Raw genomic sequence first — 53,965 nt, 5'->3', positions numbered from 1 at the left:
ACGGCCCGGCCGTACTCGGCCGTGCCGCCATGGATGCCATCGATAACCGCCACGGCAACCGCTCGCTGCGCGAAGGCCTTGTCGCGGCCATGCGCGCACGATCGATGACAAAGCTGCCGGCGGAGGCGCTGACAGCCCTGCTCGGCTCGGCTTTCGATCGGGCGGCGCTCGCCATCGAGGCGGGCGCATCAGCCGAGGACTACCGCGCCGTCCTTATGGCGCTGATCGACGGACTGTCGCGCGCCTGAAGTTGGTTCCTGGTCAGCTCGGTGTTCGCGAGTAAAGCCCCTCTCAGACCGGCAACCCGAGCTGCTTTCGCAGGCTCTTGTCGAATGCGGTCGCGGGGACGAAACGGCGCAGGAGACTGACCTGGCGCGCCATCTTTCCCGCCGTATAGCGCCTCTTCGGAGCGGGATCGGTGGCCGCTTTCAAGACCGTCGCCGCCACCGCTTCGGGCGCATCGCCGTTTTCCATCGATTTCCGCACGGCTAGGGTCATGCCGGCGCGCGCGGAGTCATAGATATCAAGCACCTGATCGGGAGCAGCGAGATTCTCCTCGAACGAGGTGCGTGTATAGGCGGGCTCGACCAATGCAACGCGAATGCCGAACGGGCGCAGTTCGTGGTCGAGTGATTCGGAATAGCCCTCGATGGCATGTTTGGTCGACGCATAAAGCGCGAAATAGGGAGCCGGGATGAACCCTTGTACCGAACTCAAATTGACGATCCTGCCCTTTCCCTGGCGCCGCATTGCCGGCAGCACCGCATTGGTCACGCGCAACACGCCGAAGACGTTCACGTCGAACAGTGCCTGGGCCTGCGCGGTCGAGGACTCCTCCGCGCCGCCAAACAGACCCATCCCGGCATTGTTGACAAGCAGGTCGATGCGTCCGGCCTTGGCCAGAACGTCATCGACCAGTTTCGCCACGGACGCGTCATCGGTCACGTCGCAGGTCAGCATGGTGACGCCGTCGGTCCTCTCGCCCGCCTCGCGACGGCTGGTTCCGAACACGCGAAAGCCCGCCTCGAGCAGGGCCTTGGCCGTTGCGTGCCCGATGCCGGAGGACGCCCCGGTGACCAGGGCGACGCCGAGATTGGTTTTGTTCATGGAAATTCTTTCTTAGGCCAGGGTTGCGTTTCGAAAATGTGGCCCGCTGGTCGTCCAGGGCCAGCGGCTCATCAGCGGCCGCTCCGGCGGTCGTACCGGCTGGCTAGTCCGTCCAGCGCCGGAACAACGCGCTGGCGTTAACCCCGCCAAAGCCGAAGCCATTGGAGATCGCGTAGTCCATCTCCATTGGCCGGGCGTGGTTTGCGACGAAGTCGATCCCGTCGCCGGCCGGATCGGGGGCGCTCAGATTGAGCGTCGGCGGTGCGACCTGGTCCCTGAGCGCCAGCACCGTGAAGATGGCCCCCAGCCCGCCGGCGGCTCCGAGCAGATGTCCGGTCGCCGACTTCGTTGCGCTGACCGCTATGCCGAAGTCCGCGCCGAAGACCCTTTTAATCGCCTCGATCTCTCCCGCATCGCCGACCGGCGTGGAGGTCGCGTGCGCGTTGAGATGGCGGACTTCCCGTGCCGAAATGCCGGCTTGGGCGATCGCGATCTCCATGGCTCGGCGCGCACCGTCGCCATCCTCGGGTCCGGACGTGATGTGATAAGCATCCGCCGTCGTGCCGTAGCCGACGAGCTCGGCCAGCGGCTTGGCGCCGCGCGCAAGCGCATGGCTCAAGGACTCGACGACCAGGATTCCGGCTCCTTCGCCCATGACGAAGCCGTCTCGCAGCATGTCGAACGGACGGGACGCCTGATCGGGACGGTGATTGAAGGAGGTCGAAAGGGAGCGTGCCGCGGCAAAGCCGCCGAGGCTGACCGCATTCATGCAGGCTTCCGTTCCGCCGCAGACCGCGATGTCGGCCTCATTGGCGCGGATGAGACGCGCCGCATCGCCGATCGCCTGGATGCCGGCCGCGCAGGCCGTCACCGGAGCGCCGAGCGGACCCTTGAACCCGTGTCGGATCGAAATTTGTCCCGCTGCCATGTTCACCAGGAAAGATGGCACGGTGAACGGTGAGAGACGCCGAACACCGCGCTGGTCGACGGTTCGCACGGCTTCGGTTATCGCGGGAAATCCTCCGACACCCGAAGCGATGATCGTCGCGGTGCGAGCCCTGTCATCGTCCGAGACCGGCTTCCACCCCGCCTGGGCCAGCGCCTCTTCCGCCGCCGCCAGTGCAAAGACAATGAAGCGGTCCGCCCTGCGCTGTTCCTTCGGGGCCAGGACGGTGTCTGGATCGAAGCCGGCTTCGGGGTCTTCCTGCAACGAGGGAACCGTTCCGCCGACCTTCGCCGGCAGGTCTCCCACCATTTCGGCCGGCAGGCTCCTTATGCCCGAGCGGCCAGCCAGGAGCCGGGACCAGGACGTCGCCACGCTGGCCCCAAGAGGGCTGACTGCTCCCATGCCTGTAATAACGATCCGACGCATCTCTACTCCAGCTGTCATTCTGCTTGATCCGTTCGCGTGATGGCGCAGCGCGGGCGCCCGGTCGCGATAACCGCCTCTATTCCTGCGCGGCCGCAATTCGCCTGACTTCGCCGGCGGCGGCATCGAGAAAACCCTGCGACATCTCTTCATCCTTGAGGATACGGGAGATCGTCACGGCACCCACCATCAGAGACAGCATCGCCATCGCCTTGCGATGGGTTTTTGGACCTTTTGCCGCCGGCATCAATTCGTCGAGAACCTCGAGGTGGGCTGCTATGCCATCCTGGAATGGCGCCCTGACCTCTTCGCCTTGGCGCGCCGCGTCCGAACCAAGCGCCACGATCGGACAACCGTCGCTCTTCTCTTCGCGATGCCCTGTTGAAAGGTAGAGCCCGATAAGGGCTTCAAGGGGGTCGGGGCTTCCGGCAGCAACAGCCGACCATCTGCGGGTCGCGTGTTCCATCGCTCGCCGCGATGCCTGCGCTGCCAGATCCTCCTTGGAGTCGAACTGCTTGTAAAAGGCGCCTTGGGTCAGCCCGGCACCCTTCATCAGATCCTTCAGCCCGATACCGTCAAAGCCGTGCTCTCGAAAAAGCCGGCTCGCCGCGTTGATGACCGCGTCGCGATTTGCTTCCGCCTGTGTGCGACTGACTCGCATCTCGACTCCCAATTTAGATTTCGTTCGACATCTATAACAAGGATAGAGTTTGAACGCAATCTAATTTGAATCCCTCCCTCCGCGGCAGAGGATGGAATGGCGACGCAACCGGAACGCTCGTATCTCGTTATGTCAGGGCTCAACTCATCCCTCGAGGCTTACATTGGGACCGACAGATGAAAAAGACCTATGAAAAACCGACGCTACGCAGACGTGGGAGATTGACGGCCCGCACGGCGCAGATCGTGGTTTCCGGGGTGACGGTGATCCGGTGATGTCCGCGGCGGGACCTAGAAGTTCGGCTGCGAGTTGCCAGGTCAGATACCGGAACCAGAAGCGCCATGGGTCTCCGGCTCGTCCTCGGGCACCTCGCCGGGCTCGAATTCGTTGAAGCAGCCGAGCCCGCGCTTGAAGCGGTCGATCAGCCACGCGGCCGCCGGCTTCGGGCTGCGGTCGTTGCGGTGCATGGCAAACAAGGGCGAGCTCGTTTCCTTGTAGGGTTCGAGATCAAGTTCCACCAGGCGGCCACTGGCCAGATCGTCGGCGATCAGCCAGCGCGGCAGCCCGCCCCAACCCAGCCCCTCGCGCATCAATATGTGCTTGGTGCGCATGTCGGTCAGTCGCCAGGTGCGATAGGCGAAGACGCCGTAATCGCGTCCCTTGGTGCGCTCGGACTGGTCAATGACGACGAGCTGCGTGTGCTCGCGCACATCCTCGAGCGCCACCGGCTTCGGCAGCAGCGCCAGTGGATGGTTGGGTGCGGCCGCCGGCACCAGGGACATGAAGCCGATGCGCACGAGGTGCACGTCGACATCGCCCAGCAAGCCGCCAATGCCGAGATCCGCCTGGCCGCTGACGACGAGATCGGGAATGAGGCCGAGCGTGCCGATATGCAGGCGCAGCGTCACGGTCGGGAACTGCTTCTCGAACGCCTTCAGCACCCGCACCAGCACGGGTGAAGGCAATGCCACGTCGACCGCCAGCGCCACCTCGGCCTCCAGCCCATGATGGTGGCCGTCGGCGCGTGAGCGGATGCGCTGCAGCACGCTCACCATGCGCCGCGCGTCTTCCAGCATGGCCCGGCCGATCTCGGTCAGTTGCGGCTCGCGCGTGCCCTCGCGCTCGAACAGCTTCAGCCCAAGCTGCGCCTCGAGATTGGCGATGCCGTAGCTGATGACGGATTGCGCCCGGTTGAGCTTGCGGCCTGCGGCCGAGAAACTGCCGGTGTCGGCAACGGCGACAAGGATCTGGAGCTGGTCGAGGGTCGGGTTCGGCTGCATTTATCCTATCCATTCGATAGATGGATCATATAGAAAATATACCAGTTTATCTGATGGATCGATAGCCCCATATGGAGCGGGACAATTCATTCCACTGGAGAGACCCGCTATGTCCATTCTTCTTGTTACCTCGAGCCCGCGCGGCGCTGCCTCGCACTCGACCCGCATCGCCACCGAATTCGCCCAGAAGCTTCTGGCCGCCGACCCGTCGAACACGCTGGTCGTGCGCGATCTCGTCGCCAACCCGCTGCCGCATATCGATACCGATTATGCGACCGGCATCTACACCCCGGTTGAAGCGCGCACCCCGCGCCAGGCCGAAGTGGTGGGCGTTTCCGACGTCGTGCTCGACGAGTTGTTCGCCGCCGACACGGTGATCCTCGCCACCGGCTTCATCAACTTCAACATCTCCTCGACGCTGAAGTCCTGGGTCGACCACATCGCCCGCTCCGGCCGGAGCTTTGCCTATGGCGAGAACGGCCCCAAGGGCCTCGTCACCGGCAAGAAGGTCTATATCGTGCTGGCTTCGGGCGGCATCTATTCCGAGGGCGCGGCCGTGCAGTTCGATCACGCCATTCCCTATCTGCGCGGCGTGCTCGGCTTCCTCGGCATGACCGATGTCGATGTCATCCGCATCGAAGGCGTCGGCATGGGGCCCGACGCGGTCACCGCGGCGCTCGCCAAGGCGACCGCCAAGGTCGATGCCGTGGTGGCCAGCCAGCAGGCCGCTGCCGCCGCGTAAGGCTCGCGATCATCTGAACTCGAAAGGCAGGCGTTCGCGCCTGCCTTTTTCGTTTTAGCCAATGAAAAGCCTGAGCAGGGCCGCCGAAGCGACGCCGATCAGCACGGTCGGCAGCATCGAAAGCCGCGTCGCGGCGATGAAGGTGATGGCCAGCGCCAGAAGGTCGGCGGGATTGCGCGACACGAAGGCCGGCGCGATGACCGAGATCAGCACGCAACCGGGTGCCGCCTCCATCACCGCGGTCGCCCGCGCGCTCAGCACACGGTTGCGCAGGACGACATAGCCGCCGATCCGTGTGAGATAGGTGACTCCGGCCATCAGCACGATGGTGAAAAGGGTTGTCATGTCGATCATGCATCACCTGCCATCAACCAGGCAGCAAGCAGCCCCGACACCGCACCCGCCGCGACATACCAGGCGCCGGGAATGAAGAGATAGACAAGGGCCGCGACGACTAGGCTGACCAGCCAGGGCCGCGCCGCCGCCACGCTCTTCCACATGCCGCGCATCAGCACCAGGAAGACGGCCGGAAACGCCATGTCGAAACCATAGGTCCCGACATCGCCCAGCATCGGGCCGAGCAAGGCGCCGAGCGAGGTGAAAGCCACCCAGGTGAGATACATCGCCAGCGCGGCGCCCATATAGTAGCGCGGGCTGAAGGCCGGGCCGATGCCCGCGGCGGCGCGCTGCTTGGCGTCGGCCAGGCCCAGCGCCCAGCTTTCGTCGCACATGAGGAACAGCGCCGGGAAAACCTTGCGCCGCGGCAGTTCGCGCAGGAATGGCGCCAGCGCCGCTCCCATCAGCAAATGACGGCTGTTGACCAGGAAGGTGATGGCGACGATGAGGAGGATATGCGGCGGCGACGTCCACAGCTGGATCGCCGCGAATTCCGAGCCGCCGGCGAAGTTCAGCCCGGTCATCATCGATAACTCGACCGTGCTCAGCCCCTTCTGCGTGGCCTGGGCGCCAAGCACCAGCGCGTAGGGAATGGTGCCGACCTGCACCGGCGCGCAGGACGTCACACCACGACGGAACTCGGATTGCGAACCATTGCCGGCCGCTTCGACTGCCTGTGAAATGCTCATGGTCTGCCACAGGCCAGCCTCACAGCCGCCCTGCCCCGCGTTTGAAATTTCTTGGGTGTCAGGAGCAAAACATACCCACACTTCTCGGCAATTTGGTTGCGAAGATTGTTGTCTTTGAGCCAATTTTGGCATTCACTGTCACATATTGCCAGGAAAATGGAATTCAACACCATGAAGCTCGACGACATCGACAAGCGCATCCTGCGGGCGCTGCAGCGCGACGGCCGCATGGCCAACAATGATCTGGCAAATGAGGTCGGCCTGTCGCCCTCGCCTTGCCTGCGGCGCGTCAAGCTGCTGGAGGAAGCCTGCATCATCGACCGCTATGTCGCCGTGATCAATCCGGCCAGCATCGGCAAGGGCCTCACCTTCTTCACCCGCATCTGGCTGAAGGCGCAGGACGAGGACACGATCGAACATTTCGCCACCGAGGTGGCCAAGCTGCCGCAAGTGATGGAATGCTATCTCATGCTGGGCGACTGCGACGCCATGGTGCGCGTGGTGGCAGCCGGCATCGACGACTACCGCCGCTTCCAGTCGGAACATCTCAGCCGCATCAAGGGCGTGCAGAACGTCAAGACCGACGTGCCGAGCCAGACGATCAAATACACGTCGGAACTGCCGATCTAGGACAGGCCAGGAATGCAGCAGCTTGCAACTCGAAAGCACGATCGAAAATGGAGGTCAAATCCAGGGAGCCAGTATTTCGGGGCACCGCCGCAATCCGGGCATCCAGACTGGATAAAAAATGCAACCAGATTGTAGGATGAACGCCGATGCCGGCGTCCTACGGACGCAAGCGCACGGCGAAGCTGGACCGTGCCGCCTCAAGACTGCGTTCCGGCATGGGAGAAAACCATGAACCTTTCCTACCGTTGGGTCATCGTCGCGGCTGGCGCGCTGATGTCCTGCGTCGCCATCGGCACCATGTTCTCGCTGGCGATCTTCCTCGAACCCATGGCGCTCGATACCAACTGGTCGCGCGCGGGCATTTCGAGCGCCATGACACTCAACTTCCTGGTAATGGGCCTCGGCGGATTCGCCTGGGGAGCCCTGTCCGACCGGTTCGGCGCCCGCATCGTCGTGACGATCGGTGCCGTGCTGCTCGGGCTGGCGCTGGTGCTGGCAAGCCGCGCCGGTTCGCTTCTCACCTTCCAGATCACCTATGGCGTGCTCGTCGGGCTTGCGGCCAGCGCCTTCTTCGCGCCCATGATCGCGCTGACCTCAGGCTGGTTCGACACCAATCGCGGGCTGGCGGTATCGCTGGTCTCGGCCGGCATGGGCGTGGCGCCGATGACGATCTCGCCCTTGGCCCGCTGGCTGATTTCGGCCTATGAATGGCGCACCGCCATGTTCGACATCGGCCTCCTGGCCTGGGTGCTCCTGCTGCCCGCCGTCCTTCTGGTGCGCCAGCCGCCGAAGCCCGCCGCCTCCGATGCGGCCGCGGCGCCAGTCGCCGAAGGCGCCGGCCTGACGGTCGGGCAGGCGCTGCGCTCGCCGCAATTCATCGTGCTGGGGCTGACCTTCTTCGCCTGCTGCGCGGCCCATTCCGGCCCGATCTTTCACATGGTCAGTTACGCCATGCTGTGCGGCGTCGCCCCGATGGCCGCTGTCTCGATCTACAGTGTCGAGGGTCTGGCTGGGCTCGGCGGCAGGCTGCTCTACGGCGTGCTTGCCGACAGGCTCGGCGTCAAGCCGGTGCTGATCGCTGGGCTGGCGATCCAGGCGATCGTCATTGCCGCCTATCTCTCGATCAGCCAGCTCGACCAGTTCTATATGCTGGCCGTCATCTTCGGCGCCACCTATGGCGGCGTCATGCCGCTCTACGCGGTGCTGGCGCGTGAATATTTCGGCCAGCGCATCCTCGGCACCGTGTTCGGCGCCGCCACCATGCTCTCCAGCCTCGGCATGGCCCTGGGGCCGCTTGCCGGCGGCATGATCTTCGACGCCTATGCAAGCTACCATTGGCTGTTCATCGGCTCGGCTGTCATCGGACTGGGCGCCGCGGGCATAGCCATCGCCTTCCCGCCGCTGCCACGCAGGACGTTGCAGACGGCATAATGCATGCCGCCCGGAAGTGTCCTCGGTTCCGGCATAACGAAATGCATAAAATCACCTACAGCAGGTCGGGCGAATCCTATTCGCCGCGACATGCTGTAGGCACGACCGGACGGCAATCGCGGCCAGAAACAAGCGGGCTTGACGGGCCAATGGCCGGTCAAGCCACCGCCTGCTTCGGCGTCACGCCGACTTGAGGACCGTGAAAGGCCGTTTTTGAATGGCCCGTTTGGCCTGGAAATTCGCGGCCGGAGCCGGGCGGCCGACATGAAAGCCCTGGACCTTGTCTATGCCGAACTGGCGCATGAGGAGCATCTGCTCCTCGGTCTCCACCCCTTCGACCAGGATTTTGTGGCCGCGATTTCTGACCAGCGCGATGATGTCCTGCAGCATCGCCATGCCCTTGGGGGTGCCGCAGTCGTGGAGAAACGAGCGGTCGATCTTGACCGTATCGAAATCGATGAGACGAAGCCACGAAAGGCCGGCGAAGCCCGTCCCGAAATCATCGAGCCAAATCCTGATCCCGAGCAGCTTCAGGTCGCTGATGCAGCGCAGGATGTCGGAGTGCATCTCCATCTCCAGCCCTTCAGTGATCTCGAAGGCCAGCCTGTTGCCGGTCACGCCGGTCTCGCCCAGAATGGTCGCGACCGATGTCGCGAAGCCGGGCGTCTTGAGCTGGATCGGCGAGACGTTGACGCTGACGACGCGCACGTGATCCTGCGCCAGGAGCTCGGCGCACACCGTCCTTATTGCCCAACGCCCGAGCTCGAGGATGGCGCCGGTCCGCTCCGCGACGGGAATGAACAGGCTCGGCGGAACCAGGGTGCCGTCCAGCATCTTGAGGCGCATCAGCGCCTCCACGGCCTCGACCCTGCCCGACGCGACGTCCTGGATGGGCTGATAGACGAGCGAAACGAGATCCTGGCCGATCGCGATCTTCAGCAAAGCCGCCAGGTTCTCGCTCTCGTCGCTGCTCTGGGGATCGGTCGGATCGAACAGCCGGACACAGTTTCGGCCGCTGGCTTTTGCCAGATAGAGCGCTCGATCGGCCTCGTGGATGATCTTTTCCAGCTTGGCGGCGGTCTGCTTCCTGGTGAATGCGGCGCCCACGCTCGCCGTCACGATCGCGATGCCGTCCCGCCGCAACTCGTGCGCGATCGCCAGGTTCTCGACCGTGCGGCAAATGGCTTCCGCGAGATCCGCGACCTGGTCTTTCCTGCCCATGCGGGCCAGGACGATGAATTCCTCACCGCCATAGCGGCCGATGGAGCCGTCATATTGCTTGATCAGCTCGCTGAGCGCATTGGCGACCTGGATCAGGCAACGATCGCCTTCCTGATGGCCATAGCAGTCGTTGAACTTCTTGAAGAAGTCGACGTCGATGAGGATCGCCGCAAAACCATGGCCAAGCTTTTGCCAGTCATTCCAGTAGTCGCGCAGTTTCTCGTCGATCGCGCGCCGGTTCTCCAGACCTGTAAGCGGATCCGTCCGTGACAGCCTGAGCAGGGCCTTGCCGCGCTCGGTGGCCTCATTGTGCTGGATCTTGGCTTCCAGCGCGTTGAGGAAGACATTGTAGCGCTCTTCGTTCAGCTTCCAGTTCACATAGGACGTGAACGTGAAGCACGAAACGTAGAAAGTGCCAAATACCATCTTGTATGTCAGCGACGCCGGCAGAAAGTAGTTCACCACATACAAGATACACAAAATTATGGTCGACGTTATGATCGACACTTTGAACCGGAACGTGAAGAAAAGATTGGCACTCATCATGAAGATGGTGCCGAAGACCATGTAATAGGCGACGCTTTCCTTGTTCGCGCCCATGGAGGCAGGGCCAAGCCAGCCGAGATAACCGAAGATGATGGCCCCGGCGCAGGTCACGTCAAGCCAGTCCGTGGCGACTCCCCGGCGAAGCTGTGCTTCCAGAACCAACAGTGCGGTCAGTCCGACAGCGAAGCGGGCCGTGATCGTAAGGGCCGCGACATCCGGTATCAGCAGCAGATCCGATACCGAAAACAAGACATAGATGACGACGGCGATCCAAAGGCCCGGCCTGGCCTCCTTCCTTCGCTTCGCCTGGGCTTCCGTCCGGTAAAGGATACGAAGTTCAGCCGCCCCCAGTTCCTGGCGCGGGTCGTGCGGTTCCGAATCCACCGCATCGGCCACTCTGGACGACGCGCGTTCGTTCACGACGAATCCCGGCTGAAGGGCATCTCGCGTTCCGAATTCTTTTGCAGCTTCTGCCCCCAACGCAGACCGACTCCTTGGGCACGACACGTCTTGCCGCGCGATCAAATGCAATGACGCAGGACAAGTTTCCGTTAACTCGAACCCGGAATCCCCTCCTTAAAAACCCCAAAGAATTGACATGGTTAGCGGGAAATTAATCATACCGATAAAATGCCCGCGAGCCGACATTGGCAAATCGAGTATTCTAAGCAATAAGTTAACTGACTGTTAACTATGGAGCCTTGGTGTGCAAACTGTCTTTGACGGCCAGAGTCTGATTACCGCGGAGGCGATCGCCGGCGGTCTCCGTCGCGGAAAGCCCGAGCATCACGGCGAAGCGTTCGAAACCGCTCGCGCGGAGCTGGCGCTCATCCTCCAGACGACACAGCAACAGGTCGAGCAGCAAAAATCTCCCGCCGAGATCGTTCGCCGCCTGCTGTCGCTCCTCAACGCGCTGCGTGCCAAGGTCCATCCCGACGTGTGGCAAGCCTTGATACCGCTGGTGCAGAACCACCCGCTCCAGAAGTACTTTCTCGAGGATCCGCTGACGCATTGGTCCTTCACCAAGCCCAGGGGGTATTCCGGCGACGCGCAGTTGCTCGACTACATCTATTGTGACCCGCACGTGGCCGAGAGCGTGGCAAGCGCCTCGGAGATCGGCAAGGCGCTTTACAGCCATACCCAGAACGTTCCGTCATGCGTCGCGGCACGGGAACGCCGCGATCTGCTGACCCGCTATGTCGATGAAACCGCGGCCAAGAATGGACCCGAAACCGAAGTCCTGGCGATCGCGGCCGGCCATCTGCGCGAAGCGAACCGTTCGACCGCATTGGCCGAGGGCCGCCTCAAGCGCTGGGTCGCGCTCGACCAGGATCCCCAGAGCGTCGGACTGATCGCGCGCGACTTCCAGGGCACCGCGGTCGAGGCCATCGACGGCTCGGTACGCACCGTGCTCACCAGGAGCCAAAAGCTTGGCAAGTTCGATCTCATCTATGCGTCGGGCCTTTACGACTACCTCCAGCACAATGTCGCCGTGAAACTCACCAAGACATGCCTGCAGATGCTGAAGCCGAACGGGACATTCCTGTTTGCGAACTACGCCGAGGGCACTCCTGACGCCGGCTACCGGGAAACGTTCATGGACTGGGTGCTGCTGCTGCGGTCGGAGGTCGACATGTGGAACATCATCAATGCCAGCGTCGACCGCAACACCGTCGAGGCGCAGGTGTACTTCGGCGAGAACCGCAACGTGCTCTACGGCGTCATCCAAAAGCGCGGATGATACCCTGACGGCACACCGGCTGATATGGGGACCTCGAGCGCTTCAAACGGAGTGCTCGAGGGTTCTTCTTTTGTTTGTGGGGGTTTTCCATCATGGCAACTCGCCTGGGCTTGCGGGCAGTCTTTCGCTTGATTGTCGCAGGTTTCCTTGCGTCCCTGACCTTGGTTGGCACCTCGTCGGGCGCCGCAAAGCAGAAAGCGCCCGAAGAATGGCCTATGAATTTCATTTTGGTTCGGAACGGCGATTGCAATGTAAGCTGCATTCAATGGATATCCGCAGAAGGTATCATTAAACCTGATACAGATAGACAATTTGAGAAGTTTCTGCGGAGTCTGAAGGGCCAGAGACTTCCGATCGTGTTTCAGTCCGGCGGCGGAAACGTGGATGCGGCGCTTGCGATCGGGCACATGATCCGGGACGCCAACCTCGAAACCGCGATAGGCAGGACGCAGTTGAATGGCTGCCCGATGCTGGTTCCGCGCTGTCCGGAAAAGATCGTTAGGGACGGCTGGTCGGAAGGGGAAGTTCATTCTGGCGGGGCGTACTGTTTCTCGGCTTGCCCATGGGCCTTGGCCGGAGGCCGGGTTCGCGCCGCGGCTGCCACTGCCCGTATCGCCGTCCATCAGATAACGAACGGCCGGAACAAACCCCGAATGCACAACGGCAGAAGAAATCTCGATGAAATTTCGACCGTGGCTGATCCGGCGCTGAAGCAGATGATGTCAGATTATTTCGACCAAATGGGCCTCAACAGCGCCGATGTGTTCGCCATGATGGGGCTGGCAACACCGCAGGGCCTATATAACGTCTGGGACGCTGAAGCGCTCAAATCAGGCATCGTAACGAAGGTCTATTCGTACTCGGAAGAGCCGGGCTATGTCATTGGTGGATCTGAGGCCAAGGCCACTCCCCCGGCGACGGCCGCACCGACGCCGACGGTTGCTCCCGCGCCGGCGGTCACTCAATCCCGGACGAACTGATGCATCTGCTTCGGTAAGGTATGGCGCGTCTTGTGCCCTAGCCGAAAATTCGCTCGCCCTGCTCGTCGACGAGCTGGATGCCCTTCTTGATCGAGATATCGACGGCATCGTCCAGCCCGGCAAAGCGGTCGGCGCGGATGAATTTGTGCTCCTTCACCACGCCATCGACCTCCTTGGAGACGACGCCGCAGGTCTGGTACTGGCCCTCGGTCTTGTAGGGCGTGGCGCTGATCGTGAACCCCTTGTGTTCGACCTGCTTGGCGGGCGCGGCACTTGCAGGCTCGGCCGCTTCGCCGCCACCGCCGCCGAAAAGACGTTTCAGAAAAGACATCGCTCAAATCTCCTTGTCGCCTACGACCGCCGTCGGTATGCGATTCACGACGTTGTTTTCCCAGCATGCGCGAATGTGCCGCCTCGTTCCAGCCCCCTGATGAAGACACAGACGAGGAGCGCGATCTGCTGGTCGATCTCGTCCGCCTGCCGGCGCACGGACCTGGCCGCATAACCGCTGGTGACGATGCCGTGCACGCTTGACCAGAGGGTTCGCGCGGCGATCCGGCGCGTGTCCTCGTCGAGATCGAAGCCGCCATCGGCAAGGACACTGGCGATGATCTCGAACAACTGGTCGAGCCGCGCCTCATAGACATCGGGCTCGGTCAGCACCGGACGCCGCCTGTTGAAGGCAAGCAGCGCCGGCCAGCTGCCGGGATGAGCCTCGACGAAGCGCACATAGGCGCCGGCCAGTGCCATCAGCCGTTGGCGCACGTCGGTGATGCCGCGCCTGCCAAGGTCGGCCATCGCCGCCGCCCCCGCGACACCCAGCCGGTCGAGCAGCCGCATGTTGACGGCGCGGTGCACACCGTCGAGATCGGAAAACAGATTGTAGACCGAGCCGACCGAGATGCCCGCCTGTTCGGCGATGGTCCTGGCCTTCAGATTGTCCATGCCGCCTTCGTTGAGCAGCGTCTCGGCAATGGCCAGCACCCGCTCGCCCGCCTCTTCCTTGTCCAGTGCCATGCTTTTCCTTCTGAATGAGCGCGCCTTGCGGATGGCCTGCTGTTCGCGACCCGATGCCGCTTCGTTTACCATATGCCGCGCATCGTGAACAGCGTTCAAAAAAGCTCTTGAACAGTGTTCATTTCCTGTTACGTTGGCATCGTGAACATTGTTCACAGAAACTTCGAAGGGAGAAGAACCATGCTTAGCCTGATCAGAACATTGCTCGACGGCGCGAGCGCACGGGCCGAGGACGGCCTGAAGGATCGCTTCGCCATCGACCTTCTGGCGCAGCGCATTCGCGATGCCGAGACGGGACTTGCCGCCGCCAAGCAGACGCTTGCCTCACTGATCGTGCGCCAACGTGCCGAGCAGGCCGGCCTCGACCATCTCGACCGCCGCCACGCCGACTTGGAGACACGCACGATCAGCGCACTGGCCGCCAGCAACGACGGGCTAGCCGAAAGCGGGGCCGCGGCCATCGCCGAACTGGAAAATGAACGCGAGGTCCGCCGTGCCACGGTGCAAAGCCTTGGCGAAAAGACCTTGCGGATGCGCGTCTCGGTGGAGCGGGCGCACCGCCGCATCATCGACCTCAACCAGGGCATGATCTCGGCCCGGGCCATCGATGCCGAGCGCAAGGCGCAGTCGCGCCTCGTCAGGTCGATCGGCCATTCGGCGAGCCTCAACGACGCCGAGGAGCTTTTAGCCCGCATCAAGGGAGCCAGCGATCCGTTCGAGGAGGCCGGCATTCTCGACGAGATCGACGGCGAGCTGCGTCATGACGCGATCCGCGACCGCCTTGCCGACGCCGGGCACGGCCCGGCGGTGAAGGTGTGCGCCAGGGACGTGCTGGAACGCATGAAGACCATCAACTGAAGACCTTGGACCTGACCACAATCCTGTCAAACCCGACTTCGATCCAATCAAAGGAACACGACAATGAACAGCAACCAGACCTACATCATGTTCAACACCGTCTCGGTCGGCGCCGCCTACTTCATGCTTGGCCTGTCGCTGTGGCTGGCGCCCGTCGACTTGTCGACCAAGGGCTACTGGGGCATGGGCATCCTGCTGCTCACCGGCAGCCTGGTGAACCTGGTCAAGTATCGCACCGACGAGCGTATCTCCGCCGAGACCACCGCCAAGATCGAAAAGGCGCGCAACGAAAAGCTGATCAGCGAATATGTCGGCAAGGAATGATGCCGGCATGGCCCCACGACAAAAGCCCGGGTCTCCCCGGGCTTTTTTGCGGTCTAACTGGCAAGAACCGGTCTTGCTGGCTCAGCGGTGTGTAAGCGCTTCCAGCGCTTCGGCGGCGGCTTCGAGAATGGCGATCGCCTCGGCCTGTTTTTCGGCAGGGGCATCGACGATGTCGCCGAGCGCCGCGCGCAGCCGGTGGCGGATGGCGCGGAATTCGTCACGCGTTTCCGAGCGTTCGCCACGACCGCCACGGCCGCCGCGACGGTCCTCGCCGTCGTCGCTCCAGCCGAACCAGTCGCGCGCCTTGGCCATCTTGCGGCCGAAGCGTTCGAGGTGTTCGAGCACGCCGTCGATCATCTCGCGGTTGTCGGCCAGATGCGCCTGCCCGGCCTCGGTGATCGAAAACACCTTCTTGTTGCCTTCGCTCGACGAGACGGCATAACCGGCCTCTTCCAGGAAGGTCAGCGTCGGGTAGACCACGCCAGGGCTCGGACTGTAGATGCCGCTGGTGCGCTCTTCCAGCGCCTTGATGATGTCGTAGCCATGGCGCGGCGCCTCGGCCAGCAGCGACAGCGTGATCAGCTTGAGGTCGCCATCGGCGAGCATCCGCCCGGCGCGAAAGATGTCGCCCGGGCCACCGCGCCCGCCGCCCCTGCCCCCGAACGGACCGAAGCCGCCGCCGCCTCTGCCACCGAACTTGCCGGCCATGTGCATGAACATGCGCTCGCCGAAATGATGATGGTCGGAATGATTGTGTCTGTGCATTTGATTGCTCCTTGAGTTCTATCTTACGATATATCTTAATTAGGCACACCAAACTGCTGAGTCAAGATATATCTTACGATGTATCTGGCCATGAGCCAAGCGACATCCATGGCGTCGACGCGTCAGGCCCGGCTGGGTTGGATAGTGTGGAGGGAGGCTACCAGCGGGCCTTGCGCCGATTCCAGGCGTAGAGCAGATCGGCGAAGCGATCATAGGCAAGGCGGGTCAGCGGCAGCACGAGCCGATTGCCGAACAGGCTCGCCAGCCAGCCCTCGCCCGGCGTTGCCAGCCAGACCGCGACCGCGACGTCGGCGCCAACGAGCAATCCACCCTCGGCATCGGTCGCATGCAGCCGTCGGCGGATATCCTCCAGCGAGGCGCCATGCGACGACAGCGCATCGGGCTCCAGGTTGATGTCGCGAAACGCGATCCGCCCGGCCTTGACCGCCTCGATTAGCCGCCGCTTCTGCCGGCTGATGCCGGCATCGCAGACCGGGCAGCGCGTGTTGTACCAGACGGTCAGCGCTGGCCCTGGCATCGGTCAGCCGTGATCGTGCCGATGGTGCAGGTCGGGATAGTGCGGATGCTTGTGACGCAGCGGCGCATGCCGGTGCCAGTGCGAATGCGGCTCGCTGACCGGCCCGTCATGATGATGCTGGTGATGCTCGTCATGCACATGGCTGTGCTCGTGTTCCAGCGCTTCATGGTCGTGCTCGTGATCATGACGCTCGGACAGATGCAGCCACAGGCCAACCCCCATCAGCAGGCCGGCAATGCCGAGCTTGAGCGTGACGGCATCGCCCAGCATCAGGATCGCCAGCAACGCGCCGATGAAGGGAGCGAGCGAATAGTAGGCTCCCGTGCGTGCCGTGCCGAGATGCCGCAGCGCGAGGATGAACATCACGAGGCTGACGCCGATGCCGAAGAAACCGACGGCGGCCGTGGCCATCACCGTCGTCGCGGCTGGAAACGCCGCGCCGGAGGCGAGCGCCAGCCCGACATTGGCGGCGCCCGCCACCAATCCCTTCAGCATGGCGATGGCCACCGGATCGGCCGCCGATATCTTGCGGGTGAAATTGTTGTCCAGGCCCCATGCCAGGCAGGCCCCCGCGACAAGCAGCGCGCCAAGATTGAAGGCAACGCCTTGCCCCGCCCAGGACAGCAGCAGCGCGCCCGCCAGGATGGCGAAGGCGCCGAAAAGCAGGCGCCGGTCGACATTCTCGCGATAGACGAGCCAGGCAATGGCCATCGTCGCCAGCCCCTCCAGATTGAGCAGCAGGGCGGAACTGGACGCCGTGTTGAGGGTGAGGCCGAACATCAGGAGCACCGGCCCGACGATGCCGCCCATGCCGATCGCCAGCGCCAGCCACGGAATGTCCCCGGCGGCCAGGCGCGCTTCGCCGGCGCCGGCTTGCCTGCCGCGCAAGAGCCGGTAGAGCGCCAGGCCAATGCCGGCGCCGAGATACAGCAGACCCGCCAGCATGAACGGGCTGACGCTGTCGAGCAGCAATTTGGACAGCGGCGGCGTCGCGCCGAACAAGGCGGCCGAGCCAAGGGCAAGCGGCACGCCTGGCCACAGATGCGAATGGGACTGTGCTTCGGACATGGCTCACCCTATCACGGCGGCGCGCCATGTCATCGACGGGACCGCACGACACGGCTTGCGCCGCTTCCAACAGACGCGTCAGTTCCGACGCATCGCGGCCTTCGGCCCGACGCATTTGTTGTCGCGAAACAGCGCCCACTCCTCGCACAGGCGTCCATTGGGCAGGCGGCAAAACCCGTATTCGTTGCCGGCCTTGTCCTTCCTGACCACGAAGCGGCCGCCGATCGCACCGCAATGGACCGATGCCGGATTGGCCATGGCGACCGATTTTTGCGCGGCGCCGGCATCGACGGGCATCATGGATATCAAGGCAAGGCCGATGGCCGGTGTCGAAAAAATGTTCATCGCGATCTCTCCTGGCCGCGTCTACCATGGCGAGGCGCCCTGTCCCGAGGCAGATGTCGAATTTGTCGGAACGCCGGATCAGGTGCCGTTGAGGCGGCACCTGACCCGGCCGTCGGAAACCTCATTATCCAAGTGAGGTGATGATCTCGCGATAGGCGAATTCGGGGAAGGCCTTCATCGTCCGCGTCCTGATGTTGCCGGCTGCCGCCAGCATCAGCGAGAAACGCGCCAGGATCGCGTCGTCGGGCGCCTCGACCACCGCCACCATGTCGTACTCGCCCATGGTCAGGTAGAACGCCTTGAACGATCCACCCATCTCACCCAATTGCTTCCTGGCGGCGTCGAGCCGCTTCGGTGACTCGCGCAAATTTTTGGCGCCCTGCTCGGTCCAGTTCATCAGCACGATGTAGCTTGTCATGGCACACCTCCCTCCGGGGCCACGGAGCACGGCACTGAGGCCGTGCTCTGTCGACACGGTCTCGACCGGGGCGGGCTTCCGGGTTGTCGCCCGAAAAATGCATCCGACGTCGGATTATCCTCCCGCTGCCGACGTCCCGCAAGCGCTACCGCGCCGGCACCCATTGCAGTGAGCGTGGCCAGTTGAAGCCCTGTTTGAAAACCCGCTTGATTGCGGCAATCTCCGTCGTGGCGTCAGCCCGGCAAAACGTCCGAGGCCCGTCCAGCCGCCGGAGAGCTTCATGCGCGAGACAACAGACCTGCCACCGGTACAGATCGACATTCCCGCCGCATGGACTGGTGAGGACATGGCGAAGCATCCCGAGAGGTGGCTGCTCGAACTGGAGCCTTCGGACGTCGCCGAGCTGGAATTGGCGGCGACCCGCTTTCTCGCTCGCTCACACGATATCGGCGGTCTGACCCAGGCTGATTTCCCTTTGCCTCGTCTGGGCGGCCATCTTGCCGCGCTTCGGGAAAAACTGATCGCAGGCATCGGCTTCGAGGTGCTGCGCGGTCTCCCGGTCGAAAGATATTCCGCCGAGATGGCGGCAACGATCTTCTGCGGGGTTGGCGCCCATCTGGGTAGCGCGCGGTCCCAGAATGCCCAGGGCCACATCCTCGGCCATGTCCGCGACATCGGCGCCGACGCCAGGGACACCAGGACGCGCATCTACCAGACGGCGGAGCGCCAGACATTTCACACCGATTCCGCCGATGTCGTCGGCCTGCTCTGCCTGCAAGACGCCATGCAAGGCGGCGAGTCCCTGCTGGTCAGCACGGTGACGATCTACAACGAGATGCGAAAAAGACGGCCTGATCTCGTCCGCATGCTGTTTGATCCGATCGCCACCGACCGGCGCGGCGAAATACCGGAAGGGCAAAAGCCCTATTTCGAAATCCCGGTGCTCAACTGGCATGCCGGACTGCTGACCGGCATCTATCAGCGCCAGTACATCGACAGCGCGCAACGCTTCCCCGATGCCATGCGACTCACCGCCGCCCACGTCGAAGCGCTGGATCTCTTCGACAGCCTCGCCAATGATCCCCTGCTAAACCTGTCGATGCGGCTTCGGCCCGGCGACATGCAGTTCGTCTACAATCATTCGCTGCTTCACGACCGCACGGGCTTTCGCGATTGGCCGGATCCGGCCAAGCGGCGTCATATGCTGCGCCTGTGGCTGTCTATCCCCGGCGACCGGCCGCTGCCGGACTGCTTCCGGCAGCGTTATGGCTCGATAGAGATCGGCGACCGGGGCGGCATCATCATCAAGGGCGCGCGGCTGAACGTGCCGCTGCTTTGACACCTGAAACGAAAAAGGGCGCCAACCGGCGCCCTTAACTCTTCGCGACAAAAATGAACTCAGCTGTCCAGGAAGCTGCGCAGCTTGCGGCTGCGGCTCGGATGCTTGAGCTTGCGCAGCGCCTTGGCTTCGATCTGGCGGATACGCTCGCGGGTGACCGAGAACTGCTGGCCGACTTCTTCCAGCGTGTGGTCGGTGTTCATGCCGATGCCGAAGCGCATTCTGAGCACGCGCTCCTCGCGCGGCGTCAGTGAGGCCAAAACGCGCGTGGTGGTCTCGCGCAGATTGGCCTGGATCGCGGCGTCGATCGGCAGGATCGCCATCTTGTCCTCGATGAAGTCGCCCAGATGCGAATCCTCCTCGTCGCCGACAGGCGTTTCGAGCGAGATCGGCTCCTTGGCGATCTTCAAGACCTTGCGCACTTTTTCGAGCGGCATGGCAAGCTTTTCGGCCAGTTCCTCTGGCGTCGGCTCGCGGCCGATCTCGTGCAGCATCTGGCGCGAGGTGCGCACGATCTTGTTGATCGTCTCGATCATGTGCACCGGAATGCGGATGGTGCGGGCCTGGTCGGCGATCGAACGCGTGATCGCCTGCCGGATCCACCATGTCGCGTAGGTCGAGAACTTGTAGCCGCGGCGGTATTCGAACTTATCGACCGCCTTCATCAGGCCGATATTGCCTTCCTGGATCAGGTCGAGGAACTGCAGGCCGCGATTGGTGTATTTCTTGGCGATGGAGATGACGAGGCGCAGATTGGCTTCGACCATTTCCTTCTTGGCGATCGCGGCTTCGCGCTCGCCCTTCTGCACCTGGTTGACGATCTTGCGGAATTCCAGGATCGAGATCGCCGTTTCGGTGGCCAGGTGCTGGATCTCGGCGCGCAGGTCCTTGATCGCATCCTTCTCGTTCTTGGTGAATTCCTTCCAGCCACGCGAGGTCAGATTGGCGATCGAACGCGTCCAGTTCGGGTCGAGCTCGGAGCCCTGATATTCCTTCAGGAACTCCTCGCGGCGCACGCCATAGCTTTCGGCGAGGCGCAAAAGCTTGCCCTCGTTCTGCACCAGGCGCTTGTTGATGTCGTAGAGCTGCTCGACCAGCGCCTCGATGCGCGCGGTGTTGAGCGACAGCGACTTCACCGCCTTGATCAGCTGGTCCTTCAGTTCCTTCAGCCGGCGGTCCTGGCTGGGCGACAAAGTACCGGCGGCGGCCAGACGGTTCTCGACCTGCTGGTCCTGCAGCTTGCGCAGCTTCTTGTAGGTGTCGGCGATGACGTCGAGCGTCTCCATCACCTGCGGGCGCAGTTCCGCTTCCATCGCCGCCAGCGACAGGCTCGCCTCGTCCTCGTCTTCCTCGTCGTCGTCGCCGATGCCGCGCGTGTCGGCGCCGACGTTGGTGACGTCGTCTTCATCGTCGCGTCCGCGGCGCGGCTTTTCCTCGGCCTTGGGCGCTTCCTCGATGCGTTCGACAACGGGGGCCTGCTTGGCTTCGGGGCCGGCATAGGTGGCTTCGAGATCGATGATCTCGCGCAGCAGGATCTTGGATTCGTTGAGCTCGTCGCGCCAGATGATGATGGCCTGGAAGGTCAGCGGGCTTTCGCACAACCCCGCGATCATGGTCTCGCGGCCGGCCTCGATGCGCTTGGCGATGGCGATTTCGCCTTCGCGCGACAGGAGCTCGACCGAACCCATTTCGCGCAGATACATGCGCACCGGATCGTCGGTGCGGTCGGTCGGCTCTTTCTTGGTCGTGGTGGCGGCGACGGCGGTGCCAGTCTGCTCGGCCAGCTCGTTGGCGTCTTCCTCGGCATCGGCGGCCGTGTCGCCCGCCTCGGCCTCTTCGCCCTGCTCGTCATCCTCGACGACGTTGATGCCCATGTCGGACAGCATCGCCATCGTGTCCTCGATTTGCTCGGAGGTCACTTCCTCGGAAGGCAGCACCGAATTCAGCTCGTCCATGGTGACATAGCCGCGCTTCTTGGCGGCCTTGATCATCTTCTTGACAGCATCATCGGAAAGGTCGAGCAAGGGCCCATCGGTGGCGCCTTCGCGTTCGGTCTCGACCTCTTCCTTTTCCTTTGTCGCCATAGTCTTTATCTTCTCCTAGCGGCCGGCCATCGGGGCCGCGTAAGCTGTCGGACCAGTCAAATCGGATACGCCCGTTTTTCTAAACGCGCTTTACCCGGCCCATGAACTGCATCCACTCTTTTGTTTGGTGCATGCCGTTGCCCCAAAACCGGGTTCCACTCTTGGGCAGCATACATTAAGTCCAGATTAACCCTAATATCTGTGGCAGGCGGGCCGCCTGTCCAGTGATCAAGTACCTTGCATCGCTTGTTTCCCGTCGATGCGGGTGCGGGTTAACGTTTCGAATCGTCCTGATTCCGCCATTCTGTCCGAAGGTCAAGCGCCTCTGGCATGATTCGCATGAAAAAAGCGAATCAATTACCCGACTTAGCGCGCCTCGCCCCCAAGGGAAGCGTGGCCGCGCCTTCATTCCCGCACTCAGCTGCACTTAGGCTCGCCCAGCCCTGCCCGACGAAACGCCGAATCCTTCGATCAGCGCTTCCGTCGCTTGTACATCCTGAAATTGCGCCTGAATTTCGATCAGATGGCGGAAGTTTTCGTCCGAAGGGTCCGCTTCGAGGGCCGCTTCCGCCTGTTTCAGCTCCTTATGTAAGGTGCGCGCGCTGCGCTGCAAGTGCAACGCCTGGTTCAGAGCGTCGCGGGCATCCTCGAGGGCCGCCGTCTCCAGCGCCGGCCATTGCCGCGCCCGCTTGATCAGGCCGACGGCGCGCTCCCAGATCTCGGCGCAGCCGGCGCGTTCGATCGTCGCCACCACGGCGTGGCGGTCATTGGCCATGTCATGCGCCATCGCGTCGAGAATGGCGGCGTGCAGCCGCGTCAGGTCGGAATTGGCGAGGTCGAGGAACTCGACATGGGCGAAATTCTCGTCGATCAGTGCCGGGTGGTTGACCAGTGCCACGATGATCGTCGCCTCGCGCACCGACATCCCCTCGCCGCGCCTGACCAGCGCCGACTGGCCGAGGCTTTCGGTGATCGGCATCCGGCCGCCACCGGCCTTGGCGAATTGGCCGCCGGGCGCGGGCTTGCCCTGGCCGCGTTGACCGGGCCGGCCGCCATCCTGACGACCTTGCCGCGCATTGCGCTGGGAGCCGAAGAAGCTCAGCACCCGCTCGCGCATCTCCTGCTGGTAGTGGTAGCGCAGGCTTTCGTCGCGGATGCGGCTGGTAAGTTCGCGCAGCGTCTTCTCGAGTTCGGCCCGCCGCTCCGGCGTGTCGAAGACGCCGCCGGCCGTTTCGCGCATCCACAACAGGTCGACCAGCGGCCGCGCATCGGCCAGCACGGCGCGGAAGGCGTCGGGCCCCTCGGCCTTGACCAGATCGTCGGGATCCTTGCCTTCCGGCAGCAGCGCGAAGCGCGCCGAGCGTCCGGCCTGCACTGACGGCAGCGCCATGTCGGCTGCCCGCCATGCCGCCTTCAGCCCGGCCTTGTCGCCGTCGAAGCACAGCATCGGCTCCGGCGCCATGCGCCACAACAATTCGAGCTGGTTTTCCGTGAGCGCTGTGCCGAGCGGCGCCACGACATTCTCGAAACCCGCCTGCGCCAGCGCGATCACATCCATATAGCCTTCGACGGCGATGACCGTGCCGCCTTTCGCCAAGGCTTTGCGGGCGCGGGCGAAATTGTAGAGCACATTGCCCTTGTGGAAGAGCTCGGTGTCGGGCGAGTTCATGTATTTGGCGAGCGCATCGGGGGCCAGGGCGCGGCCGCCAAAGGCGATGATCTTGCCGCGCGAATCCGGGATCGGGAACATGATGCGGTCGCGGAACCAGTCATAGGAGACCGGAATGTCGTCGCCATGGCGCACCAGCCCGCAGGCCTCGATATCGGCTTTCGGCACACCCTTGGCCGCCAGATGCTCCTTCAGCGCATTGCGGCTGTCGGGCGCGAAGCCGAGCCGGAACGACTGCTGTGTCGCCGGCGTCAGCCCACGATCCCTGAGATAGGCGCGGGCCTTGGCGCCCTCCGGCCCTTGCAGACGCTCCTGGAAGAAGGCGGTCGCCATCTCCATGACATCGGTCAGGCTGGCGCGTTCCTTCTCGCGCTGTTCCTCCCGTTCGTCGCGGACCGGCATCGGCACGCCGGCCATGTCGGCGATCTTCTCGACCGCCTCGGGAAAACTCAGTCCTTCGAGTTCGGTGAGAAACTTGAAATGGTCACCCGAGACCGAGCAGCCGAAACAGTGATAGCGCCCCTTCTTGTCCTCGCAGTGGAAGGACGGGCTCTTCTCGCCATGGAACGGACAGCACGCCCAATAGTCGCCGCGCGATGCGTTGGTCTTCTTGCGATCCCACGCCACGCGCTGGCCGATAAGCTGTGAAATCGGCACGCGGTCGCGTATCTCGTCGAGGAAGGCAGGCGGAAATCGCATCGGGGAACTCGTTTCGCCACCATATAATCATGCCCGCGATTTCAGACGACCCCCAATAGAGGCCATACCCGGTTTCCACAGGGCAAGGCCACTCCGCGGTCCGCTGATCAGTCGCCGTCGTCGACCAAACTCTCGATCGGCAATTCGAGAGCACGGGCAATCCGCAGCCAAAGCGTGACGTCCCCACCGCGCTTTCCGTTCTCGATATCCGAAAGATAGTTCTGGGTCACGCCCACGGAGGCAGCGAGAACGGCCTGGGTCTGCTTGCGGTATCTGCGCCAGAAGGCCAGCGGAGAGACCGCGCCAACAAGTGCTCGTGCTTCATCGGGCGTAAGACCGGGAAGCTGCCCGGCACGAAACCCGCCAAGCGCCTGCGCATGCTCCAGCGATTCACGAAGGGCTTCCAGTTCGCTGCGCGGCAGGATGGCCAGTTCCTCGCCACCTGGCGTCGTGACATAGGCGATGTTGTTCATCCCGGCATTCCTTCAATCATATACCGATCCACGCGGTCCGATCTTGGTCACGATGATCTCTTGATCCGTCTCTTCGAAGATCACGCGATAGTCGCCGACCCTTAAGCGCAGCGCCGACGATCCCTGCAAGGCCTTGACGCTGTTGGCAAGCGTACTCGCGTCCCTGGCATAGGTTTCGATCTTCGATAAAATCCTCTCGGCATCGACCCGATGCTTTCGCAACGCTTTTGCCGCCAAGGGCAGAAGTATGACCCTCTTCACCGTTTAAATATCGCATATTGTGATATTTTCAGCAAGGCGGGTCGGCATGAGACCGGATAGTCAAAAAGAAGGCGACCCTCGCGGGCCGCCTTCTATCGAAGGGCCGGCGAGATGCCGGCCATCGTCAATGATTATTGCGCGGCGAGCGCGCCGAAGATGACGCCGGAGAGGATGCCGACCAGCACATAGTCATTGCCGACGCGGATCCATTCCTGGCCGCGGCCGGGACGATGCAGGCCATAGCGGCCATAGTCGCGGATCGGCTGGTGCCGCCTCCAGCCAGAATATTTCTGGCCATTGCGCCAGTTGTTCCGCTTCACGACGACCTTCTTCTGGACGAACCGCTTCTGGATGACGCGCTTCTTGGCGTCCCGGTGGGTAGGCTTCTGCCAGTCGACCTTGGTGTAGTTCGACTGCGGCGCCACTGGCGCGTTCATCGGTGCTGCCTGGCCGGCAAGCGAGGTGGCGGCCAGCATCGAGAAAGCGAGGGCGGAAAGAACAATGCGTTTCATCAGAGGTCTCCTTGGTTGTCGATGCCGGGAGGGATAACGGCCAGGGGATGAACCGAAACTGAACGGCAGCATTACAATTGTGTAATGAATTCCTCTGCTTACAAAAAAGATTTGAACATCATCACAAAGATCGGCGCCAAAACATCGCAGATCCGGCCGATCCCCGCTCAAGCCGGTGCAACCCCTAGCGGACCCGTCCATTTTCCGACACCGGCTGTCGCCTCGCGGCGGCCCCTTGAAATCGACAAATTTTTATTATTCGGCTAAAATATTCCGGCTATATTCCAAGGCTGTCATGACCATGATTCGCACCCTCGCCTTCTCCCCCCGTCGCCATGCCGGCCGCAGCGAGCGCCATGCACGCATGCAGGCGCCGCGATGAGCGGTTCCGTCGTCCTCCTGCATCTGGCCGGCGCCGTCGCGCTGATGCTGTTTGCCACCCGCATGGTCAAGACCGGCGTCGAGCGCGCCTATGGCGACGTGCTGCGTCATCGCCTGCGCGCCACCATGCGCAACCCGATCATGGCGGTGCTGGCCGGCACCGGCCTCGCGATCGCGCTGCAAAGCTCGACCGCGGTCACGCTGCTGGTCGGCTCCTTCGCCGGTTCCGGCATCGTCTCGGGCGCCGCCGGCCAGTTGGCCGTGCGTGGCGCCGAGATCGGCTCTGCTCTGGTGGTCAAGCTGCTGACCTTCGACCTCACGCTCTTGGTACCGCTCTGCCTGATATCAGGCACGGTGATGTTCATGGCCACCGAGCGGCGCGACTGGCGACAGACCGGCCGCATCCTGGTCGGCATCGGCCTCTTGATCCTGTCCCTGGAAATGATCGGCCAGGCGTCCGAGCCGCTGCGCAACAGCCAGCTGCTGCCGGTCATCCTCAATTATTTCTCCAGCGATTCCATCACCGCCTACCTGTTGGCGGCAATGATCACCTGGCTGTTCCAGTCGAGCATCGCGGCGGTGCTGTTGATGGCGACGCTGGCCGGCCGCGGCCTGATCAGCCCTGAACTCGGCCTCGTCCTTATCCTCGGGGTCAATCTCGGTTCGTCGCTGATCGCGCCGATGCTGACACGCTCGGCCAGCCCCGAAGTCCGTGTCGTGCCGGTCGGCAACCTCCTGATGCGCGGGCTTGGCTCGCTGGTCATGCTGATCCTGTTCATGATCTTCCGGCCGCATGTCGCCTTCCTCGGCTCGACGGCGGCCGATCAGATCGTCAACGCCCATATCCTGTTCAATGTGATCATCCTGCTCGCCGGCCTGCCGCTGGCCGGTTTGGTCTACCGAGCCTCCGAAAGGATCGTGGCCCTCGGCGCCAAGCCGGCGCCGGCCGCCACGCTCGAGGTTGTCGAACTGTCGGCGCTCAACGAAAGCGCGCTCGATGTGCCGAGCCAGGCTCTGGCCAACGCCACACGCGAGGTGGTGCGGGTCTGCGAGACGGTCGAGATCATGCTCAAGCGCATCATCGAACTCTATGAGGACGCCGACTCGGACAAGATCAAGGCGCTGGCGGCCCTCGACGACCGTGTCGACCGCAGGCACGCGGCCATAAAGCTCTACCTCGCAAAGGTGACCAGGAACCCGATGACCGAAGACGAGGCGCTGCGCTGCCAGGAGCTGATCGGCGCCTGTGTCAAGCTCGAGCAGGTCGGCGACATCATCGTGCGGAACATGCTTGTGCATGTGAAGAAGAAATTCGAGCGCGGCCTGGAATTCACCGACGAAGGCTGGAGCGAGTTGTGCGCCTTCCATGGCTCGGTGCTGGCCAATGCCCGTCTTGCCTTCAACGTGCTGGTGTCGCGAGACCCCGAGACCGCTCGCCAGCTCGTGCTGGAGAAGGACCGGCTGCGTGACCGCGAGAAGGAAACCAGCGCCAGCCATTTCCTGCGCCTGCGCGAAGGCACCGCCAGAAGCGTCGAAACCAGCTCGATCCACCTCGATACCATCCGCGACCTGAAGCAGATCAACTCGCTGCTGGCGTCGATGGCCTATCCCGTGCTGGAAGAGCGCGGCCTGCTTTTTGGATCCAGACTGAAGGCGAGCTGACAAAGTTGCCAATCTCCCCCTCGTGGGGGAGTTTGGCGCTTCATCGCCGCACCCCGCTCAAGAAAACCTAAACCGGCGACAAAAATTTCTGGATTGCCCGCCACGGCCATCCATGGTTTGAGCCTTCCATTTCGAGGGTTTGTTTTTCATGTCGCTGCCGCTCATCGCCCTGTTCATCGCCGCTTTCGCTTTCGGCACCACCGAATTCGTCATCGCCGGCGTGCTGCCGCAGGTGGCGCAAGGGCTTGGCGTTTCAGTTCCTTCCGCCGGCTACCTCGTCTCCGGCTATGCCTGCGGCATCGCCATCGGCGGTCCGCTGCTGGCGCTCGCCACCAAGAGCCTGTCGCGCAAGGCCTTGCTGCTCGGCCTCGCTGTCGCCTTCACGCTCGGCCAGGTGGCCTGTGCGCTGGCGCCCGACTTCACCTCCATGCTGTTGTTGCGCATTGCCGTGGCCGTCGCGCATGGCGCCTATTTCGGCGTTGCCATGGTGGTTGCCGTCGGCCTGGTGCGCGAGGATCAGCGCGGCATGGCGGTGGCCGTCATCCTGTCGGGCCTCACCGTCTCCAACGTCATCGGTGTGCCGGCGGGCACCGCCATCGGCAACATCTGGGGCTGGCGCGCGACATTCTGGGTGATGGGCGCACTGGGCGTGGCGGCAACTCTTGCCATGGCGGCTTTGTTGCCGCGCGCTACCGGATATCAGGCCAAGTCGGCGAGCCTTGCCAGCGAGGTTCGGGTGCTGGCGCGCCAGCAGGTCTGGACCTCGCTGATCCTGATGCTGATGCTGATGCTCGGCCAGTTCTGCCTGTTCACCTACATCACCCCAACGCTGCTGGAGGTCACAGGGCTCGACGAAAACCTGGTGCCCTGGGTGCTGCTGCTCAACGGCGTCGGCGCCACGCTTGGCGTCTTCCTCGGTGGCAAACTGTCCGACTGGAAACTGATGCCGTCGCTGATCTCCATGCTCGCCCTGCAGGCGGTGACGCTGGCCATCATCTATCTCGTCAGCCCCTACCCCCTGCCGATGGTTGTCGCGATCATCGTCTGGGGCGGTCTCAACTTCGCCATCGGCACCCCCATCCAGACCCGCATCCTGGCCTGGACGGCGGATGCCTCCGGTCTCGCCGCTTCGCTCATCCCGTCCGGCTTCAATATCGGCATCGCATTGGCCGCGTCGCTCGGAGCAGCCATGCTCAATGCCGGCTACGGCTATCGCAGCCTGCCGGTTGTTGGCGCCTTCGCGATGGCGGTTGCCGTCATCGTGGCTGTCATTTCCCATCTCTGGGAACGGCGCAGCGACATCAGCCCGCCGGTACCGGTGGCCGCCGAATAACATGGCAAGGACTGTCGCTGATTTCGGCCTGACCTGCGGCACCTTGCCGACGGGCACGCACAATGCGATCACCGATGTGCCTGGCGTGCGCGTCGGTCACTGCACGCTGCGCGACGGCGACATCAACACCGGCGTGACCGCGGTCCTGCCGCATGGCGGAAATCTGTTCCGCAAAAAGGTGACGGCGGCAAGCCATGTCATCAACGGCTTCGGCAAGACCATCGGGCTGATGCAGGTGCAGGAACTCGGCACCATCGAGACGCCTGTTCTCCTGACCAACACGCTCTCGGTCGGCATCTGCGCCACGGCGCTGATCCGTGACGCCATCCGCCAGAACCCCGATATCGGCCGCACCACCGGAACCGTCAATCCGGTGGTCGGTGAGTGCAATGACGGCCCGCTGAACGACATCCAAGCCCTGGCGATATCGGAGGAGCATGCCCTTGCCGCGCTCGCCGATGCGCGTGAGGGCGCCGTCGAACAGGGCAATGTCGGCGCCGGAACGGGAATGAGCTGCTTCGGCTTCAAGGGCGGCATCGGCTCGGCCTCCAGGAAGATCGCGCTTGGCGGCGGACATCATCTTGGCGTTCTGGTCCTGTCGAATTTCGGCAGGCCCGGCGACCTCGTCCTGCCCGACGGGCGCCGGCCCGATCCCAGGCGGCACGCCGAGCCCGAACGCGGCTCGATCATGATCGTTCTGGCGACGGATGTGCCGCTCGAACACCGCCAGCTCGAGCGCGTGGCGCGCCGCACCGGGGCCGGCATCGCCAGGCTTGGCTCCTTCTGGGGCAATGGCAGCGGGGACATCGCCATCGCCTTCAGCACCGGCAGCCTGATCGACCATGATGAAAACCGCGATCTGGTGCCGCTGCTCGCGCTCAACGAAGCGCGCATCGACATTCTTTTCAGGGCGGCGGCGGAAGCGACGCAGGAGGCGGTGCTGAACTCCATGCTTTCCGCCGACGCTTTCACCGGCCGGGCCGGCACGCACCGCGCATCGCTCGCCGACTGGTTCGGCGATCAGGTTGAAAGGCGATAGGCTTACAAATCGATCCGGAACCGCAGGCTCTCTACCCCGCCATAGGCGGCGTCCTCGAAGAAGCGCTCGACGAGTCTGCCGCCATTGGCCAGGATCACCTTGTGCGAGGCCGGATTGCCCGGCTTGGCAGTGAGCTCGACATAGGGCAGGCGGACCGCCCTCGCCTCGTCCAGCATCAGCTTCACCGCCTCGGTGGCGTAGCCGCGCTTTCGCTTCCACGGCACCACGGCATAACCGATATGGCCAAGCACGTGCGGCGGCAGTTCCGCCGTGCCCTTCTGCCAGCGAAAGCCGATCGAGCCCGACGCCTCGCCGTCCCAGATCCAGCGGCGGAAACCCGGCAGGCGTGGCACTTGTGTGCCGTCTGGCAAGGCGATGCGCGGCCCCTTGGCCTCGGGATCGTCGAGGCTGGCGAGGAATGCCATGGGGTCCTCGTCGATCGCCGCAAGCTCCGCGCGTGTTGCCTCCATGAGCCGCACATTGTCCGGCGACCAGCCGCGTTCGAGCGCCGCCTTGTAGGACGGCAGATGTTCGAGCGCGGGTTTGACGATCTCGATCATGGTCGATGCTTCCTGAAAAACGAAGCAGGCATACCCTTGGACAGCAGAGCGCTCAAGCCGCCTGAAAGCGGATCTCGGCGGATCGAAAATCGGGGGACGTTTTTCAGGCTTCCACAGCCGCCTTGGGCCGGCATGGCTGGTTGCGCGTCTCCCTCGGCTTTTCGCGCATACTTGCCGGCGCGCTAAACAAGATGTGTTTCGCCTGATGGCGCGCGGCGTTTTATGATTGTGCTTGGGTGATTCATCGTGGGGAATCACGAACGGCTTCGACAGGAGAATGGGTCCGGTGCGGTTGAGATCTGTCCCGTTGGGTGTCGTTACGCTCCTCGGCCTCCTCGTCGTCGTCATTGCCCTGACGGCATCGGCCCGATCCTTTGCCGCGCCATCGGCCGTTCCCGCCTGGCTGCAGGCCCACGTCGGCAACGCCGACGGCCAGATTTCACAAGTGGTGCTGGAGCGGGCGCGCTCGCTTTACCTGCAGAAAGTGGCGCAGGGCGCCGTCCGGAACCCCTGCTATTTCGCCATGGACGCCACCCGTCCCGGCGATCTCGGCAATGGCGTGCTGGGACGCCGCTACTATGTCGTGTGCGAAGCCAGCCAGTCGTTTCGCGCGATTTCGGCGGGCCATGGCGGCGGCCGGAACCTGAAAGGCACCGTGAACTTTTCGAACGGCAGGCGCTGCGCCAAGAACTTCGGCAACGCCATGGATTCGGAACTGACCGCCGGCGGCGCCTACATGACCCGCGAAGCGAAAACCTCGTTCAAGGGCTTTTATCGCACCGGCGCGAAACAGGACGTGGCTTTCCAGCGCACTTTCATCCAGTTCGACGGCGAAGGCGAGGCCGCCAACGCCAGGCAGCGCGTGATCGGCGGCCACGCGGCGCAGGTGCTGCGCACCATGTGCATGCGCAAGACCCCGAACAGCGCCTATGCCGACCACGACGGCATGGTGCCGTTCGGCAAGCTGGTGGACTATGCCGGCGGCCGCAGCAATGGCTGCACCAGTTGGTCCCCGGCCGATGCCAGGCAACTCATCTCGATGGTGAAGGACAATCCGACGACGCTCTACATCTACCCGGAATCGCGCGACATCGCCGCCATTGCGAGCGGCCATTCCGCTTCAGGCACCTACTGGAACGCATCCTGCCTGAAGGAGATCGGTACGCCGAAATTCTGGCCGCGAAAAACCCTCGAGCCTGTCATCGCCCAATATAAGCAGGATCATCCCGCACCACCTGCGCAGCCACTGCCGATCTGCAAGGAGCCGTGAGACGGTACCCACGGCGCCCTGCACCGGCTTAGTGCAGGAAATCGAGCACGGCCTTCATGAACTCAGCGGGGTATTCCACGTTCGACAAGTGGACCGCGGGCAGCACGACGAGCTTCGCGCCGGGCACCGCGGCCGCGATCAGCTCGCTATGGCTCGCCGCCGTCACCGTGTCGTGCTCGCCGGCGATCACCAGCGTCGGCCGGGAGATCAGCGCGATGGTGCGGCGAAGATCGGCATCACGAACCGCCGCGAACAGGCCGGCCAGGCCTTGCCGGTCGATCGCAAGCAGCATAGCGCGGAATTCCTCAATGACGGGTTCGTTGGCCGCCACCATGTCCGCCGGGAACCAGTTGTTGAGAAACACTTCGGCCGTTTCCGACATGTCCGGCGCCTGCCGCACGACGGCAATCCGCTCGTCGAAATAACTTGCTGGCGAAAGGTGAGACGAGGTGTTGCTCAGAATCAGCCGGTCGATCCGCTCGGGCGCATGAACGCCAAGCCACTGCCCGACGAAACCGCCGAGCGACAGGCCGAGAAAATGCACGCGCCCGAGGCCGAGCGCATCGATGAGTTCGATCACGTCGCGGCCAAGCCGGTCGAGGGAATAGGCGCCGACTGGCGCGCTCGACCCGCCATGACCACGAAAGTCGTAGCGCAGAACGCGGAAATGCCTGGACAGTTCGCCGACCTGCCCATCCCACATATGCAGCGTGGTGGCGATGGAGTTGGACAGCACCAGCACCGGCTTTCCGGCGTCGCCGTCGAAGCGATAGGCGATGCGCGTGCCGTCGCCGACAGTCACGAAATTCAGCTCGCTCATGTTGAAGATCCTCTTGGAACGTTGAATGAGGCAAAGCGTAGCCGTGGTCGGGCTTTAGTGATATTACAAAGATAGGACAATCTCTGTAATCAAAGCTGACATGGCCGAGTTCACCTTGCACGATCTTCAGTGCTTCGAAGCCGTGATCCGCACCGGCGGCTTTCAGCCGGCCGCGGCCATGCTGCACCGCTCGCACCCGGCGGTGTTCGCCGCTGTCGCCAAGCTCGAACGGCAGCTCGATCTGGTTCTTCTTGACCGCAGCGGCTATCGCGTTCGTGCGACGGAAGCGGGGCTGTCGTTCCAGCGGCGCGCGCAGCAGCTGCTGCGCGAACTGGACGGCCTGCGCGTCCATGCCGCCCAGCTTTCGATGGGCGAGGAAAGCGAAATCCATGTCGTGATCGGCGACCTCTGCCCGCGCCCGCGGGTGCTGGGCATGCTCGGACGGTTCTTCGCCCAATGCCCCGGCACCCGGCTGCATCTCCATTTCGAAGCCGTCGGCGGCCCGTCGGAGCGTCTTTTCGACGACAAAGCCGATCTGATCCTGCACTGGATCGACAAGGGCGACGCACGGATCGAATGGATCGACCTCAGCAAGGTGCCCTTCATTCCCGTGGTGGCGCCGGGCTTCCTGCCCGAGTGCATCGAACGACCGATCACACTGGAGAAGATGCAGGCATTCACCCAATGCGTGATGCGCGACACCGCCCTGCATTCACCACGACAGGACTACTTCGTGGTCGAAGGCGCGCCGCAATGTCTGGTCCCCGATCAAGCCATGAAGAAGGAAATCATCCTCCAAGGCCTCGGCTGGGGCCACCTGCCGCATTTCCTGATCGCGGAAGAGCTGCGCGACGGGCAGCTCCTGTCCATTGCCGGCAGTCATCTGCCGGGCCGCACCGACGACTTGGTCGTGGCGCGCCGCCGCGACCGGCCGCACGGGCCGGTCGCCCACCGTCTGTGGAACCATATCCAGCAGGAAGCGCCGGCTTTGCGCCGTGCGTTGGAGCCTGGGAAATCAACCCAATAGCAAGCTACGGCTTTGCCGTGAGTGGCCGTGTTGGACGCCTGCCGACGCGCGGGTAAAAGCCCTACTGCAGCAGCCCCTTGACGATGCCGCTTGCCTTGCCGAAATCCATCTGGCCGGCATATTTCTGCTTGAGCGCGGCGATCACCTTGCCCATGTCCTTCTGGCTGGCCGCACCGGTGGCGGCAATCGCCTCGCGCGCCGCCGCCGTGACCGCCGCATCGTCAAGCTGCGTCGGCAGGAAGCCGCGGATGATCTCCATCTCGCCGCGCTCCTGAGCCGCCAGTTCCGGCCGCTTGCCGTCCTCGAAGGCCTTGGCCGATTCCTCGCGCTGCTTCACCATCTTGGCCAGGATCTGCAGGATTTCCTCGTCGCTGGCAGGGTCCTTGCCGGCACCGCGATTGGCGATGTCGCGATCGTGGATGGCGGCCTGGATCAGCCGCAATGTCGGCAGCCGGTGCTTGTCCTGCGCCTTCATCGCGGTCTTCAGGGATTCGGCGATTTTCGCGCGCATTGATCTCTCTCCTTCGGTCGGCGCGGACAATAGCGCCGGGGACAGGCCAACGCAAACCCTCATATGCCAGGGCAAGCCTATGATATTCCTCAATGAAATAAATCGCGGCGGCGTTTCGCATGATCATTGACCGCCCTGCCCCCTTCCCCTATGTACTGGGCCTTGCATGAACTGAAGCTTGACTGCGTGGAGGCTGCGAAATCGCTGCTTCGCGCCCTTTGCCGCGCGAATGCCCGCCAGGGTCGTTGCAGCGCGGCCTGATAGGAGTGCCGCCATGGCCGAGATGACGCCCGCGCTGACCCCACCCTGGGCCACTGAAAAGCCGACCGCCCTTCTGGTGCTGGCAGACGGCACCGTCATCGAGGGTCGCGGCCTCGGCGCCACCGGCTCGGCGGTGGCCGAAGTCTGCTTCAACACGGCACTCACCGGCTACCAGGAAATCCTCACCGACCCTTCCTATGCCGGCCAGATCGTCACCTTCACCTTCCCGCATATCGGCAACATCGGCACCAATGGCGAGGACATCGAAGACCTCAACCCGGCCGCCCGCGCCGGCGCCGTCGGCGCCGTGTTCAAGGCCGATGTCACCAACCCGTCCAATTACCGCGCCGCCGGCGATCTCGATCAATGGCTGAAGAAGCGCGGCATCGTCGCGCTCTCGGGCATCGACACCCGCGCGCTCACCGCGCTGATCCGCGAAAAAGGCATGGCCAACGCCGTCATCGCGCACGCGCCCGACGGCGTCTTCGACCTCGCCGACCTGAAGCGGCGCGCCGCCGCATGGTCGGGCCTGATCGGGCTCGATCTCGCCAAGGAGGTCACGTCGGGCCAGTCCTCGGTCTGGCGCGAGACGCCCTGGGTCTGGAACGAAGGCTTTGGCGAGCAGGACGAGCCTTCGTTGCACGTCGTGGCCATCGACTACGGCGTCAAGCGCAACATATTGCGCCTGCTCGCCGGCCTCGGCGCCAAGGTGACGGTGGTTCCGGCCAGCACCGGTTCGGAGGAAATCCTCGCCATGCAGCCCGACGGCATCTTCCTCTCCAATGGCCCCGGCGATCCGGAAGCCACGGGCGACTATGCCGTGCCGGTCATCCAGGACCTGCTCAAGACCGACATCCCCGTGTTCGGCATCTGCCTCGGCCATCAGATGCTGGCGCTGGCGCTGGGCGGTAAGACCGCCAAGATGCATCAGGGCCATCACGGCGCCAACCACCCGGTCAAGGATCACACAACCGGCAAGGTCGAGATCGTCTCGATGAACCATGGCTTTGCCGTCGATGCCGACTCGCTGCCCGCGGGTGTCGAGGAAACCCATGTCTCGCTGTTCGACGGCTCGAATTGCGGCATCGCGCTCACCGGCCGTCCGGTATTTTCCGTCCAGCACCACCCCGAGGCTTCGCCCGGCCCGCAGGATTCGCACTATCTGTTCCGCCGCTTCGTCAACCTGATCCGCCAGAAGCGCGGTGAGGAATTGCTGGCCGAGCGGGCCTGATCCCGCAAAATCGGCGGCTGCGATAATATCGCTTAACAAAGAGCGATATTTATGCGATATTTGTACTCGTGAAGACGATCGTTCTTTCGGCACCGGCGGCTCGCGATCTCGACAACCTGCCGGCTGATGTCCGCGAGCAGGTTTCCGAGGGTTTGATCGCTTACGCGGCCAGCGGCCGTGGAGATGTAAAGCGCCTTTCCGGCAGGGACGGCTATAGGCTCCGGATTGGCCGCTACCGCGTCATATTCGATGAAGATCGCACCACGATCCTTGCGATCTATATCGGCAAGCGTGAAACGACGACCTACAGCAGGCCATGGGACAGGACATCATGAACGCCCCTCAAATCATAAGGACCTCGACCGGCGAAGAACTGGTCGTTATCCCGAAGGCGGATTACGAGGCATTGCTGCATGCGGCCGAAGAAGCCCAGGAAGACGCTGCGGATGTGGCTATCTACGATGAGCGGAAGTCTGAGTTCAAAGCTGAAAAGGCCCTGCCCGCCGAGGTGACCATGGATATTTTGCGAGGTTCCAGCCGCCTCAAGGCGCTGCGCAACTGGCGCAAGCTGACGCAAGCCGACCTGGCGCGGACCATTGGGGTCAGTCAGGGCTTCCTGTCGGACATTGAATCCAATCGCCGCAAACCCTCCGCGCAAACCAGCACGATGCTGGCAAAGGCGTTGGATGTCCCCGGCGAATGGATTGAAGCCTGATCCCCAACCTCACGCCACCGGCCGGCCTTCGCTGGCTTCCAGGATAGTGAACCATTGCTGGCGGTCGAGCACGATATTCAGTGCTTTGGCCATGGAAGCCAGACGTTCCGGCTTCATCGAACCGAGCACCGGCGTCCGAGCGCACGCCACCATCCAGCAGGCGCCACGCGCCAAAGACCAGGCGCGACAGCGACAGCCCGTCACTGGTCAGCGCGATGCGGCCGTCATGGCTCATGCCAGTGCTCCGTCTTCAGCCACATCGGCGGCGGCGTTTCCGATTGTCGCCGGTCTCGTCACCTTGGTGACGAAGACGATGACCGCCAGCACCAGGAAGCACGCGCCGACCAGATAGGGCGCGCCGCCGAAGGTGACGGGCGCGCTGGGTCCAGTGAACCAGGAAAAGATCGCGGTATAGAGCAGCGGCGTGATGATCGAGGTGATCGAGAAGATCGAGGTCATCGCGCCCTGCAGCTCGCCTTGTGCCGAAGGCGGCACCTTGGCGGCGGCGAGGCTTCTCAGCGGCGGATCGGCCAGCGCCTCCAGGCAACCGACGACGATCACCGCATAGACCATCCAGCCTTGCGAGGCGAAGGCATAGCCGAAGGCGCTGGCCGCGGTGAAGGTCAGGCCGATGACCGCCGTTCTCCACTCGCCGAGCCTGGGGATGACACGCGGCAGCACCGTGCCCATGACGATCGCGCCGCACAGGCCGAAGGCGCCGAGCGAGAAGCCGATCTGCTGCTCGCTCCAGCCATAGCGGTAGTTGGAGACGAACGACCACACCGCCGGATACATCATATGGCCGAGCGTCATCAGGAAGAAGACCAGCCCGATCCAGCCTATGCCTTGGTACTGGCGCATCTGCAGGAGCGTGCCGACCGGATTGGCGCGTTTCCACTCGAAGCGGCGGCGATGCTTTTCATCGAGCGTCTCGGGCAGGAAGAACATCGCGATCAGGAAGTTCACGAAGGCGAGCCCGGCGGCAAAAAAGAACGGCACGCGCGGGCCGAACGTGCCGAGCAGGCCGCCCAGCACCGGCCCGATGACGAAGCCGACGCCGAAGGCAATGCCGAGCAGGCCGAAATTCTTCGCCCGGTTCTCGTCGTTCGAAATGTCGGCGATGAAGGCCGACGTCGTCGAATAGCTGGCGCCCGAAATGCCGGCCAGCACACGTCCGATGAACAGCATCGGATAGGACCAGGCAATGGCGCAGATCAGATTGTCGATGGAGAAGGTCAGCACCGAGGCGAGCAGGATCGGCCGCCGTCCGAACCGGTCGCTCAGGCCGCCCATGATGGGCGCGAAGAAGAACTGCATGGCCGCATAGACGAAGAACAGCCAACCGCCCTCGATCGCCGCTTCGCTGATGCCGACGCCAGTCAACTCCCTGAGAAAGGCCGGCAGCACAGGCATGATCATGCCGAAGCCGATAATGTCGAGCAGCAGCGTCGTGAAGACGAGCGCGAGGCCCCGCCTGGCGGTTTTGGGGTCGATCATGATGGTCAAGCTCCTCTGGCCGTCCTGGGGCGCGGGCGGACGCACCTTATAGGCGAGCAAGCAAAAAGGAACAGTGAGGGAACAGGCAGGAAGCTTTGATCCTGACACTCCCTGACGGCGTCTCGCCGTCACGTCTTTTTCCGAAAACGACTGCTTAGAGCGGCCCGCTCATCGTATTGCAGTCCGACAGCTTGCCGCTCTTGTAGCCGCGCGTCAGCCAGGTCTGACGCTGCTGCGAGGTGCCGTGGTTGAAGCTTTCCGGCACGACATAGCCCTGCATCTTCTTCTGCAGCGTGTCGTCGCCGATCTGCTTGGCCGCGTTCAGCGCGCTTTCGAAGTCGCCCTGCTCCAATATGCCCTTCTGCCCGGTGTAGTGCGCCCACACGCCGGCGAAGCAGTCGGCCTGCAGTTCGATGCGCACCGACAGCTGATTGGCATCGGCTTCGCTCATGCCTTGGCGCATCTGGTCGAACTTGCCCATGATGCCGGTGAGGTTCTGTACGTGGTGGCCGACCTCATGCGCGATGACGTAAGCACGGGCGAACTCGCCGGAAGCGCCGAACTGCTGGTCGAGCTGCCGGAAGAAGGTCATGTCGAGATAGACCTTGTGATCTCCAGGACAATAGAACGGTCCGGCCGCGGCGGAAGCAAAACCGCAGGCGGAGCGGACCTGGCCGGAAAACAGCACCAGCTTGGGGTCCTCATAGGTCAGGCCTTGCGACTTGAAGATGCCCGTCCAGGTGTCCTCGGTCTCGGCGAGCACGGTCGCCACGAACTGCTTCATCTCGTCATTGGCCGGGCTACCCGCGCTGCTATCCTGACCACCGCCGCTGTTGTCCGTGATCTGGCCACCGCCGCCCGGCAGCAGGCCGCCGTCGCCACCGCCCAGGATCGCCGAGGGATCGAAGCCGAAATACCAGCCGGCGATCACGACAAGGATGACGAGGATGATACTGCCGCCGCCACCCGTCCGGCCGCCGATGGGCAGTTGGAACTGACCGCCGCCGCCACCGATCCCGCCGCCGCCACTGTCGCTGCGGTCGTCCTCGATATTGTCACTCTGACGACGGCCTCTCCAGAGCATGGCAACTCCTCGCTGCAAACTTTCCCGTTGTTCCGGCAGGCCGGCTCAATCCAACAAACAATTATCGTAATGGTTGCGCCAAGTCACAGCATTTTTCGTGAGGGCGGCGGCGCTGGTTGGCCGTTTCACCGCACTGGCCGGGAGCGCGCAAGGCCTGTAGCATCGCCGGGATCGGAGGGGTTCGAGGCTTGAGGACGATCGCAGGTTTCCTGTCGCTGCTGGTGCTGTGCCTTGGGCTTGCAAATGCCGGCGCGGTGACGCTCGATTCCAGCGTCGCGGTCACCGATCCCGCCACCTTGCAAGCGCTGGAGCGTGGCGGCCTGTCGATCAGCCGCCTGCTCGGCCCCGCCCTCGGCCTCACCCGCGACGTCGACAATCGCGGCCTGTTTTCGGTGCCGGCGCTGGCCACGGTGCGCGACACGGTCAAGCGCGAGATATCAGAAGAGCCCAAGACCAGCCCCGACCCCTATGTCGCGGCCATGGCGAAATCGAACGACACCAGCCAGAAATTCAATCCCAGATACATCGATGACGACGGCTCGACGCTCGACCTCACCGGCGTCGTCAACCGCATGGACCGAGGCTACCTCGGCCACACCGAATGCGGCGAGATCCGGCTGATCTACCGCTTCCACTATTCGGTCCAGGAAAAACCGGCGAACGGCAAGCCCGGCCAGCGCATTTCATCGCGCCTGCCGCTGACCATGAGCCTGGTCTTCAACGCCAAGCCTGGGAAGGCGCAGGCCCGCGCTTCTAAGGACCTTCCCAGCGCCACCGACGCGTCCTGCGCGGACGTCGCCCGGCGCTGGCTGGCCGCCGGTCGAAAGGACTTGCCACCCGAGCAATTGGCCGCCTGGCTGCGCTCCGACGAAGGCCCGCTGTCCGGCGCCATGCTGAATTCCTCGCAGATCATGCGGCTCGAGCTCAACATGCAGGTGCTCAGGCTGTCGGCGTCGACGCGGCGCGATTTCGGCGGCCATGCCGAGTACCTGTTGAAGATCTTCAAATGGGATCCGGCCATTTCAAGCTTCTATGAAGCCAGGATGGAAAACGAGATCGACCGGGCGACGGTGCTGGCCGACAGGCCAGCCTTCGCCAAATGGCTGCTCACCGACCGCAACATCTACGATCTCGACCATGGCCGGCTGGTCGTCGACGAGAAATTCCTGGCCAAGAGCGCCGTCTCGGTGGCACCCGGCGGGTTGAGCCGCTCGCAGAACAACATCGTGTATGGGCTGGTCGACGACGCCGACATCGACAAGGCGTTGAAGGACTATGTCGCCAGCGGCAACACACTCGCCACCATCAAGTCGGTCGCCGGCTTCAACCTGCGCCTCAACGAGATGTCCTGCACCGGCTGCCACCAGACGCATGGCATTGCCGGCTTCCACTACACCGGCGCCGACCCGGCCGGCGAACCGCGCCGCAATGCCGTCTTCGTGCCGGGCTCGGCCGTCTTCTTCGCCGACCTGCCGCGCCGCCGCGCCATCGTCGAGGAATTCGCCGCCGGCGGCCATCCCGATTTCACCAGGGGCTTCGCCGCCCGTCCGGACCGGAAATACGCCGAAGCGCTGAAAGGCACCGATCTCTACAATGGCTGGGGCTCGATCTGCTATCGCGGCGAGGATGAAAGCTTCAAGGACTGGACCTGCGGCACCGGCCTGCGCTGCGCCGGGGTCCACGAAAGCGCCATCCATCCTGGTTTCGGCACCTGCGTCAGCGAGAAAGGCACCGCGGTCGGCGACCCCGTGGAATTCGGCGAGATCAGGATGTCGACCTGGGGCAGCGACCGGTATTGCCGCCTGTCGCCCGCCACCGCCAAGGATTGTGGCATCGACCCGGTGCGCGACAGGAAGCCGGTGGTCAAGCTCACCGGCTATGGCGCCGCGCGCCAGCGCTACGACAACCCCGAGCAGAAGACCGGCGGCTTTCCCGGCGGCATGCTGCGCAAGGCGAGCTGCGACAAACTTCCAGAAGAGGCAAGTTGCGGCCGCCTCGCCAAGACGGGCTTCAACGACTGTATCGCGTCCGGCAAGGACCATAAATTCTGCACGAAGGAATTCACCAAGACCGCCGGCCTGCGCGCCTGCGACAAGGCGCATCCCTGCCGCGAGGACTATATCTGCACCGCCGGATATGACGATCTGCCCGAGGCCAAGCCTGGCGAAGGCACCTGCATCCCGCCCTACTTCATCTTCCAGTTCCGCGTCGACGGCCATCCGCGCAGCTGGAAGCAGGATGTCAGCGAGTGAGCTGTCGGCGGACTGGGCAAGCCCGGAAGTAAACCTTCATTAACCATAAGCGGAATAAAAGCGTAAGCGATTCAAAGGGATCCTTCCGCCATGGCTTTCGTGTCCGGGCGCCGTCTGGCGCAGCTGTTTGGTATTGTCGCCTTGGGCGCGTTGGCCACCGGTTGCACGACGGCGAAACCTGCGACCGACGCCAAGGGTGGCAAGCTCGCCTATGCGACAGAGCCGAAGGAGACCGGCGCCGGCGGCTTCTTCTCCTCGCATTCCTTCAGCGGCCTTGCCGGCCGCAGCGTCACCGTCAACAGCATCGCCGACCTCAGGCTGCGCAACCACGAAGTGGTGCTGACCTTCGATGACGGCCCGATGCCCGGCCGCACCGAGAACATCCTGAAAGTCCTCGACAATGCCGGCGTCAAGGCAACCTTCATGATGGTCGGCCAGATGGCCCGCTCCTACCCTGCCCTGGTGCGCGAGGTCGCCGCGCACGGCCACACGATCGGCACCCACACCCAGAACCATGCCAACCTGACGCATATGAGTGCGACGGGAGCGCAAGCGCAGATCGACGGCGGCATCAAGAGCGTGTCGGCAGCGCTGGTGCCATCCATGCACGGCGTCGCGCCCTTCTTCCGCTTCCCCTATCTCGCCTCGACGGCGACGTTGCGCCGCCAGCTCGCGGCGCGCGGGATCGTCGTCATCGACGCCGATATCGATTCCAAGGATTATTTCCCGTCGACGCCGGACCAGCTGCGCAAGCGCACCATGGCGGGTATCGAACAGCGCGGTTCCGGCATCATCCTGATGCACGACATCCATCCGCGCACCGCGCAAATGCTGCCGCACCTGCTGGCCGACCTCAGAGCCAAGGGCTACAAGGTGGTGCGGCTGGTGCCCGGCCACCGCGGCCGCGAACCGCTGGTGTCATCGCTGACGACAGGCACCGTGACGACGGTCCAGCAGACGGCCTACGCGGAGACCCGATAGGAGCACGGGAATTACGCCAAAACAAAGGGTTGATCGGTCCCCTAGCCGGCTTCCATGCTCCGCCAGAACTGAAGGACCGTAGCGGCGATCGCTTCTGGTGCGTCTTCCGGGACGAGATGCTTCGCATCGGGGACTGTCTGAAACGTCGCGCCGGGAATGCGCCGCGCCAGTTCCCGGCCGTCCTTTACCGGGATCCAATCGTCATTGTCGCCCCAGAGGATGGTGACCGGGCATCGAACCTCGCCATATCGCCACTCCACCTCCTCGCTGTACTTGTCATCCATCTGCGCGACTTGCCTCCAGAATGCCTTCTGGCCTTCGTCGCCAAGCCATGGGCGCAGATAGGCCTGCATCTCGTCTTCGCGTAACGGATTGTACGTCGCGCCATCGATGTAGGCGCGCAGGATCGCTTCGTGAACATACGCTGGCAGCTCGGCAAGAACCTTCTCGTTCTGTTTGGCTGCCTGGACCAGCGGCGAACCTTGCGGGCTGATCGCCACCGGATCGATCAACACTAGCGAGCGGAACTCCAACCCGTTGAGCAGATGACCGCGCAGAGCGGTCGATCCGCCGAAATCATGCGCGACCACGTCGGGCCGTTCCAGCTTCCAGTGGGCATAGAGCGCCGCGAACAATTCGTTCTGGATGCCGCGCGACACGTCGCCGTCAGGCTTGTCCGACCAGCCATAGCCAAGCATGTCGAAATAGTGGACGCGTCGCTGCTTGGCGAGCCATGGCGCGATGCGGCGCCACTCCACCGAGGAGAATGGGGTACCGTGAAGAACGACGGCGGGCGGTCCTTCTCCCATCACGCCCCAGGCAATTGAATGTCCTTGAAAGACAAAGCGTTCGGGCGGGCGCCACTCGATCGTCATCAGCATCGATCCAGCATTGCTGCCGGCCTACTCTTTCTGCTTGGCGCCGGCGCTCTTGCCGTCCGAGCTTTTCGAGCGTTCCTCGAAACGATCGGCGCCTTTCTTCAGCGGATGGCCCATTTCGGCCTCGGTCTTGCGCTCATCCCTGGCCGCCGCCTGTTTCAGTCCTGTGGCTGCCGCCTTGCCTTTCGCGGTCGGTGCCTGCTCGACGCCCATTGCTTCCTCCCTGGCGCGCAACAAGCGCGCGATGAGATGCAACGCGCATGAGCGGCGGCGGTTCCAGCGGCTAACGCTGTCGGGCAACCCGGCAATGACGCGCCTCAGCGCGCCGTCATCGCCTTGCGGAACGCGTCCAGTGTCTCGGCGCTGACATGGTGCTCGATGCCCTCGGCGTCGATGCGCGCCGTCTCGGCACTGACGCCGAGCGAGCGCAGGAAGGCTTCCACCGTCTGGTGGCGGATGCGGCTTTCCTGTGCGACCTTGCGGCCGGCTTCGGTGAGGAACACGCCGCGATAGGGTTTTCGCGACACCAGCCCGTCGGCGCACAGCCGCGTCAGCATCTTGGCCACCGTCGGCTGGGCGACACCGAGCCGCGCGGCGATGTCGACCTGCCGCGCCTCGTTGCCATCCTCGATCAGGTCGGCGATCAGCTCGACATAATCCTCGACCAGCGCGCTGCGGCGCGCTTCGCGCGTCTGCCGGAACCCTTCCGAATGGACATCGGCATCGAGCAGCGGCTCACGCGGGACCGGTCTGTTCTTCAGCGCCAATGCGCGCTCCTCCTCGGAAGTTTAGCCGTCGCTGCTTTTATAGCACAGGCTCTGATTCTTCAGGCCGTTTATTTGCATTCCGCGAGAGGTGCAACCGGCGTCTCCGGCTGCCCGCCCTCACAACAAGCACCGACAATGAAATATAGCCTATTGCATAATGTTGAGCCATGGCATAGCTTAGGGGCATTCTCCGGAACCTGCGGAAAGCCTTTTCATGTCGGAAGCAGACGTCACAGCCCCCCGGTCCGCATGGCGGTTCGCCAAACGGGAGGAGGACGACCAGCCCAGTCTGCGCGAGGTCAATTCCAGCATCGCGGTGCCGACGTCAGGCGTCTGGTTCCGCCGCCTGTTCGCCTTCATGGGGCCGGGCTACATGGTCTCGGTCGGCTATATGGACCCGGGCAACTGGGCGACCGACCTCGCCGGCGGCGCCCAGTTCGGCTACACATTGCTGTTCATCATCATGCTGTCCAACCTGATGGCGATCCTGCTGCAGGCGCTGGCGGCGCGGCTTGGCATCGCCACCGGCCGCGATCTCGCCCAGGCCTGCCGCGCTTACTACCCGCGCCCGGTCAATTTCGTGCTGTGGATCGCCTGCGAGCTCGCCATCATCGCCTGTGACCTCGCCGAGGTGATCGGCACCGCGATCGCGCTGCAGCTTTTGTTCGGCATCCCGCTGATCGGCGGCGCCATACTCACCGCGCTCGACGCTTTCCTCGTGCTGCTTTTGATGAACAAGGGGTTCCGCTATCTCGAAGCCTTCGTCGTGGCGCTACTGATCATCATTTTCAGCTGCTTTGCGATCCAGATCTTCGTTGCCGCCCCGCCGGCCGGCACGATCATGCATTCGATGTTCGTGCCGTCTTCCGACATCGTCACCAACCCGGCGATGCTCTACATCGCCATCGGCATCATCGGCGCCACGGTAATGCCGCATAATCTCTATCTGCACTCCTCGATCGTGCAGACCCGCGCCTATGAACGCACCGACGCGGGCAAGCGCGATGCCATCAAATGGGCGACGGCGGACTCCACCATCGCCTTGATGCTGGCGCTGTTCGTCAACGCCGCCATCCTGATCGTCGCGGCGGTCGCCTTCCACGACACCGGCCACCAGGATGTCGCCGAGATCGACCAGGCCTTCAAGCTCCTGTCGCCGCTGCTTGGCCTGGGCATCGCCTCGATCCTGTTTGCCGTGGCACTGCTCGCCTCCGGCCTCAACTCGACGGTGACGGCAACGCTCGCCGGCCAGATCATCATGGAAGGTTTTCTGCGTCTGCGCATTCCCAACTGGGCACGACGGCTGCTGACGCGCGGCCTCGCCATCATTCCGGTGGTGGCCGTTACCGCGCTCTATGGCGAGAAGGGCACCAGCCAGCTGCTGGTGTTCAGCCAGGTGGTGCTGTCCATGCAACTGCCCTTCGCGGTCATCCCGCTGGTGCAGTTCGTCTCCGACAAGAAGAAGATGGGCAACCTCGCCATCCCGCGCGGCGTGGCGGCGTTGGCCTGGGTTGTCGCGGCCGTCATCCTGGCGCTCAATTTCAAGCTGCTCTACGACACCATGTCCGGGGTTGGTTGAAGCTCCGTCTAATCCCGGGACAAACCGCCAGATCGCTCTATCTTTCCCGATGCCATGAGCAACATCGAAGACATCAGGAGGTTCTACGCGCGGCTGATGGCGGCCAACGCCGCTTCATCGGATCCGCGCCTGGAAGAGGTGTTCGCCAGCGTGCCGCGCGAGGCCTTTCTCGGTCCGGGGCCATGGACGGTCATTGCCGGCAACGCCAAGATCACGACGCCGAGTGCCGACCCGGCCCATATCTACCAGAATGTGCTGGTGACGCTCGACGCCGAAAAGGGCATCAACAATGGCGAGCCGTTCCTCCACGCCATGTGGATCGGAAAGCTGGCGCCAAGACCCGGCGAGGCCGTCACGCATATCGGCGCCGGCAGCGGCTACTACACGGCTTTGCTGGCCACGCTGGTTTCGCCAGGCGGCACCGTCGCCGCTTTCGAGCTCGACGACCAGATGGCCGAACTGGCGCGCAGAAATCTCGAAGCCTATGGCAATGCGACGGTTGTCCATGGCGATGCCGTGACCTCGCCCCTGCCGCCATCCGACATCATCTATGTCAATGCTGGTGTCGTGGCCCCTCTCGCCGGATGGCTGAGGGCGCTGCGCCCCGGTGGCCGCATGATCTTCCCCTGGCGTCCGGCCGAGAGCATTCCGTTCGCGGTGATGGTGACCCGCGGCGAGAAAGGCTTTGCCTGCCATCCGTTCATGCGCTCGTGGTTCATCCCTTGCGTCGGCGCCTCGGCGATCCCTCCTGCGGCGAAGATCCCGACACGCGACGAGGCCACGCGCAGCCGTTCTGTCTGGCTGATTGAGGACAGGCAGCCAGACAGCACCGCCACCGCAATCCTCGGCGAAGTCTGGTTCTCCTCCGACCCCGTTCACGCCGGCGACAACGGCTAGAAATTTGTCGTCGCGTGTCGAAAAGGAAGCCTGCCGTTCGTCGTAAGTTGAATCCGGCCGTGACGGTGCGCATCGCAAAAAGGAGAAGACGGATGAGAAAAATCATCGCCGCGACCTTCGTCAGTCTCGATGGCGTCATGCAGGCGCCGGGCGGCCCGGAAGAAGATCCGGTCGGCGGCTTCAAATTCGGCGGTTGGACGTTCCACTACTTTGACGAGGTGGCGGGCGCGGCAATTGAGGATCTGTTCTCCAAACCGTTCGCCCTGCTGCTCGGCCGCAGAACCTACGACATCTTCGCCGCGTACTGGCCGTATCAGAAAGATCCGATCGCGGATGCCTTCAACCCCGCGACCAAATATGTGGCGACGCATCGGCCGGATACCCTGGCCTGGCAGAACACGCACGCGCTCGGGCCTGATATCATCGCGGCTTTGCGCCGCCTCCGCCAAGAAGATGGACCTGACCTGCTCATCCAGGGATCGGGCAATCTGATCCAGACCTTGCTCGCCAACGGGCTGATCGACGAGATCCGGCTGATGACCTTCCCGCTGTTGCTGGGCAAGGGCAAGCGGCTGTTCGGCGATGCCGCGATGCCGGCCGCCTTCAAGCTGGTCAAATCGCAGGCATCCACCACCGGCGTCATCATGGCGACCTACGAGCGCGCGGGCGAAATCGAGGTCGGCTCGTTTGTTACGGGCGAACCATCCGACGCCGAACTCGAGCGGCGTAGGAACTGGAAGTGAGTGGTTCTTTCTCCCCGTCACTGTACAGGGAGAAAGGGCGCACCATCAAGCCGCCTGCACCCGCCGCCCCAGCCCATCACGGATATGCCGCGCGAACTCCCGCGCAGCCGTACCCACGCCATGCCCCGGCAGATGCAGGTTGATGGCAAAATTCGGCAGCGGCGGCAGGCCGGCGTCGAACGGCAATATGTCGAGATCCGCCGGCACGGTGGAAGCCAGCCATGTGGTGACGGCCAGGTCCGAGCGCACCGTCGCCGTGGTCGCGTCGATATTGCCGTTCTCGAACACGCTGCGCCATTCCAGCCCATGCGCGTTGAGTGCAGACAGCACCACCGGCCGGAAGGCGCAGGTGTCGGCAACGATCGAGACCGGCAATGGCCGCTTGGCGCGGGCCGCCCCGCCCCTCGCCCCGACCCAGACGAGCCGGTCGACGGCCAGGCATTCGCCCGAGGTCGGGCCGACCCGCTCCTCGATCACCGCGAGGTCGATGGTTCCCGCCGCCAGTGCCGCCGCCAGTTCCGGCGAGGAGGCGCAGAGCAGCGATATCTCGACCTGCGGATAGGCTTCAGCGTAGGCTTTCAGGACGGGCGCCAGCAAGGTGCCGACAAGGTCGTAGGGCACGCCGAGCCGCACCTGGCCGGCGACAGCGCTCCCCGCCATCTCGGACCAGATCTCGTCATTGAGGCTGAGCAGGCGCCTGGCCTTGTCGAACAGCCGCTCGCCGGAATGGGTCAGGCGCAGACCGCGCCGGTCGCGCTCGAACAGGCTGCAGCCGAGCGTCTCCTCCAGGCGCTTGACCTGCTGGCTGACCGCGCCCTGGGTCAGGTGCAGCGCGTTCGCCGCCGCCGTCATGCTGGCCTTGTCGGCGACGGTGACGAAGGTTCGCACGAGGCTGGTGTCGAGATTGCGGATCATGTTGCATTATAGACGCTAATGCGGACCATCGCAAACATTGCATTTACTGATGCAAGCCCGCGTCTACCATGGATCTCCCGACGAGGATGCCCCATGCTCCAGCCTATTCTGCCGCTGATACTGTTTGCCTTCGTAGCCACCGCCACGCCGGGCATCGCCACCACCCTGTCGACCGCTTCAGGCGCGCGGTTCGGCTTCCGCCGCTCCGTTCCGCTGCTGGTCGGAAGTGCGACCGGCCTCGCAACGGTGACGGGCGCGGCCGGCGCTGGACTGGCCGGCCTGCTGCTGGCCATGCCGTCGCTACAGGTGGCGATGAAAATCATCGGCTCGCTCTATCTTGTCTGGCTGGCGATCAAGATCGGCCGTGCCGGCCCACCCAATCTCGATGTGGCGATGGCCAGGCCCAACAGTTTCCTGGGCGGCGCCGGCATCCAGTGGATGAACCCGAAGGGCTGGGCGATGGGGCTGGGCGCAGCGGCCTCCTTCGCCGCGCTTGCCGACGGGCCAGGACAACTGGCGCTGCTGCTCGGCTCGACCTTCGGCCTTGCCGCGGCCATCTCGCTGTCTGCCTGGTGCGCGGCCGGCATGGTGCTGGCACGGTTGCTCAAGACCGAATGGCAATGGCGCGCGCTCAACATCGTGCTGGCGCTGGTGCTGGCCGCCTCGATCATCCCGATGTGGCAGCCGCATTAGAAGCGTCGGCCTTCCAGGAGTTGGGTTTCTTGCCCCGCCATAGCGCTACGGGACGCGCGCATTTCCAGGCGGCTGGTAGCGGCGATCGCGTGGCATGACGGCTTAGCGCGTGAATTGTCTTGTGCCGCGCTGGTCGACCCCCACTCCGTCTCGGCTTCGCCGAGCCACCTCTCCCCCGATCGACGGGGGAGAGGAAAAGCGCCAGGCTTTTTGCCGTCAATGCTCGCCCAGTAGCGCTCCCTTCCTTTCCCTCCGGAGGGGGAAAGGTGGCGCGGCGAAGCCGCGACGGATTGGGGGAACCACGTGGCAATCAAGCCTCGGGCCGATCGGCCACGCTAGTCGCGGAAGATGTGCACAAGCGCCAGAGTCCCAGACCGAAGTGGCCTCACGCCGCGTAGCGAGCCGCCGGCTTGTCGGCGTGCAGGCTGCCATAGAAGGCCTGCCGGGCGCCGAGGAACGTATCCAGCTTTCCCGTATCGGCAAGCGCCGGCACGGTGACAGCCTCGCCCCGCGCGAGGCCGACAAGAGCGGCATCGACCATATCGTCGGCGGTCATGATGATCTCCTTCGGAAGGGTATCGATATCGCCGCCGGAAAGCTCCCAGAAATCGGTCCGGGTCGCGCCCGGCAGCACCGCCTGTACCGTCACCCCGGTGCCCGCGACCTCGCGATGCAGCGCTTCGGTGAAGTTGACGACATAGGCCTTGGTGCCGCTGTAGATGCCGCCGAACGAGGTGTCGAAGGCCAGTACCGAGGCGATGTTGACGATCCCGCCACGGTTGCGCGCCAAAAACCCCGGCAGCACGGCACGGGTCAGCCGGGTCAGCGCCACGACATTGACCTTGATCATGCGCTCGGCCGCATCCGCGTCGGCGGTTGCCACCACCGCCTGACCGCCAAGGCCGGCATTGTTGACCAGCAGCGTCACACTCTCGTCGGCTGATATCGCCTTCTCGACGCGGCGCACATCGTCGTCGTCGGACAGGTCGGCGGCGATGACGCTGACCTTGCGGCTATAGGCGTAGCGCAGCTTCTCGGCCAATTCCCCGAGCCGATCGGCGCGGCGCGCCACCAGCACCAAATCATAGCCCTGCCCCGCCAGCCGGTCGGCATAGACGGCGCCGATGCCCGAGGAAGCGCCTGTTACCACAGCTGTCCCCTTGTTGTCGTTCTTGCTCATTGTCACGTTCCTTCTGTTGGCTCTTATTCGGCTTCGACGAACGCGCCGGCGGTCGAGCCCATTGTCCTGATATCAATTAGTGGCATATACCACTTTCGGCGAAATAGGTATATGCCACTATCTTGTCAACGGCAGCCGCGAAAACTATTTCTGCGGCAGGGCCAGCGCCCCTGCCAGAGCAATTCCAGCAAAAGCGCCCAGCGGTTTCGCCGGAATGCTCCGGCAAGGAGTTGACATGACCGACGTTCAGCAGCCGGGCTTCAGCCAGTGCAACAATGCCACCTTGCGGCGCACCGCGCGCAGGCTCGGCCGCTTCTACGACGACGCGCTGGCGCCTTCCGGCTTGAAGGGCACGCAGTTTGGCCTGCTCTTCCAGATCAGTGTCGGCGGCGAGCCGGCGATGGGGGCCATTGCCGAGGCGTTGATCATGGATCTCTCGGCACTCGGCCACACGTTGAAGCCTCTGGTTCGCGACGGTTATGTCGAAACCTTCGCCGACAAGGACGATCGCCGCGTCAAGCGCGTGCGGCTGACGCCGACCGGCCAGGTCAAGCTCGACGAGGCGATCAAGCTATGGAGCGTTGCCCAGCGGCAATTCGAGGCCATGATCGGCGCCGAGCAGGCCGCGAAACTGCGGGCCACGCTCGATGAAGTGGCCGCGTTGAACCTGGAACTGCCCGCGGCCACTCCTTCCAGCTGAAGAAGCGGCCGCGTAAAAAACAGGGGTGCAAGCCTCGGGGTCAGTCTTATTCCGCCGGCATCGCCACCGGTCTGGCAAACACCCGCCCGGCCAGCACGATGCCGAGCCCGATGACCGGGAAGGCCGCGGCGATCAGGCCGAGATCGGCCGGCGCGCCGTAACGCAGCACCGCGCCGCCCACCACAGCACCCAGCGCCACGCCGAGATAGAGCGCCGAGGCATTGAGCGACAGCACGATCGGCGCCGCGTCCGGCGCGAGCTTGATGATGCGGCTCGCCTGTGCCGGCGGGAAGGCCCAGCCGACGATGCCCCACGGCACCATCATGCCCATCAGCGCCGGCCCGGCGAGGTGATGCGGCAGGAAGGTCGGGATCAGCGAAAAGGTGACGAGCATGGCCGCGGAGAGCGCCAGCGACCAGGCGACGGTACGCGTCGCGCCGAAACGATCGGCGGCCTGGCCGCCGGCAATGTTGCCGATGACGGCGCCGGCGCCGAAGGCGAGCAGCATGCCCGGCAGCGCGATCGGCGACAGCCCGGCGCCTTCGATGGCTAGCGGCGCGATGAAGCTGAACACGGTGAACGCGCCGATGAGGGCAAGCGCCGTCGTCACCAGGATCGGCATCACGCCGGGACGCATCGCCGCCGCCAGGCGGCGCTTCAGCGGCAGCCTGGTGCCGATGATGCCGCGTGGCAGCCGGTACCACAGGATGGCGCCGGACAGCGCGCCAAGGCCGGCAATGGCGTAGAAAGTGCCGCGCCAGCCGGCGATGGCCGCGACCAGCGCGCCAAGCGGCGCGCCGACGGCGACCGCCACCGTGGTGCCGCCGACGACGACGGCAATGGCGCGGGCCCGGTGATGGTCATCGACCAACGCTACCGCCGTGCCTTGCGCGGTCGCCGCGAACAGGCCCGACGACAGCGCCATGATGATGCGCGCGACGAGAAGCACTTCGAAGGACGAACTCAGGGCGGCGACGACATTGCCGATGACGAAGAACACCAGCGTCCACAGGATGACGCGGCGCCGGTCCCATTCGCCGGTCAGCGTTGCCAGGATCGGCGTGCCGATCGCGTAGGCAAGCGCGAAGGCGGTGATCAGCGAGCCGGCGAGCGGCACGGAGATGCCGGCATCCCTGGCGATGTCGGGCAGAAGGCTTGATATGACGAAGCCTTCGGTCGAAATCGCGAACGATCCAAGCGCCAGCCAGAAGATTCTCTTGTCCATGGGGATGCGTCCTTAGTTCAAAAGTTATTGAACAATTGGACATAACAGGCCATGATGTCAATGAAGCCAGGGCAAAATAGCTGAACCATGCTGACAGCCCTGTGTCAGGACGGTCACGCGAAAGGAGAAACAGTGTGTATGGGCCGAGCAGGATCGACGCGTTGAAATCGGCCCGAACTGTGCTTAGGTTCCTGCCATGACCTTGCCACACCCCAATACGGACCAGATCAGCCTGCCCATCGTGCTCGGCGTGCTCGGCGACCCGACGCGGCTCGCCATCGTGCGCTATCTGGCCAGCAAGGAAGGCCTGCCACTGAACTGCAGCCGCTTCCTCGACCTCGCCTCCAAGACCAATCTCAGCTACCACCTCGCCAAACTGCGCGAGGCGGGCGTCACCCGCGCCGAGGTGGTCGGCACCAACCGCATGATCACGCTCCGCCGGGCCGATCTCGACGCCCGCTTCCCCGGCCTGCTCGACAGTGTCATCGCCGCGGCCGCGGACGACACCGCCCTGCCCGCGGTCGGCGGCCATGATTTGGAAATGCCGGCCTGAACTTTTCCTCTCAGTCGCGAAGCGGGGTGAGGAGACCAGGTCCTGCCACCCACCGGGAACCTCCTCATGCGCATAGCCGTCCTCGCCGACATCCACGGCAACGTTCTCGCACTGGACGCCGTGCTCGAGGACCTGGCGCGGCGCGGCGGCACCGACCTCACCGTCAATCTCGGCGACTGCGTTTCGGGGCCGCTGTGGCCGCGCGAGACGATGGAGCGGCTGCAAGCGCTCAACTTGCCGACGGTGCGCGGCAACCATGACCGCCGCGTCGCCGCCGATCCCCCCGACGAAACCATGTGGGCGTCCGACGTCGATGCGCAGGAGCGACTGACGCAGGCGCAGCGCGATGCGCTGTTCGCCCAACCGCTGACCCTTGAGATCGCGCCTGGCGTCATCGCCTTCCATGCCCGCCCCGACCATGACGAGAAATATCTGCTCGATACCGTGAGCGATGGCCATTTGGTGCGCGCGCCGCTGGCGGCGATCCGGCGCCGGTTGAAGGCACTCGACCCGGCCTGCCGCATCGCGCTCTGCGGCCACAGCCACCGGGCGGAATTGATCCGCATCCCGAATGGCCCAGTCATCTTCAATCCGGGCAGCATCGGCTGCCCTGCCTATGACGACGACACGCCTCCGGCGCATGTCTCCGAACAGGGCTCGCCGCACGCCCGCTACGGGATCGTCACCTTGGGCGACGCCGGTCGGCAGGATCGTTTCGAGATGATCGCGGTGGACTACGACCACGAGGCGGCGGCGCGTCAGGCCGAACAGGCGGGACGCGCCGAATGGGCGCACGGCCTGCGCACCGGCTTCATGCCGGAAGCCGCCCAGCACCATGGTTAGCCTGAATTTTCCGACTTACATGGCGGCGCGTCGTCCCTTATAAAACCGGCCGGGCATGCGGCGAGACCGCCGCGGCAGGGTGATTTGAGTACGGCGCACGGCCAAATGATGAGGCGCACGATTACGCTCCGACAAAGTTTGCATGCGCTGATTGCCGCTCCGCTGATGATGGCGGCGTGGCCGGCTGTCGCCGAGGAGGCGCCGTTCATCTCCGTTGTCACCGGGCTCGCTCCCGACGACCTGCTCAATGTCCGCGCCAAGCCATCGCCGATCGGCAAGACCGAGGCCCGCCTGGCCGCCGGTGCGAGCGTCCGAAACCTCGGCTGCAACGACATTGACGGCCACCCCTGGTGCAAGATCGAATCGGACAATCCCAAGGCAACCGGCTGGACGCCAGCACGCTATCTCGTTCCCCTCAATCCGGCGACGGTGCCCGACCAGGCCGCGGATACGTCTGCCGTCGCGCCCGCCGAAGGAGGTACCGGCGCGACGCCAGATGCACCCGACCTGACCGCTCGGCTGGGCAGCACGACCCAGCCGGCCAGCCCCGAAACCAAGCCGAAATCCGCGGCGGAGATCGCCATGCAGGATGCCTATGGCCTGGCGCTGGCGGCGGACGGAACCCTGCAAATTCCCTGCGCCCGCTACGTTGGACAGCCCATGGCGCTCTGCGCGGCGAACGTGACGCGCAAGGGCACGGACAAGGCCGACGTGACCGTGACCTGGCCCGATGGCGGCAGCCGCGTCATCTCCTTCGATGCCGGCCTGCCGGCAAGCTCGGACGCCGGCAGCGACTTCCGCTTCACCAGGGAAGGCAAACTCAACATGATCCGCATTGGTGTGTCCGAGCGCTTCGAGATCATGGATACGGTGGTGCTGGGGGATTAGGCGGCTTTTGCAATGGCTGCTCAATTGCCGGGGTTTGCGCTGCCCCTCATCGCCCTGCCGGACATTTCTCCCCGTAGACGGGGAGAAAGAAGCCGTCCGCAAAGCCGCGCTTTTTTGCAACGTCGGAGGTTGGCGAAACCACCAGGGATAGCGCCCCTCTCCCCGTCACTATACGGGGAGAAGGTCCCGGTGTCCGAACCGGATAGATAGGTAACAGAATGGACCGATAGCATGGGTGACAGTTTTCTTGTCCGCCGGGAGGACCGGCGATGGTTTGGCGAGAAACTGGGATCATGGACGAGCGGCTACGGTTTGTT

58 protein-coding genes (1 of these 58 cut by a window edge) are annotated in these 53,965 nt (G+C 63.8%); 28 read left to right on the top strand and 30 right to left on the bottom strand.

Going from position 1 to position 53,965, the window contains the following annotated elements; genetic code table 11:
- Window positions 1–248, top strand: the 3' end of a protein-coding gene (locus EN824_RS00295) for a TetR/AcrR family transcriptional regulator (protein WP_127276890.1). 346 nt of this gene lie to the left of the window's left edge; 248 of the gene's 594 nt are visible here — the last part of the coding sequence; the start codon falls outside the window, past its left edge; its stop codon occupies window positions 246–248.
- 43 nt (window positions 249–291) lie between these two features.
- On the opposite strand, the gene EN824_RS00290 is transcribed toward EN824_RS00295, so the two are convergent.
- The 3 genes from EN824_RS00290 to EN824_RS00280 all read right to left on the bottom strand — a co-directional run bounded on the left by EN824_RS00290 (window position 292) and on the right by EN824_RS00280 (window position 3,137).
- A complete protein-coding gene (locus tag EN824_RS00290; protein WP_127276888.1) occupies window positions 292–1,107 on the bottom strand; it encodes an oxidoreductase in 816 nt (271 codons plus the stop codon).
- Window positions 1,108–1,210: 103 nt separating this feature from the next.
- Window positions 1,211–2,479 carry a beta-ketoacyl-ACP synthase II gene (gene fabF / locus EN824_RS00285; RefSeq protein ID WP_127276886.1) on the bottom strand — a complete coding sequence of 423 codons (1,269 nt, stop codon included), beginning with the start codon at window positions 2,477–2,479 and terminating at the stop codon, window positions 1,211–1,213.
- A 76-nt stretch (window positions 2,480–2,555) separates the two neighbouring features.
- Window positions 2,556–3,137: a TetR/AcrR family transcriptional regulator gene (locus EN824_RS00280; RefSeq protein WP_127870067.1), complete on the bottom strand. Its 582-nt coding sequence runs from the start codon at window positions 3,135–3,137 to the stop codon at window positions 2,556–2,558.
- Between the two features lie 176 nt (window positions 3,138–3,313).
- Between EN824_RS00280 and EN824_RS35040 the strand changes: the two genes are divergently transcribed.
- On the top strand, window positions 3,314–3,412 hold the full coding sequence (locus tag EN824_RS35040) for a putative RiPP precursor (protein ID WP_189343773.1): 99 nt from the start codon (window positions 3,314–3,316) through the stop codon (window positions 3,410–3,412).
- A 42-nt stretch (window positions 3,413–3,454) separates the two neighbouring features.
- Here the strand turns inward: EN824_RS35040 and EN824_RS00275 are convergent, their stop codons facing one another.
- Window positions 3,455–4,417, bottom strand: a complete 963-nt coding sequence (locus EN824_RS00275; protein WP_135867285.1) for a LysR family transcriptional regulator — start codon at window positions 4,415–4,417, stop codon at window positions 3,455–3,457.
- Between the two features lie 109 nt (window positions 4,418–4,526).
- Here EN824_RS00275 and EN824_RS00270 point away from each other — a divergent pair, with 109 nt between their 5' ends.
- Window positions 4,527–5,159: an FMN-dependent NADH-azoreductase gene (locus EN824_RS00270; protein WP_135867284.1), complete on the top strand. Its 633-nt coding sequence runs from the start codon at window positions 4,527–4,529 to the stop codon at window positions 5,157–5,159.
- A gap of 54 nt (window positions 5,160–5,213) precedes the next feature.
- Here EN824_RS00270 and EN824_RS00265 read toward each other — a convergent pair whose 3' ends face one another.
- Together EN824_RS00265 and EN824_RS00260 are read right to left on the bottom strand one after the other, a co-directional pair.
- Window positions 5,214–5,513 carry an AzlD family protein gene (locus tag EN824_RS00265; protein ID WP_127278822.1) on the bottom strand — a complete coding sequence of 100 codons (300 nt, stop codon included), beginning with the start codon at window positions 5,511–5,513 and terminating at the stop codon, window positions 5,214–5,216.
- A complete protein-coding gene (locus EN824_RS00260) occupies window positions 5,510–6,244 on the bottom strand; it encodes an AzlC family ABC transporter permease (RefSeq protein ID WP_127278823.1) in 735 nt (244 codons plus the stop codon). The genes EN824_RS00265 and EN824_RS00260 overlap by 4 nt, the downstream gene beginning before the upstream one ends.
- Window positions 6,245–6,415: 171 nt before the next feature.
- Between EN824_RS00260 and EN824_RS00255 the strand changes: the two genes are divergently transcribed.
- Together EN824_RS00255 and EN824_RS00250 are read left to right on the top strand one after the other, a co-directional pair.
- Window positions 6,416–6,874: an Lrp/AsnC family transcriptional regulator gene (locus EN824_RS00255; protein WP_127278829.1), complete on the top strand. Its 459-nt coding sequence runs from the start codon at window positions 6,416–6,418 to the stop codon at window positions 6,872–6,874.
- A gap of 228 nt (window positions 6,875–7,102) precedes the next feature.
- Window positions 7,103–8,305: an MFS transporter gene (locus EN824_RS00250; RefSeq protein ID WP_135931663.1), complete on the top strand. Its 1,203-nt coding sequence runs from the start codon at window positions 7,103–7,105 to the stop codon at window positions 8,303–8,305.
- A 180-nt stretch (window positions 8,306–8,485) separates the two neighbouring features.
- On the opposite strand, the gene EN824_RS00245 is transcribed toward EN824_RS00250, so the two are convergent.
- On the bottom strand, window positions 8,486–10,492 hold the full coding sequence (locus EN824_RS00245; protein ID WP_127870062.1) for an EAL domain-containing protein: 2,007 nt from the start codon (window positions 10,490–10,492) through the stop codon (window positions 8,486–8,488).
- Between the two features lie 286 nt (window positions 10,493–10,778).
- Between EN824_RS00245 and EN824_RS00240 the strand changes: the two genes are divergently transcribed.
- Both EN824_RS00240 and EN824_RS00235 read left to right on the top strand, forming a co-directional pair.
- Window positions 10,779–11,813: a class I SAM-dependent methyltransferase gene (locus EN824_RS00240; RefSeq protein WP_127278825.1), complete on the top strand. Its 1,035-nt coding sequence runs from the start codon at window positions 10,779–10,781 to the stop codon at window positions 11,811–11,813.
- A gap of 92 nt (window positions 11,814–11,905) precedes the next feature.
- On the top strand, window positions 11,906–12,793 hold the full coding sequence (locus EN824_RS00235; protein WP_127278826.1) for a hypothetical protein: 888 nt from the start codon (window positions 11,906–11,908) through the stop codon (window positions 12,791–12,793).
- A gap of 37 nt (window positions 12,794–12,830) precedes the next feature.
- On the opposite strand, the gene EN824_RS00230 is transcribed toward EN824_RS00235, so the two are convergent.
- Complete coding sequence (locus tag EN824_RS00230; RefSeq protein ID WP_127278827.1) at window positions 12,831–13,124, bottom strand: HlyU family transcriptional regulator; 294 nt, start codon at window positions 13,122–13,124, stop codon at window positions 12,831–12,833.
- A 44-nt stretch (window positions 13,125–13,168) separates the two neighbouring features.
- The gene (locus EN824_RS00225) at window positions 13,169–13,810 is read right to left on the bottom strand and encodes a TetR/AcrR family transcriptional regulator (protein ID WP_127278828.1); all 642 of its coding nucleotides are present in this window, start codon (window positions 13,808–13,810) and stop codon (window positions 13,169–13,171) included.
- A 180-nt stretch (window positions 13,811–13,990) separates the two neighbouring features.
- Here EN824_RS00225 and EN824_RS00220 point away from each other — a divergent pair, with 180 nt between their 5' ends.
- Together EN824_RS00220 and EN824_RS00215 are read left to right on the top strand one after the other, a co-directional pair.
- A complete protein-coding gene (locus EN824_RS00220) occupies window positions 13,991–14,668 on the top strand; it encodes a PspA/IM30 family protein (RefSeq protein ID WP_135867281.1) in 678 nt (225 codons plus the stop codon).
- A gap of 63 nt (window positions 14,669–14,731) precedes the next feature.
- On the top strand, window positions 14,732–14,992 hold the full coding sequence (locus tag EN824_RS00215) for a YiaA/YiaB family inner membrane protein (protein WP_127280449.1): 261 nt from the start codon (window positions 14,732–14,734) through the stop codon (window positions 14,990–14,992).
- A gap of 81 nt (window positions 14,993–15,073) precedes the next feature.
- Here the strand turns inward: EN824_RS00215 and EN824_RS00210 are convergent, their stop codons facing one another.
- The 5 genes from EN824_RS00210 to EN824_RS00190 form a co-directional block, all read right to left on the bottom strand.
- A complete protein-coding gene (locus tag EN824_RS00210; RefSeq protein ID WP_127280450.1) occupies window positions 15,074–15,757 on the bottom strand; it encodes a PadR family transcriptional regulator in 684 nt (227 codons plus the stop codon).
- 157 nt (window positions 15,758–15,914) lie between these two features.
- On the bottom strand, window positions 15,915–16,295 hold the full coding sequence (locus tag EN824_RS00205; RefSeq protein ID WP_127280451.1) for a DCC1-like thiol-disulfide oxidoreductase family protein: 381 nt from the start codon (window positions 16,293–16,295) through the stop codon (window positions 15,915–15,917).
- 3 nt (window positions 16,296–16,298) lie between these two features.
- Window positions 16,299–17,363 (bottom strand): DMT family transporter, encoded by a 1,065-nt coding sequence (locus tag EN824_RS00200; protein WP_127280452.1) that lies wholly within the window; start codon window positions 17,361–17,363, stop codon window positions 16,299–16,301.
- Between the two features lie 78 nt (window positions 17,364–17,441).
- Complete coding sequence (locus EN824_RS00195) at window positions 17,442–17,708, bottom strand: DUF333 domain-containing protein (RefSeq protein WP_127280453.1); 267 nt, start codon at window positions 17,706–17,708, stop codon at window positions 17,442–17,444.
- 124 nt (window positions 17,709–17,832) lie between these two features.
- Entirely contained in the window at window positions 17,833–18,126 is a 294-nt protein-coding gene (locus tag EN824_RS00190) for a GYD domain-containing protein (RefSeq protein WP_127280454.1), read from the bottom strand.
- 280 nt (window positions 18,127–18,406) lie between these two features.
- Here EN824_RS00190 and EN824_RS00185 point away from each other — a divergent pair, with 280 nt between their 5' ends.
- Window positions 18,407–19,465, top strand: coding sequence for a TauD/TfdA family dioxygenase (locus EN824_RS00185; protein WP_135931662.1), 1,059 nt, complete (start codon window positions 18,407–18,409; stop codon window positions 19,463–19,465).
- Window positions 19,466–19,524: 59 nt separating this feature from the next.
- On the opposite strand, the gene rpoD is transcribed toward EN824_RS00185, so the two are convergent.
- The 5 genes from rpoD to EN824_RS00160 form a co-directional block, all read right to left on the bottom strand.
- Complete coding sequence (gene rpoD / locus EN824_RS00180) at window positions 19,525–21,549, bottom strand: RNA polymerase sigma factor RpoD (RefSeq protein WP_127278332.1); 2,025 nt, start codon at window positions 21,547–21,549, stop codon at window positions 19,525–19,527.
- 427 nt (window positions 21,550–21,976) lie between these two features.
- The gene (gene dnaG, locus EN824_RS00175) at window positions 21,977–23,917 is read right to left on the bottom strand and encodes a DNA primase (RefSeq protein ID WP_127870053.1); all 1,941 of its coding nucleotides are present in this window, start codon (window positions 23,915–23,917) and stop codon (window positions 21,977–21,979) included.
- Between the two features lie 107 nt (window positions 23,918–24,024).
- Window positions 24,025–24,390 carry a helix-turn-helix transcriptional regulator gene (locus EN824_RS00170; RefSeq protein WP_127278334.1) on the bottom strand — a complete coding sequence of 122 codons (366 nt, stop codon included), beginning with the start codon at window positions 24,388–24,390 and terminating at the stop codon, window positions 24,025–24,027.
- Window positions 24,391–24,402: 12 nt separating this feature from the next.
- Window positions 24,403–24,651, bottom strand: coding sequence for a type II toxin-antitoxin system RelE/ParE family toxin (locus EN824_RS00165; protein ID WP_127278335.1), 249 nt, complete (start codon window positions 24,649–24,651; stop codon window positions 24,403–24,405).
- 131 nt (window positions 24,652–24,782) lie between these two features.
- On the bottom strand, window positions 24,783–25,163 hold the full coding sequence (locus tag EN824_RS00160) for an RcnB family protein (protein WP_135916345.1): 381 nt from the start codon (window positions 25,161–25,163) through the stop codon (window positions 24,783–24,785).
- A gap of 378 nt (window positions 25,164–25,541) precedes the next feature.
- Here EN824_RS00160 and EN824_RS00155 point away from each other — a divergent pair, with 378 nt between their 5' ends.
- From EN824_RS00155 to EN824_RS00145, 3 genes are all read left to right on the top strand, one after another.
- Window positions 25,542–27,206 carry a Na/Pi cotransporter family protein gene (locus EN824_RS00155; protein WP_127278337.1) on the top strand — a complete coding sequence of 555 codons (1,665 nt, stop codon included), beginning with the start codon at window positions 25,542–25,544 and terminating at the stop codon, window positions 27,204–27,206.
- Between the two features lie 148 nt (window positions 27,207–27,354).
- Window positions 27,355–28,539: an MFS transporter gene (locus EN824_RS00150; protein WP_135920907.1), complete on the top strand. Its 1,185-nt coding sequence runs from the start codon at window positions 27,355–27,357 to the stop codon at window positions 28,537–28,539.
- Window position 28,540: 1 nt separating this feature from the next.
- A complete protein-coding gene (locus tag EN824_RS00145) occupies window positions 28,541–29,578 on the top strand; it encodes a P1 family peptidase (RefSeq protein WP_127870049.1) in 1,038 nt (345 codons plus the stop codon).
- Between the two features lie 2 nt (window positions 29,579–29,580).
- Here the strand turns inward: EN824_RS00145 and EN824_RS00140 are convergent, their stop codons facing one another.
- Entirely contained in the window at window positions 29,581–30,138 is a 558-nt protein-coding gene (locus tag EN824_RS00140) for a GNAT family N-acetyltransferase (RefSeq protein WP_127281277.1), read from the bottom strand.
- A 286-nt stretch (window positions 30,139–30,424) separates the two neighbouring features.
- Here EN824_RS00140 and EN824_RS00135 point away from each other — a divergent pair, with 286 nt between their 5' ends.
- Window positions 30,425–31,408 (top strand): hypothetical protein, encoded by a 984-nt coding sequence (locus tag EN824_RS00135; RefSeq protein WP_127279696.1) that lies wholly within the window; start codon window positions 30,425–30,427, stop codon window positions 31,406–31,408.
- 28 nt (window positions 31,409–31,436) lie between these two features.
- On the opposite strand, the gene EN824_RS00130 is transcribed toward EN824_RS00135, so the two are convergent.
- A complete protein-coding gene (locus tag EN824_RS00130) occupies window positions 31,437–32,228 on the bottom strand; it encodes an alpha/beta fold hydrolase (RefSeq protein ID WP_127279695.1) in 792 nt (263 codons plus the stop codon).
- A gap of 100 nt (window positions 32,229–32,328) precedes the next feature.
- Here EN824_RS00130 and EN824_RS00125 point away from each other — a divergent pair, with 100 nt between their 5' ends.
- The gene (locus tag EN824_RS00125) at window positions 32,329–33,255 is read left to right on the top strand and encodes a LysR family transcriptional regulator (protein ID WP_127279694.1); all 927 of its coding nucleotides are present in this window, start codon (window positions 32,329–32,331) and stop codon (window positions 33,253–33,255) included.
- Between the two features lie 61 nt (window positions 33,256–33,316).
- Here the strand turns inward: EN824_RS00125 and EN824_RS00120 are convergent, their stop codons facing one another.
- Window positions 33,317–33,766 carry a GatB/YqeY domain-containing protein gene (locus tag EN824_RS00120; RefSeq protein ID WP_127279693.1) on the bottom strand — a complete coding sequence of 150 codons (450 nt, stop codon included), beginning with the start codon at window positions 33,764–33,766 and terminating at the stop codon, window positions 33,317–33,319.
- A gap of 274 nt (window positions 33,767–34,040) precedes the next feature.
- Between EN824_RS00120 and carA the strand changes: the two genes are divergently transcribed.
- The 3 genes from carA (at window position 34,041) to EN824_RS00105 (ending at window position 35,973) form a co-directional block, all read left to right on the top strand.
- Window positions 34,041–35,258 (top strand): glutamine-hydrolyzing carbamoyl-phosphate synthase small subunit, encoded by a 1,218-nt coding sequence (gene carA, locus EN824_RS00115; protein ID WP_135867276.1) that lies wholly within the window; start codon window positions 34,041–34,043, stop codon window positions 35,256–35,258.
- Between the two features lie 68 nt (window positions 35,259–35,326).
- Window positions 35,327–35,593 carry a type II toxin-antitoxin system RelE/ParE family toxin gene (locus EN824_RS00110; protein WP_127279691.1) on the top strand — a complete coding sequence of 89 codons (267 nt, stop codon included), beginning with the start codon at window positions 35,327–35,329 and terminating at the stop codon, window positions 35,591–35,593.
- Window positions 35,590–35,973 (top strand): helix-turn-helix transcriptional regulator, encoded by a 384-nt coding sequence (locus tag EN824_RS00105; protein WP_127279690.1) that lies wholly within the window; start codon window positions 35,590–35,592, stop codon window positions 35,971–35,973. The genes EN824_RS00110 and EN824_RS00105 overlap by 4 nt, the downstream gene beginning before the upstream one ends.
- A 231-nt stretch (window positions 35,974–36,204) precedes the next feature.
- Here the strand turns inward: EN824_RS00105 and EN824_RS00095 are convergent, their stop codons facing one another.
- Window positions 36,205–37,470, bottom strand: coding sequence for a TCR/Tet family MFS transporter (locus EN824_RS00095; RefSeq protein WP_135867274.1), 1,266 nt, complete (start codon window positions 37,468–37,470; stop codon window positions 36,205–36,207).
- Between the two features lie 154 nt (window positions 37,471–37,624).
- Entirely contained in the window at window positions 37,625–38,554 is a 930-nt protein-coding gene (locus EN824_RS00090) for a neutral zinc metallopeptidase (RefSeq protein WP_127870042.1), read from the bottom strand.
- A 188-nt stretch (window positions 38,555–38,742) separates the two neighbouring features.
- Between EN824_RS00090 and EN824_RS00085 the strand changes: the two genes are divergently transcribed.
- Window positions 38,743–40,806, top strand: coding sequence for a hypothetical protein (locus EN824_RS00085; protein ID WP_135931661.1), 2,064 nt, complete (start codon window positions 38,743–38,745; stop codon window positions 40,804–40,806).
- 90 nt (window positions 40,807–40,896) lie between these two features.
- A complete protein-coding gene (locus EN824_RS00080) occupies window positions 40,897–41,787 on the top strand; it encodes a polysaccharide deacetylase family protein (RefSeq protein WP_135867271.1) in 891 nt (296 codons plus the stop codon).
- 41 nt (window positions 41,788–41,828) lie between these two features.
- On the opposite strand, the gene EN824_RS00075 is transcribed toward EN824_RS00080, so the two are convergent.
- From EN824_RS00075 to mntR, 3 genes are all read right to left on the bottom strand, one after another.
- Window positions 41,829–42,662 carry an alpha/beta hydrolase gene (locus tag EN824_RS00075; RefSeq protein ID WP_127279596.1) on the bottom strand — a complete coding sequence of 278 codons (834 nt, stop codon included), beginning with the start codon at window positions 42,660–42,662 and terminating at the stop codon, window positions 41,829–41,831.
- A gap of 27 nt (window positions 42,663–42,689) precedes the next feature.
- Complete coding sequence (locus tag EN824_RS00070; protein WP_127279595.1) at window positions 42,690–42,878, bottom strand: hypothetical protein; 189 nt, start codon at window positions 42,876–42,878, stop codon at window positions 42,690–42,692.
- A 104-nt stretch (window positions 42,879–42,982) separates the two neighbouring features.
- Window positions 42,983–43,432, bottom strand: coding sequence for a manganese-binding transcriptional regulator MntR (gene mntR / locus EN824_RS00065; protein WP_127279594.1), 450 nt, complete (start codon window positions 43,430–43,432; stop codon window positions 42,983–42,985).
- 214 nt (window positions 43,433–43,646) lie between these two features.
- On the opposite strand from mntR, the gene EN824_RS00060 reads away from it, so the two are divergent.
- The 3 genes from EN824_RS00060 (at window position 43,647) to EN824_RS00050 (ending at window position 46,651) form a co-directional block, all read left to right on the top strand.
- The gene (locus tag EN824_RS00060) at window positions 43,647–45,011 is read left to right on the top strand and encodes an Nramp family divalent metal transporter (protein ID WP_135931660.1); all 1,365 of its coding nucleotides are present in this window, start codon (window positions 43,647–43,649) and stop codon (window positions 45,009–45,011) included.
- A gap of 54 nt (window positions 45,012–45,065) precedes the next feature.
- A complete protein-coding gene (locus EN824_RS00055) occupies window positions 45,066–45,908 on the top strand; it encodes a protein-L-isoaspartate O-methyltransferase (RefSeq protein ID WP_189522103.1) in 843 nt (280 codons plus the stop codon).
- Between the two features lie 92 nt (window positions 45,909–46,000).
- Complete coding sequence (locus EN824_RS00050; RefSeq protein ID WP_135931658.1) at window positions 46,001–46,651, top strand: dihydrofolate reductase family protein; 651 nt, start codon at window positions 46,001–46,003, stop codon at window positions 46,649–46,651.
- 45 nt (window positions 46,652–46,696) lie between these two features.
- Here the strand turns inward: EN824_RS00050 and EN824_RS00045 are convergent, their stop codons facing one another.
- Window positions 46,697–47,566 (bottom strand): LysR family transcriptional regulator, encoded by an 870-nt coding sequence (locus EN824_RS00045; RefSeq protein WP_135920935.1) that lies wholly within the window; start codon window positions 47,564–47,566, stop codon window positions 46,697–46,699.
- 93 nt (window positions 47,567–47,659) lie between these two features.
- Between EN824_RS00045 and EN824_RS00040 the strand changes: the two genes are divergently transcribed.
- Window positions 47,660–48,259, top strand: a complete 600-nt coding sequence (locus EN824_RS00040; protein ID WP_135867266.1) for a LysE family translocator — start codon at window positions 47,660–47,662, stop codon at window positions 48,257–48,259.
- A 385-nt stretch (window positions 48,260–48,644) separates the two neighbouring features.
- Here EN824_RS00040 and EN824_RS00035 read toward each other — a convergent pair whose 3' ends face one another.
- Entirely contained in the window at window positions 48,645–49,439 is a 795-nt protein-coding gene (locus EN824_RS00035; protein ID WP_135931657.1) for an SDR family oxidoreductase, read from the bottom strand.
- A gap of 235 nt (window positions 49,440–49,674) precedes the next feature.
- On the opposite strand from EN824_RS00035, the gene EN824_RS00030 reads away from it, so the two are divergent.
- Entirely contained in the window at window positions 49,675–50,139 is a 465-nt protein-coding gene (locus EN824_RS00030; RefSeq protein ID WP_135916329.1) for a MarR family winged helix-turn-helix transcriptional regulator, read from the top strand.
- A gap of 46 nt (window positions 50,140–50,185) precedes the next feature.
- Here the strand turns inward: EN824_RS00030 and EN824_RS00025 are convergent, their stop codons facing one another.
- Window positions 50,186–51,364 carry an MFS transporter gene (locus tag EN824_RS00025; RefSeq protein ID WP_135916328.1) on the bottom strand — a complete coding sequence of 393 codons (1,179 nt, stop codon included), beginning with the start codon at window positions 51,362–51,364 and terminating at the stop codon, window positions 50,186–50,188.
- Window positions 51,365–51,560: 196 nt separating this feature from the next.
- Here EN824_RS00025 and EN824_RS00020 point away from each other — a divergent pair, with 196 nt between their 5' ends.
- From EN824_RS00020 to EN824_RS00010, 3 genes are all read left to right on the top strand, one after another.
- Entirely contained in the window at window positions 51,561–51,917 is a 357-nt protein-coding gene (locus EN824_RS00020) for a helix-turn-helix transcriptional regulator (RefSeq protein ID WP_127280845.1), read from the top strand.
- Window positions 51,918–51,983: 66 nt separating this feature from the next.
- The gene (locus tag EN824_RS00015; protein WP_135931656.1) at window positions 51,984–52,760 is read left to right on the top strand and encodes a metallophosphoesterase family protein; all 777 of its coding nucleotides are present in this window, start codon (window positions 51,984–51,986) and stop codon (window positions 52,758–52,760) included.
- 105 nt (window positions 52,761–52,865) lie between these two features.
- Window positions 52,866–53,648 (top strand): SH3 domain-containing protein, encoded by a 783-nt coding sequence (locus tag EN824_RS00010; RefSeq protein WP_127280847.1) that lies wholly within the window; start codon window positions 52,866–52,868, stop codon window positions 53,646–53,648.
- Window positions 53,649–53,965 lie beyond the last annotated feature (317 nt).

It is taken from the genome of Mesorhizobium sp. M8A.F.Ca.ET.181.01.1.1 (assembly GCF_004792025.1).
Lineage (GTDB): Bacteria > Pseudomonadota > Alphaproteobacteria > Rhizobiales > Rhizobiaceae > Mesorhizobium.
This window is presented reverse-complemented; position numbering and strand designations above follow the sequence as displayed.

What these genes read in the sequence shown, in the direction of transcription:
- EN824_RS00170 (WP_127278334.1), bottom strand. Translation starts at nt 24,390, where the DNA reads ATGAACAACATCGCCTATGTCACGACGCCAGGTGGCGAGGAACTGGCC.
- EN824_RS00140 (WP_127281277.1), bottom strand. Translation starts at nt 30,138, where the DNA reads ATGATCGAGATCGTCAAACCCGCGCTCGAACATCTGCCGTCCTACAAG.
- EN824_RS00095 (WP_135867274.1), bottom strand. Translation starts at nt 37,470, where the DNA reads ATGATCGACCCCAAAACCGCCAGGCGGGGCCTCGCGCTCGTCTTCACG.
- EN824_RS00190 (WP_127280454.1), bottom strand. Translation starts at nt 18,126, where the DNA reads ATGACAAGCTACATCGTGCTGATGAACTGGACCGAGCAGGGCGCCAAA.
- EN824_RS00145 (WP_127870049.1), top strand. Translation starts at nt 28,541, where the DNA reads ATGGCAAGGACTGTCGCTGATTTCGGCCTGACCTGCGGCACCTTGCCG.
- EN824_RS00020 (WP_127280845.1), top strand. Translation starts at nt 51,561, where the DNA reads ATGACCTTGCCACACCCCAATACGGACCAGATCAGCCTGCCCATCGTG.
- EN824_RS00010 (WP_127280847.1), top strand. Translation starts at nt 52,866, where the DNA reads ATGATGAGGCGCACGATTACGCTCCGACAAAGTTTGCATGCGCTGATT.
- EN824_RS00220 (WP_135867281.1), top strand. Translation starts at nt 13,991, where the DNA reads ATGCTTAGCCTGATCAGAACATTGCTCGACGGCGCGAGCGCACGGGCC.
- EN824_RS00185 (WP_135931662.1), top strand. Translation starts at nt 18,407, where the DNA reads ATGCGCGAGACAACAGACCTGCCACCGGTACAGATCGACATTCCCGCC.
- EN824_RS00105 (WP_127279690.1), top strand. Translation starts at nt 35,590, where the DNA reads ATGAACGCCCCTCAAATCATAAGGACCTCGACCGGCGAAGAACTGGTC.
- EN824_RS00040 (WP_135867266.1), top strand. Translation starts at nt 47,660, where the DNA reads ATGCTCCAGCCTATTCTGCCGCTGATACTGTTTGCCTTCGTAGCCACC.
- EN824_RS00205 (WP_127280451.1), bottom strand. Translation starts at nt 16,295, where the DNA reads ATGCCAGGGCCAGCGCTGACCGTCTGGTACAACACGCGCTGCCCGGTC.
- EN824_RS00035 (WP_135931657.1), bottom strand. Translation starts at nt 49,439, where the DNA reads ATGAGCAAGAACGACAACAAGGGGACAGCTGTGGTAACAGGCGCTTCC.
- EN824_RS00155 (WP_127278337.1), top strand. Translation starts at nt 25,542, where the DNA reads ATGAGCGGTTCCGTCGTCCTCCTGCATCTGGCCGGCGCCGTCGCGCTG.
- EN824_RS00290 (WP_127276888.1), bottom strand. Translation starts at nt 1,107, where the DNA reads ATGAACAAAACCAATCTCGGCGTCGCCCTGGTCACCGGGGCGTCCTCC.
- EN824_RS00120 (WP_127279693.1), bottom strand. Translation starts at nt 33,766, where the DNA reads ATGCGCGCGAAAATCGCCGAATCCCTGAAGACCGCGATGAAGGCGCAG.
- EN824_RS00125 (WP_127279694.1), top strand. Translation starts at nt 32,329, where the DNA reads ATGGCCGAGTTCACCTTGCACGATCTTCAGTGCTTCGAAGCCGTGATC.
- EN824_RS00150 (WP_135920907.1), top strand. Translation starts at nt 27,355, where the DNA reads ATGTCGCTGCCGCTCATCGCCCTGTTCATCGCCGCTTTCGCTTTCGGC.
- EN824_RS00215 (WP_127280449.1), top strand. Translation starts at nt 14,732, where the DNA reads ATGAACAGCAACCAGACCTACATCATGTTCAACACCGTCTCGGTCGGC.
- EN824_RS00055 (WP_189522103.1), top strand. Translation starts at nt 45,066, where the DNA reads ATGAGCAACATCGAAGACATCAGGAGGTTCTACGCGCGGCTGATGGCG.
- EN824_RS00080 (WP_135867271.1), top strand. Translation starts at nt 40,897, where the DNA reads ATGGCTTTCGTGTCCGGGCGCCGTCTGGCGCAGCTGTTTGGTATTGTC.
- EN824_RS00075 (WP_127279596.1), bottom strand. Translation starts at nt 42,662, where the DNA reads ATGACGATCGAGTGGCGCCCGCCCGAACGCTTTGTCTTTCAAGGACAT.
- EN824_RS00200 (WP_127280452.1), bottom strand. Translation starts at nt 17,363, where the DNA reads ATGTCCGAAGCACAGTCCCATTCGCATCTGTGGCCAGGCGTGCCGCTT.
- EN824_RS00270 (WP_135867284.1), top strand. Translation starts at nt 4,527, where the DNA reads ATGTCCATTCTTCTTGTTACCTCGAGCCCGCGCGGCGCTGCCTCGCAC.
- EN824_RS00265 (WP_127278822.1), bottom strand. Translation starts at nt 5,513, where the DNA reads ATGATCGACATGACAACCCTTTTCACCATCGTGCTGATGGCCGGAGTC.
- EN824_RS00090 (WP_127870042.1), bottom strand. Translation starts at nt 38,554, where the DNA reads ATGCTCTGGAGAGGCCGTCGTCAGAGTGACAATATCGAGGACGACCGC.
- carA (WP_135867276.1), top strand. Translation starts at nt 34,041, where the DNA reads ATGGCCGAGATGACGCCCGCGCTGACCCCACCCTGGGCCACTGAAAAG.
- EN824_RS00130 (WP_127279695.1), bottom strand. Translation starts at nt 32,228, where the DNA reads ATGAGCGAGCTGAATTTCGTGACTGTCGGCGACGGCACGCGCATCGCC.
- EN824_RS00255 (WP_127278829.1), top strand. Translation starts at nt 6,416, where the DNA reads ATGAAGCTCGACGACATCGACAAGCGCATCCTGCGGGCGCTGCAGCGC.
- EN824_RS00225 (WP_127278828.1), bottom strand. Translation starts at nt 13,810, where the DNA reads ATGGCACTGGACAAGGAAGAGGCGGGCGAGCGGGTGCTGGCCATTGCC.
- EN824_RS00260 (WP_127278823.1), bottom strand. Translation starts at nt 6,244, where the DNA reads ATGAGCATTTCACAGGCAGTCGAAGCGGCCGGCAATGGTTCGCAATCC.
- EN824_RS00030 (WP_135916329.1), top strand. Translation starts at nt 49,675, where the DNA reads ATGACCGACGTTCAGCAGCCGGGCTTCAGCCAGTGCAACAATGCCACC.
- EN824_RS00060 (WP_135931660.1), top strand. Translation starts at nt 43,647, where the DNA reads ATGTCGGAAGCAGACGTCACAGCCCCCCGGTCCGCATGGCGGTTCGCC.
- EN824_RS00275 (WP_135867285.1), bottom strand. Translation starts at nt 4,417, where the DNA reads ATGCAGCCGAACCCGACCCTCGACCAGCTCCAGATCCTTGTCGCCGTT.
- EN824_RS00050 (WP_135931658.1), top strand. Translation starts at nt 46,001, where the DNA reads ATGAGAAAAATCATCGCCGCGACCTTCGTCAGTCTCGATGGCGTCATG.
- EN824_RS00025 (WP_135916328.1), bottom strand. Translation starts at nt 51,364, where the DNA reads ATGGACAAGAGAATCTTCTGGCTGGCGCTTGGATCGTTCGCGATTTCG.
- EN824_RS00280 (WP_127870067.1), bottom strand. Translation starts at nt 3,137, where the DNA reads ATGCGAGTCAGTCGCACACAGGCGGAAGCAAATCGCGACGCGGTCATC.
- EN824_RS00070 (WP_127279595.1), bottom strand. Translation starts at nt 42,878, where the DNA reads ATGGGCGTCGAGCAGGCACCGACCGCGAAAGGCAAGGCGGCAGCCACA.
- EN824_RS00210 (WP_127280450.1), bottom strand. Translation starts at nt 15,757, where the DNA reads ATGCACAGACACAATCATTCCGACCATCATCATTTCGGCGAGCGCATG.
- EN824_RS00195 (WP_127280453.1), bottom strand. Translation starts at nt 17,708, where the DNA reads ATGAACATTTTTTCGACACCGGCCATCGGCCTTGCCTTGATATCCATG.
- dnaG (WP_127870053.1), bottom strand. Translation starts at nt 23,917, where the DNA reads ATGCGATTTCCGCCTGCCTTCCTCGACGAGATACGCGACCGCGTGCCG.
- EN824_RS00230 (WP_127278827.1), bottom strand. Translation starts at nt 13,124, where the DNA reads ATGTCTTTTCTGAAACGTCTTTTCGGCGGCGGTGGCGGCGAAGCGGCC.
- fabF (WP_127276886.1), bottom strand. Translation starts at nt 2,479, where the DNA reads ATGCGTCGGATCGTTATTACAGGCATGGGAGCAGTCAGCCCTCTTGGG.
- EN824_RS00160 (WP_135916345.1), bottom strand. Translation starts at nt 25,163, where the DNA reads ATGAAACGCATTGTTCTTTCCGCCCTCGCTTTCTCGATGCTGGCCGCC.
- EN824_RS00045 (WP_135920935.1), bottom strand. Translation starts at nt 47,566, where the DNA reads ATGATCCGCAATCTCGACACCAGCCTCGTGCGAACCTTCGTCACCGTC.
- EN824_RS00250 (WP_135931663.1), top strand. Translation starts at nt 7,103, where the DNA reads ATGAACCTTTCCTACCGTTGGGTCATCGTCGCGGCTGGCGCGCTGATG.
- EN824_RS00235 (WP_127278826.1), top strand. Translation starts at nt 11,906, where the DNA reads ATGGCAACTCGCCTGGGCTTGCGGGCAGTCTTTCGCTTGATTGTCGCA.
- rpoD (WP_127278332.1), bottom strand. Translation starts at nt 21,549, where the DNA reads ATGGCGACAAAGGAAAAGGAAGAGGTCGAGACCGAACGCGAAGGCGCC.
- EN824_RS35040 (WP_189343773.1), top strand. Translation starts at nt 3,314, where the DNA reads ATGAAAAAGACCTATGAAAAACCGACGCTACGCAGACGTGGGAGATTG.
- EN824_RS00015 (WP_135931656.1), top strand. Translation starts at nt 51,984, where the DNA reads ATGCGCATAGCCGTCCTCGCCGACATCCACGGCAACGTTCTCGCACTG.